The following is a 57,671-nucleotide window of genomic DNA, read 5'->3' as shown; positions in this document are numbered from 1 at the left end:
AAAGGAAATCACCTTAACGCGATATTGGTGATTTCCTTTTTTTATAACTTTTTGAATAGTGTTCTTAATTGATTCTAAATATCGTAAAACGTTTCAAAAGCTCGTGTTACATATAAATGGTCTTTGACTCCTGCAAGTTCTCTTACAGAATGCATAGCTAGCATAGGATTACCTATATCAACAGATCTTAAATCAATTTGACTTAAAGAAACATTACCTAATGTTGAACCTCCTTCCATGTCGGAACGGTTTACAAATTTTTGATAGGGCACATTGGCCGTCTGACATATGGTTTCAAATACAGCTCCGGAATCTCCATCAGTTGTATATTTCTGGTTGGCATGTATTTTAATTACAGGTCCGCCATTCATTACCGGATGTAATACCGGATCATGCTTTTCTGTTTGGTTAGGATGTATTGAGTGAGCCATATCAGCTGAAATCATAAATGAGTTATAGATCATTCTGTATAGATCATCTTCATCATAACCTAAGCCAAAATTAACGCGTTTCAAAATATTAGCCAGAACAGGTGATCCGGCTCCTTGTTTGGTCTGACTACCGACTTCTTCATTATCAAAAATACACAGCATTTGCGTATTTGTGTTGTTTGTTGAATTAATCAGAGCCTTTAAACCAGCATGAACCATCGCTAAGTCATCAAGTTTTGGTGAGCTGATAAATTCGTCGTTTATCCCCATTATGCAACCCTTTTCGTATTCGTAAAGCGTCAAATCAAAATCAATGATGTCCTGTGGATTTACTTCTAGTTTATCTGCTAATAATTTTAAAAGATAATTTTCCTTTTCAAAAGTATCATTAATTACTCCCATTAATGGAAGCATATCTTTTTGACGGTTAAGTGCCACACCATCATTTACTGATCTGTTTAAATGTATGGCAAGGTTAGGTATGATGAGTATTGGCTTTTTAAAATCAATGTATTTATGATCAGGGAACAATGGATTTGCCGATTTTAAACTCACCCTTCCTGCAATAGAAAGCGGTCTGTCTAACCACGACATTAAAATCGGGCCTCCATACACTTCTGTATTAAGTTTTAGTAATTTATTTTCCACAAGCATTTCCGGGTTTGGTTTAATCTTAAAACCTGGAGAATCACTATGAGCACTAATCATTTTAATGCCGGAAGCAGGTAAGTCATTGTTTCCGGTATTGAACGCAAATATTGCTGAACCATTTTTGATTGTAAAGTATTTTTTACCCTTTTCTATCTTCCATTTATCAGTTAGCTTAAGTTCTTCAAATCCATTTGATACAAGTGTATTTGAAATATTTGAAACCACATGATAAGGGGAGGGGCTATTATAAATAAAATCAATTAATTCTGTTGCGAGTGTAATTTCTGGTGTCATTGTATTTATTTTTTTGCAATTTATAAATAAACGCTCATATGCTATAATTGTATCATATGACTTTTGTTACTCTTTAATAACATAGTTCGGTAATAAACTTTTGTTGCTTAAAGGGCAAACAAACCATGTTAGCTAATTGTTTTATTTTTGGTTTAACTAAGAAAAATGATATTTTATATTTAAAAATTGAGATTTGGAGTATTTGTTTTTATTTATGAATAAAAGTTTGTTGTAGTTTAGCTTCGTTATAATTTGTAAAAGAATGAAGGAAGGGGATAATATAAAATGTACGCTAAGTAAAATACCATTTAAGGTATCTTTAAGTTTTGAATATTTAATTAATGATATTGAAAAGATTGCGTCTGACCTTAAACATCCTATGAATTTAATGGCTCAGCAAGTTATTTCGATGTTGGATAATAAACCTGAGCTAAAAAAGGCAGAAATCGATTTATCGTCTCTGGATAACAATCATGAGATTTTGAATAAACTAATGGCTTTTGTTATCAATCCATTGGTAAATCAGGAAGAATTATCTGCTGTTTTTCCTCCTTTTGCATGGGAACCATTTTATGCCACTGAATATTTTAAAAAGTTATTTCTCGATCCTGTTAAAACCAATTACCTGGTGAGCCATATTCTTCCTGAGGAGGATAAGATGCTGGTTTTGGTTTTGTTTCATGCTTATATGTTAATTCTGGATAAGATTTATGGAATTGATCTGTATCAGGATAAACCATTAACTTTTAAGTTAGAGGACGATAAAACTAAATTGGTTCGCTTTTATTCTTCCCGGATTAATTCGCAGTATATAAATATAATTCCATCCGAAAAACATAGAAAATTAAGTGATGAAGAACTAAAAACATTGGTTAATGTTGATAACGATCTGGATTATTGGAATAAAATGATTCCGTTGGAGAATTATGAATTTCGTGGAATGATGAAGATCGATTATTTTGACGTAACCTACGATTATGTGATCTCTCAACTTAAATCAGATTTGTTAAACCGATCTACCATTATTACCAATAGTGGATTTGAAAAGGTTAAAGGATGGATTAAGTCATTAATTGAAAATGCAGAGTTAGAAGTTGGTTTAATCGGAATTACCGATTTTAAATCATCTTACAATAAAAACTTTATCTGGAAAAGTATTGTTCCATACGAAGAGCTTTCTTGTGAAGATTATGCAGGTAGTATATACGAAGAAGCATTTGTAAATCAAAAGATCATTATTACTGATGATTTTAATGAGCAACCAGGAAGTAAGGTTGTGGAGGCATTTCTACGAAGAGGAATAAGGAGTCATGTTATTGTTCCTTTAGTTGTTGATGATACAGTTGTGGGAGCCCTTGAATTTGGGTGTGCTAAACCTGGGAATTTAACGATGATTCAGGTGAAAAGGCTTCTTGAAGTTTTTCCAATTTTTGCAATTGCTATTAATAGATCAAAAACAGAATGGAACGATAGGGTGAAAGCTATTATTCAGAAAGAGTTTACTGCTATTCATCCTACGGTAGAATGGAAATTCAAAGAAACTGTTCAGAATTTACTTAATGCAGAGAGTTGTGAGAGTGACTTCCGTGTTACAGAACCTATTGTTTTTAATGATGTTATTCCAATTTATGGCGCATCTGATATAAGAGGTTCTTCAATTGAAAGAAATAAGGCCATACAGGCAGATTTAACCGATCAGTTGATGATGGTTAAAGATATCTTATCGTCAGATAAAATATTAAATGATATACCCCTGGTATCTAATCTTTTTTTCAAAATTAGTCAGTATTTAAAAAGTGTAGAAGAGGGCTTAAAGGCTGGTGATGAGATGGCTGTTATCGAGTTTCTTAAAAGTGAGATACAACCGATATTAAATATCTTAAAAGAGCGAGATAATGAGCTGAGAAGTATTGTAGATTCCTATTTTGCTAAGCTCGATCCTGCTTTAGGTGTCTATTATAATAAACGAAAAGATTTTGAGGATAGTTTAACAATGATTAATGATCATGTTAGTGATATTTTAGACAAAGAGCAGGTACAAGCACAACTTGTTTTTCCTCATTATTTTGAAAAATACAGAACTGATGGTATTGAGTATAACGCCTATATTGGTCAATCGCTGGTTAAAAAACTTACCTACAATAAAGTTTATTTAAACAACCTAAGATTGTGGCAATTATTGGTAATGATTAAAACAGCAAGAAAAGTAAAAGAAATACAGGAATCTCTGAAAACTAAGTTAGATATATCTCAGTTAATACTTGTTCATTCAGCACCTTTGAGTATTGCATTTCGCCAGGATGAAAAGAAATTTGATGTGGATGGTGCTTATAATATTCGTTATGAAATAACAAAAAAGAGAATTGATAAAGCACTTATAAAAGGATCAAAAGAAAGAGTTACACAAGTAGGTAAAATAGCAATTATATATTCTTATGCTGAGGAGATTGAAGAATATAAACGTTATATCGATTTTATGATCGCACAACGATTTATAACCAATAAAGTAGAGGATATTGAATTGGAAGATTTGAAAGGGGCTTCAGGTTTAAGGGCTTTAAGAATTGAAGTGGACTTTAATAAATTAAGTTCCGAAGGAATTGATAAGGCTAAGTATGAAGAATTTATTGGTTTGGATCATTAATAAATATTGTCTGACAGAATATTATCATTACTTATTCAAAAAAAAAGCGATACAAAATGGTATCGCTTTTTTTGAATAACTATATTTTGTGGTTTATTAGTTTCTTGCCATTTGAGCAAGCTTACTACTAACAACAATATTTTTTTGTTCGGCAATTTCGCTGTTTAACTGAAATGTAAGCTTATTATCAACAATTCTGAAGTTAATAATGGAGTGTGCTGGTGTGTATGCCTGTTCTTCAGTTACTGTCATCACAGCATGGTTTCCTAATTGTTCCAAATCCTTTTTTAGGCGGCCTGATTTACCTTTTGGAATAAAAAGTACCTGGCAGTTTTTCATATCTTCAATGCTTGATACTTCAATTACATTAACCTTTGCATAGCCAACGCTTTTTCCATTAACAGTGCTGTTTAGCTCATTTAAAATGGCATGATCATTACCATAAACACCAACAGTAAATGTTTTCATGGATTCTTGCTGAGGCCATCTTACATACCTCATAAAGCTTGCAATAAACGAAGCTTCCACTTTTTCAACAGCCGTTTGAGCGTTAATGTTGATAAATAGCATACATAATAATGCTATTCCCAAAAACCTTTTAATCATCATTCAATACTTAGTTTAATGTTAACTATTAATTTATAGCCACTTAACGAATGTGTTTGTCTTAAGTTACCAGTGTTCACCTTATTTAACACATCGAGGTATTGATTTTTAAGAGATTTTATATGGGATTATTATTTTAAGTATTTGATAATTAGATGTATGAATATGAATATTTGTCTTTTATATACAAAATATCAATAATTGGATTATGTTATTTTAACAATTTTAGCGTATTATTTATTAATAAAAGTTTATGATTCAGGCACATAATGTTTTAATGGCATTATTAAAATCTTCCTTAATTAGTGGTTTTGCTACAAATGCCGATGCTCCATAGCCTAAACATGCCTCTATGGTGTTTAAGGAATGGTCTCCTGATAATATAATAACAGGTATATCAAGCCACTCTTCTTTTAATTCTTTTAGTATTTCAAATCCATCTTTATTGGGCATATATAAGTCTAATAGAATTAAATCGGGCTTTTCTTTTACGATAAGTTTCCATCCTTCCAAGCCATCAGATGCTTCTAATATTTGGAAATTATATAGAGATAGTAGTTTTTTTATTGTAACTCTTGATTCTAATGCGTCGTCAACTATTAAAACTTTTTTCATAATGAGGAGTGTTTAAATTAGTTTTACATTGCAACTTATAATTCAATATACGCTGTTTATTTAATATAGATGCTATTTGTTGATAGAAAGCATGTTTTGGTGTGTAAATGCGCAAATAAATGCTGCTAATGTTGTAAGAGGTAAGGAGGATTAATTTCATGATTTGATTGAAATTAAAAGGTTGAAAGTTTAAAATTCGATCACGTTGCCATCGGGCCTACACTTTATATTTGTATAGTGTTTTGGACTTTATGCACTTTTAAGTCGTTTTCTTCGCACTTCTTCGCATGTTCCTCGCACTTCTTCGCATGTTCTTCGCAACTTGTTCGCATTTCTTCGCACCGTCTTCGCAAAACCTATGCACTTTGTATACACCGTCTTCGCATTTCTCCACATGCGCTACGCAGGTTCTCCACCGTTTGAACACACTAAGAGTGCGAAGAACCTGTATAGAACCTGCATTGAAAGGTAGTAGAATTGCGAACTTGTATCGAATGTGGGTCAGAGCAGTGTAATAGTTTGTGCATACCCATTTAGCCGGTTCGTAAACATTGTATCATGGCTTAGATAAAAGAAATTCAGTTAACCAGAATGTTTATAAGAGTACAACGTTCTCTGTATTTTTAATTTACCTAAATCCCTTTGAAAAAAACGTAAAACTAAGTGTTATGCTTATTGACAAGTGATGATAATCTTTTTTGACAAGTAGTAAAATGTAAAACTATTTATTCATCATTTTTACGACTGAAATTACCCAGGTTACAGGAAAGTATGAATATTTTACTTAGGGTTATAAACGCATCATTCAATATTATTGTATCTTAAATAACCACTTAGTGTATGCAATAACTTTGATTTTATCATTAACGCTTAAATCTTTTTAGTAACTTGCTCCAGATAGGGGTAAAATGCTTATTTGTACATCACAAACTACAAGAACAATTGTAGCAAATAAAAATATGAGTGAGCAGACTTTGATATAAAAAACAAACAGATATGATTTCAAAAATAAGAGCAGGTATTTTAAGTTGCGTTGGATTAATGATTATAAACCTTCTTAGGGGATTATATATGATTCCAAATTTGGAGCTTGGTCATCTTTTGACTTATAACCTGATATTCCAAATCGGATCTTTATGGTTTTCAATTTCTTTGTGGATCGTTATAAAATATGACTTTGTCAAATTAAATGCATTAGAGGAGTTTAAAAAGCCTCTTGACTGGCTGATAAGGAACATTGCAATAGTGTATGGAGTAGGCATAGTTTCATTTTTTTTCCCAAGTAGAGAATTTTATATTATAATTTTAATCCTGGGTTTTATACTTATGATTAATTACATCATTGTATTTGTTAAGATTTATAAGCTAGATAAAAGTGCCTTGGAATTTGTGGGAGAATTACACAGATATATTATATCAATGATTGTATTTATCATGACTTTTTTTGTTGTGAATGTGATTAATGAATTTAATTGGCACATGGATTTGGATTTTGCATTTTATATTCTAATCGCCTTCCCACTTATCTTCTTGATTAGATTTTTGCATAAAGAAAAAAAAGACATTGAATCTAAACAGCGTATCTATTCAATAGATTAGAGATTTTTTATAAATGTTAAAAAGATACCATCGAAAATGAATTATAGTATAGATTGCCAAATGTTTAGGTACTGATTTAAGATGTCTGTGCGAAATCTAGCTTTGGGTACTCTGGACAATGATTGCTGTAATTAATCAGTTACCGAACTTAGTGAAAAAACATATAATATACTTAGCCCCTCCCAAAATGAAAGCATTTTTATTGATTGTTATTATTCTTTTAAATATTGGATGTAAACCAATCAAAGAAGCACAAATTATTGAAGGTGATTTATGCTATGAATGGATAAAACTTGGGAATTTTTACGGACAACCAGATAGCCTTTTGACTAATTTTTATATATGGAAAGATAGTATTGGTTACGAAGGAATGATGAAAGAAGATTCCTTGTCAGCATATTATCTCAAACTTTTAGAAGACAATGATTTACTTGTTTGTCCCTATGTTTATATTATAACTGACAAACGAAGGCGAGTTTTACTATATATGAATTCGGCAGAATATGAAAGTCTGAATCATTTTACCTATAAGGAATTAATTGCAAATCATCAAAAAGTAAGAATCGTGGCTAAAGTACACAGTTTAGTTGATAATATGTTTGTTTGTAAAAAATTGATTTCTGTTGATGTAATTGATGGCGTTACTCGTCCTGGTAGAAGTAAATTTAAGATTGAAGATTATCGATAACATAAGTGACAATCACCAGCATGTAGCCTGTAATACTTGCTTAGCAAGTAATATTATAAAGTTAATTTACTAAGCTGTATTTCTGCAGTCTATTTTTAAGGATTAATAAAATTGAGATTTGCTTAAATTCAGCCTGGGGAAGAGGTCTCTTCTCGATCCATATATCAATATAATCATAAAATTAGTTTCCAATTAAATTTAAAATAGTTACATCATCTTTTTAAAATGATGAAGATATATGCTGCAATGTAAAATATAAGTATCATAAAATCAGTATTTAAACTGGTTTATGATGTTAAAAAACTAAACTAGTGGGGACTGGTAGGTATTTTTTAATTATTTTTTCTTATTATTGCAAGGATAAATAAAAATTAACGATTAGATAAATTCTTTAACAGTTGATTTTTTTTGATTTAGGTAATAAAAAAGAAGTTTAATTTAAATAAATAAAGACATGGCAACTATAAGTTCATTAATTGAAAAGTTAAATGGTGGAGATAATTCTTTTTTTAAAGAATTGTATGGAACAGATCAGGCTATTTTAAAAGAACAAGCAGATCGTTACGTTAAATACATGAATGAATTCAAAAGTATTTATGGTAGTGAAGAAGTAATGTTATTGAGTTCTCCTGGTCGTACTGAAGTTGGTGGTAACCACACAGATCATCAATTAGGACGTGTGCTTGCAGGTGCTGTAAATTTAGATAATATAGCTGTTGCAGCTCCAAATGGTACTAACATAGTACGCATTACATCTATTGGTTTTGATCCTTTTGAAGTGGATCTTAGTGATCTTGAAGTAAAAGAATTTAAAATCACTCCGGGAAACCTTGTAAGAGCAATTGCTAAGGGCGTTAAAGATTTAGGACTAGAGATTGGTGGATTTGATGCTGTTATTCATGGTTGTGTACCGGAAGGTTCCGGATTAAGTTCTTCTGCTTCTTTTGAAGTGTTGATTGGTGCAATTTTCAGTAATTTATTTAACGAAGGAAAATTAGATCCTGTAGATAATGCTAAAATCGGACAGAAAGCTGAGCATGCTTGTAAAAAATTCTGTGGGTTAATGGACCAAACAGCTTGTGCTGTAGGAGGTTTTATTACAATAGACTTTGCAGATGCAGCTAACCCTGTTGTTAAAGCATTGGATTTTGATTTTGCTAAAACAGGTTACTCTTTAGTTATTACCAATACAGGTGGTAGTCACGGTGGATTAGATGAAGAGTATAATGCTTTACCATCAGAAATGAAGGATGTTGCTAAAGAATTAGGACAGGAAGTTTTACGTCCGCTTTCAATGGAGGATGTAGTATCTGGAATTCCAACTATAAGAGAAAAAGTTGGTGATAGAGCTTTATTACGAGCTATTCACTTCCAGGCTGATAATGCAAGAGTTGTTGATGAAGTAGAAGCATTAGAAGCTAATAAATTCGATAAATTTTTGGAGTTGGTTATTGAGTCAGGATTTAGCTCATACATGTACAACCAAAATATTTATGTTGCAAAAGATGTAAGAAATCAAAGTGTTTCTTTAGGATTGGCGCTTAGTGATTTAGTATTAAAAGGCAAAGGAGCATGGCGTGTTCATGGTGGAGGTTTTGCCGGAACTATTCAGGCATTTGTTCCTAATGATTTATTAGATACATACATCTCTACTTTAGAATCAGTATTCGGTGAAGGTAATTGTCATAAATTATTTATCCGTTCAAAAGGAGCTGTTGAGGTTGAATTATAATAAGGAATTCATTTATATTATTAATAATACATTATTACGATGAGTAAAAATAAATATTTATTCCCTTTGGTTGTAATGGCCTCATTGTTTTTCCTTTTTGGATTTATAACAACAATGAATAATTCAACTATTGAGTTTTTAAAAGATGCTTTTGGATTAAATGATGTGCAAAAGCAGTTGCCTAATACTTTCTTTTATGGTGCATATGTTTTATCTGTACCTGTAGGATTTTTAATTAATAAAATTGGTTATCGCTTCTCTATCTTTACAGGTTTAGGAATGATTGCTCTAGGGTTCTTTGCCAGTATCCCTGGTGTTGGATTTGGTTATTACGGATTCTTAAGTGCAGTATCGATCTTCGCTATTGGAGTTGTAATTCTTCAGGTTGCTGCCGCTCCTTATGTAGTAGCATTAGGACCAAAAGAAAGTTCTGCAAGTCGTTTAACATTAACGAATGCATTAAACTCAGTAGCAACAGTAATTGCACCTATCTTCGTTTCTGTACTTTTGGTAACTCCTGAATTAGGAGAGGGCGAAGTATTAGAAAATTCTGCAATTAAAGAAATTGTACAAAACCCATTCATTGGAATTGGTGTAGCTACAGCTGTTATTCTTATTATCATGTTCTTTTTGAAATTACCAAATATTAAAGAAGAACAGGAAAAAGCTGAAGCAGAAGGTGCAGTTAAGCATAAGTCAAGTGCATTTAAATATACTCACGTTTGGTTAGGTTCATTAGCTATTTTCGTTTATATGGGTATTGAAATTGGTATTCCTAGTTTCTTTGCTGACTTTTCAAATAATGCTGGTGCTGTAATCAAAACTTCTACTACCGATATGTTAAAGTACTATTGGGGAGGTTTAATGGTTGGACGTTTATTAGGTATTTTTGTATTACAAAAGTTCAAGCCAGGTTTAATCTTAACTGTTTGTGCATTAGGTGGTGCAGCTATGTTAACAGGAAGTATTCTTATTTCAGGTAATTTAAGTATGTGGATGTTCTTAGGAACCGGTTTATTCCACTCAATTATGTGGCCTGTTATTTACAGTCTGGCTTTAGAAGATTTAGGTCCTCATGCCGATGTAGCTTCAGGTATCATTGCAACATCAGTAATTGGTGCAGCTATTTTAATGCCAATTATGGGTGCTATTCAAACTTGGGCTGGTGTAATTGCAGCTGTTAGTTGTTTATTTGTTTATTATTTATATTTGATTTTCTTTGCAACTAAAGGATCAAAAATTAGATAAATATAAAATTTAGTATTAATCAGATAAAGCATCTATTAGTATTTAATAGATGCTTTTTAATATAAAGTAATTATGACAAAAGCTTCAGATATTTTTACATTAAAAAATGCTAATGGTGTAGAAGTTTCTTTTATTGGAAGAGGTGGACAAATTGTTGGTATTAAAGTGCCTGATGCAAAAGGTGAGGTTGCTGACGTGGTAGTTGGATATCAAACTGTAGAAGAAGCATTGGCAGGTGATGCTTATTTAGGTGCATTATGTGGTCGTTATGCCAATCGTATTGTTAATGGTCAGTTTGAGTTAGAAGGTGAAAAATATCAATTAGATATCAATAATGAGCCTAACCATTTACATGGAGGTGTTGACGGATTTAATTTAAGAGTGTGGGAAGTAGAACCTTATGTTGATCCTAAATTTGTTCAGGCATTTAAACTTTCTTTAGTTAGTCCGGATGGAGATCAAAATTACCCAGGAGAATTAACTGTTAGTGTTATTTATGGTTTAACTGATGATAATGAGTTTGTAATTGATTATACTGCCGAAACAAGTAAAACAACAATTATCAATTTAACCAGTCATGCTTATTTTAATTTAAAAGGTGCTGGTACTGGGTCTATTGAGAAGCATGAATTACAATTGAATGCCTCTAAATTTACACCAATAGATGGAAAGATAGGTACTGTAACAGGCGAGATTGCTGAAGTGAAAGGTACAGCTATGGACTTTGTAGATGCAAAACCAATTGGTGAGGCTTGTGTTGCAGATGATGCTCAGGTAAAACTTGTGGATGGTATAGATCATAATTTTGTGATTGATGGTTATGATGGATCTCTTAAGTTAGCTGCCAGATTGAAAGATCCTGAGAGCGGAAGAGAAATGGAAGTGTATACTGATCAGCCTGGAGTTCAGGTTTATACCGGAAGTCATTTTGATAGTTCAGAGACAGGTAAATTAGGTAATCCAATTGAAAAGTGGGCAGGAGTAGCTTTGGAAACTCAGATTTTCCCGGATGCACCAAATAAAGATAATTTCCCTAATGCTGTTTTAAAGCCTGGAGAAACCTATAAGCATACTTGTGTTTATAAATTTATCTAGTAAAATAGATTAATTAATATATCCAAGCCATTTCATTCTTTTGAAGTGGCTTTTTTATTTGTGTCTTATTTATAAACGATATGAAGTGGAAGATATCTAAATTAAAGTAAACAATTTTTTTGTTTTATTAATTTTTTTATTTTCTTTTGGCGCGACTAAAATAAAACTAATTAAAACTTCAAAATGGAAACGACAAAGAAAGAAAATTTTGCTTTGCCGATTGTAATGATGATCCTGCTGTTTGGTATGATCTCTTTTGTTACAAACTTGGCTGCACCGATGGGTGTTGTATTAAAGTCTCAATTTGGGGCTAGTAATTTCGAAGGAATTCTGGGAAACTTTGCAAACTTCCTCGCTTACTTGTTTATGGGAATTCCAGCAGGTAAACTTCTAGAGAAAATCGGGTATAAGAAAACAGCGCTTATTGGTATTGTAGTAGGATTTGTTGGTGTTGGTATTCAATACATGTCAGGTATTGCATCCAGCTTTTTAGTATACTTATTAGGTGCCTTTGTTGCCGGGTTCTCAATGTGTATTTTAAATGTTGTAGTTAACCCTATGCTAAATACGCTTGGAGGCGGAGGTAAAAAAGGAAACCAACTTATTCAGGTTGGTGCTACATTTAACTCATTTATGGGTACTTCAGTTCCTTTATTAGTAGGTGTATTAGTGGGTGTAGTTACAAAAAACACTGCCATTAAAGATGTAAACCCTGTAATGTTTATTGCAATGGGTATTTTTGCATTAGTAGGTCTTGTGTTGTATTTCGTAAATATTCCGGAACCTCATTTAAATACGGGTAATAAAGTTGTTGAAAAATCTAAATATAGTGCATGGTCATTCCGTCACTTCATTTTAGGAGCAGTTGGTATTGGTGTATATGTTGGTATTGAAGTAGGTGTTCCTGGAACAATGAACTTCTTTTTAACAGATGCCAACGCCGGTGGATTAGATGCTGCTACTGCTGGAACTGTTGTGGCTACTTACTGGTTATTAATGCTTGTAGGTCGTTTTGTAGGTGCATCTATTGGTGGAATGGTTTCAAGTAAAACGATGTTGATTGTAGCATCTGCAATTGGTATGGTTTTGGCTTTCATGGCAATAATTTCTCCGATAACATCTACTGTTTCAATTCCGGTATTCCAAAGTTCAGCTAGTGGATTATCTTTTGGATTTACAAATGTACCTATTAATGCCATGTATTTAGTTCTTATTGGATTATGTACATCTGTGATGTGGGGTGGTATCTTTAATTTGGCTGTTGAGGGATTAGGAAAGTTTACTGCTTCTGCTTCAGGTATTTTTATGACTATGGTTGTAGGTGGAGGAATCTTGCCTCAAATTCAAAACCTAGTAGCAGATAATTTAGGATTTATGACTTCATTTTGGGTACCTTTCTTAGGATTAGCATATTTATTATACTACTCATTAATTGGTAGTAAAAATGTAAATACAGATATTCCTGTGGAATAAACGAAATAAGCAATATAAAAAAGAGGCTAAATTCAGAAATGGATTTAGCCTTTTTTATTTTATCATTTAGTTAAATGAACTTCTTTTGTTATTTATTTTCTGATATTTATAAATACATTATTATTTTTGTGGGCTTTTTATAAAGAAAAATAAACATTTTAGCATATTTAGATTCCCCGTAATGAGTAAAAAGGATATAATTATTAATGGAGCAATTGATTTATTTGTAAATAAAGGATTTTCAGCCTCAACCAATGAGCTGATTAATAAAATTGGAATTGCTAAAGGAACACTTTATCATTACTTTAAAAGTAAGGACCAATTAATAGTTGAGATCTATAAAACACTCATGTTCGAAATAGAGACTGAATGTGTATCAGAAATGTCAGAAGAAGAAGATCCGCATGCATACACTAAAGATGTTTTTGCAAAAATTGTAAAGTGGTTTATCAAGAATCCTAATAAGTTTCATTACATCAATAGCTTTGAGGCAAGTCCTTACATTAAAATACATTCCTTATCAGTAAGAGATACATTAAGTGGCCCTCAAAAAAATATCATGCAAAAGGTAAATATGGGGGTTATGAAAAACTACAACACAGATTTAATTACCTTTTTTGATTTTGCTTTTACGCGTTCTACTGCGAATTATTTTCTTTCTCAGGTCAATCCTTTAGCACAATTTAAAGTAGAATTTAATGAAGCTTTTGATCTTTATTGGAAAGGTGCTTCCAGATAATTTCATATGATTTCACTAATATTTGCTTATTTTTAAAATTTAACCCCTAAATTCAGGGTGGTATCATACGTAAATTGAATAAAATTTCTTTTGCACCCTAAAAATTTCATTTTTTTAATAAAGTTTGTATATGGTTACTATGTTAAATAGATAGATTTTGAATAAATGTCTTTTTATTTAATATGATGTGATTTAGAGTGGTTGTTGATTGTATTTAGTTAACCTAATGTTGTAGGTAATGTAATATTAACACAGATTTAAAATTAATTATACCGACTTGTCGGTCGGTTTGTGTGATATTTGCAACGATAATTTTATACTTTTGTAAACAACTATATGAAAATAGAAACACCTAAATCAATTTTTAAAATGAAACAATTTATTACAAAGCTCTATGTGCTTGGTTTATTTATAACCATGTCCATGACTGCTTTTGCACAGGCCAAGGTGTCGGGTACTATTACAGACTCTGACACAAATGAACCTCTTATTGGTGCAACAGTTGTTGTTCAAGGAACAACAAATGGTACAGTAACCTCGTTAGATGGTACTTTTAATTTGAAAGTTGACAATGGGAAATGTAACCTTGTGTTTTCTTACATTGGCTATGTAGATCAAGAAAAATCTATAAATGTTAATGGAGATGAAAATATTGGAACTATCTCATTGAAATCAGATGCGGTTGGACTTAATGAAGTACAGGTTTTAGCTTCTGTAGTTACAGATCGTAGTACTCCTGTTTCAATTTCTACTTTACCAGCAGAAGTTATTACAGAGAAATTAGGTAGTCAGGAATACCCTGAATTGTTAAAAACAACACCATCTATTTATACTTCTAAAGAAGGTGGAGGTTTTGGAGATGCTACTGTTTACGTTCGTGGATTTGATTCAAACAACGTGGGTGTATTAATTAATGGGGTTCCTGTTAATGATATGGAAAGTGGTAGAGTATACTGGAGTAACTGGGCTGGTCTATCTGATGTTACTCGAACTATGCAGGTACAGAGAGGATTAGGAGCGTCAAAACTTGGATTGTCTTCAGTTGGAGGAACAATTAATATCCTAACCAAGTCAACAGATGCTAAAAAGGGTGGTGTTATTAAATCTTATGTAGGTAATAATGGTTACAGAAAACAATTATTATCATTTTCTACAGGAATGTCAGAAAACGGTTGGGCATTATCATTTTTAGGTTCACATACCTATGGTGATGGATATGTAATGGGAACTAATTTTGATGCATGGAGTTATTTTGTAAATATTGCTAAAAGATTTAACGACGAGCATACTTTAGCTTTTACAATTGTGGGTGCCCCTCAATGGCATAATCAAAGAGGAACTAAACTTACTATTGAAACTTACAAACATAATAAATATGGAAAAAGATACAATAGTAATTATGGTATAAGACAAGGTCAACCCTATGGTGGAGGGTATGGATACAATTACTATCATAAACCTCAAGCACAATTAAACCATTATTGGACTATTAATGATAATACCAACTTAACTACTTCTGTGTATGCATCAATGGGTACCGGAGGAGGTCGCCGTGTTGCAGGTTCTTTAAGCAGAACAGGTGATGGGTTGTTAGATTTTGATAGTGCTATTGAAGCTAATCAGGAATCGGTTGTTGATGGGTCACAAACCATTGTTGGTAATTCTGTAAATAATCATCAATGGTATGGATTATTATCAACTTGGATTAAAGATGTGAATACATTCAAATATACTTTAGGATTGGATGCCAGATACTATAATGGAGAGCATTATAGAGAAATAGATGATTTACTTGGTGGTGAATTTTATCTTGATGATAATTTTATTACTAGAGATGCAAATGAGAAATTAGTAGAAGGTGATAAATATTCATACCATAATGATGGTAATGTATTATATACCGGATTGTTTGGACAGGTTGAATATATTCAAAGTAAATTTACTTCTTTTTTATCTGCTGCACTATCAAGAAAGAGCTACAGAAGAGTTGATTACTATCAATATATGCCAGGAAATCAAAAGTCAGAGTGGAAAGACTTTCTTCCTTGGAACGTGAAAGCAGGTGTAAGTTATAAATTAACAGAAAACCATAGTATTTATGCAAATGGTGGTTATATTAAAAGAACACCATACTTTTCAAACGTGTTTTTAAATTATACAAATGAAATTAATGATGATGTAAAATATGAACAAATTATTACGTCAGAATTAGGTTATATCTTCACTTCAACAAAATTCAATGCAAAGGTTTCATTATATAGAACTAATTGGCGAGACAAAGGATTGATGATTAACTATTCATTGGAAGTTGCCGATCCTGAAAATCCTACAGAAACTATTTTTGAGGATAGAACAGCAAATATTGCAGGTTTAAATCAATTACACCAAGGCGTTGAGTTTGAGGGTACTTATAAACCTAATAGCAGAATGACTCTTAAAGGTATGTTGTCATTTGGAGATTATATTTATCAAGATGATGTAAACTTTGCTTTATACGATGGTCAGGATTTAGTAGCTCAGAAAAATGCCTATATTAAAGATGTACATGTAGGTAACTCTGCACAAACAACAGGTTCTGTTTCTCTTGATTATAAAATTATGGAAGGTCTTAAATTAGGAGTAGATTATGTATATTATGGTAAGCACTATGCTGATTTTGATCCGGAAAACAGATCTGCACTAACGGATTCAGGTGTAGATGCATGGGAACTTCCTGAAGTAGGTTTGGTTGACTTAAACTTTAATTACAAGTTTACAATTGGAGGAATAAAGGCTACATTATATGGAAACGTAAATAATGTATTTAATACTGAATATATTTCTAAAGCTGAAGATGGTGCAAATCATGATGATTTAACTTCAGAAGTTTATTTTGGATTTGGTACAACATGGTCTGGAGGATTAAAAATTAATTTCTAAACCTTATAAAATATAGAATAATGAAAAAAATATTAAATATATATATCCTAATAGCTATTATTTTTGCTAGTTGTGATCCAATGGAGGATATTTATGATAAGGTTGAAGATGAACAACCTTTAACGAATGTTCAGCAATTGGAATATACATTAACAGATGATGATTACGAGGCGATGGGTTCTAGCTATGGAAACTTTAGTAATTCAATGCCTGCAGCAGAGAATTTACCAGCTTTCTTGGCTGAGAAGTATGCAACATTAGATGAATCTTCTTCAATAAATATTACTTATAACTTTTATCAAGGAAGTTTAAGTTATTTGAATACACTTGCAAATTCAGATCAATATGAGCTTTCATCTAGCGATTATAACTCATTTGGTACTGAATATGGCGAACCTGGCTATTATGATAATTTTGCATGGAATATGCCGGCAGATGATTATTTACCAGACTTTTTGCTTGCATTATATCCTGATGCAGAAGATGGTCAATTGGCATTAATAACTTATGAGTATTATGATAATGGTTCTTCAATTGTAAGTGAATTTTATGCTTTTGATGGAACTGCCTGGTCAGCTTCAGAAGGAGGTTTACCTGAAGGAGTTGTACTTTATAGCTTAACTGCAGATGATTATGATTCAATGGGTGAAGATTCAGGCTTACCTGGTAGATATAATAATTTTTCAAGTTCTGCTGAGCCAGAGGATTACTTACCAACTTTTCTGGAAATTAATAATCCATATGCTCAAGAAGGCGATATGATTGCTGTTCTTTATAAGTATTATTCTGGTAGTACATCAACAAGAGGAAAACAATATACTTATACAAATGGTGTTTGGGAAGAATACCAATCTACAATAGAAAAAACTGATCAGTATATTTTAACTGCTTCTGGATGGATTTTTGATCCTACTGTGCAGTATGAAATGGTAGCCGCAGATTATCAAATAATTGTTGATTACGTTAAAAATAGTATTGGAGAAGAATATTTAGATTCATATGGTACAGCTGAAGATTATTTTGGAGCTAGTGCATACTATAATGAATTTAGAATTAATGAAGGCTATTATGAGGCTTCAGAATTTTCATCTTGGCAAGAAGCTGTTTCAGAGTCTATACAGACAGGTTTATTACCTAGTATTTTCCCTGAAGCTGTTGCACAAGTTGAAGGTGTTGATGTATTCTATATTGTAAGTTTTGAAGCTTATGCTGGATCAATGGTAACTCATACAATGACATTCCAATGTACGAAATCTGGACCAAATCCAACATTTGTATATGTTGAGGATTCAGAAACAATAAAATAGTAATATAAGTAGTTGCGATATATAAGGCTATCTCATTAATTTGAGATAGCCTTTTTTATTTTTAATGAGCAATGTTATTCCGGTTATAGAATATTATTACATCAATTTTGTGATTAAAGCGCATTAAGTCTATAGGAATTTTCTATTTTTGTTTTTATTGAGAAATATTGAAATCCGATAGAAAATTTAATGGAGCATTTTGATGTAATTGTAGTATTTGTTGTACTAGCCTTTATACTCATTTCATTGTATAAAGAATTGTTGGGAGCAGCATTTACCTTTTTTGTAGCAGTAATGGTTTTGGGCTTTTTTGGAGTTCTTACACCTAAAGAGTTATTGGCAGGTTTTGCCAATGAACAAATTGCCGTTATTATAATGCTTCTATTATTGGGCGATGCCATCAGGCAGATTTCAGTTATAGAGATATTTTTTAGTAGGATATTTCCTCGTCAAAGTGGATATCGGGGGTTTCTCTCCAGAATAATGCTCTGGATTGGTGGATTTTCTGCATTCTTAAATAATACGCCATTAGTTGCTGTCATGATGCCTTATGTGCATAATTGGAGTAAACGAAACAATATTTCACCTTCCAAGTTACTTTTACCATTATCTTATGCTGCCATTTTGGGTGGTTGTGTAACATTGATAGGAACATCAACCAACCTTATAGTAAACGGGATGGTAATAGATCAAACTATTTTTCCGGATATGGAACCTTTGCATATGTTTGATTTCTTTTGGGTTGGTTTTCCTATGTTGGTTATTGGTTTTTTATACTTATTCTTTTTTGGTGATAAACTTTTGCCTAAACACAGTATTTTAACTAAGGAAATATCAGGATCTGAACGAAAGTATGTTGTAGAAGCAAAGGTTCATAATAATTCCAAGCTAGTTGGTAAATCAATAGAAGATTCTGGTTTTGCCAATTCCAAAGGATTATTTCTTGCAGAAGTTGTACGTAAAAAATATACTTTTCAGGTATTTGATAAAAGTTTTATTCTTGAAGCTGGCGATTTACTAAGATTTGCTGGAGAAAGTGAAGATATTGCCAATCTGTTATCTGATAGTAGTAATTTAAGTTTACCTTCTGTTGGTATGATGAGTAGGCTTAAAAGGGCAGATGTGGTTGAGATTGTCATCTCTCATAACAGTACCCTGATTTCAAAAATGGTGAAAGATATTAATTTCCGAAGTAAATATGATTCTGTACTGTTGGCTATTCACCGTAATGGAGAACGAATCACTGGTAAGTTGGAGGAAATAAAATTAAAAGCTGGTGATGTTATTTTGTTATTGGCCGGCGATGATTTTAATACCAGATCTCAGGATGATATGGATTTTTATCTCATATCGAAGGTGAAAGAAGTTAGAAAACCAGAACGTTATAAAATATGGACCTTATTCGGGGGTACATTGTTGGCTATTTTTCTTTCAGCTTTAAATTTGATTCCCTTATTTATGGGTTTACTTGTAGTTCTGGTGGTTATCAATATTTTAGGCGTAGTGAATGCAAAAGATTTACCTAAAAGTATAGATTATAATCTGGCTGTTATTATTGCACTCTCGTTGGCTCTAGGAACTGCCATGATTAAAACCGGTGTGGCTGATATGATTGCTAATTTTATGATTTCAATTCTTTTTCCTTTTGGTAAAGTGGCAGTTCTTACAGGAATATATCTGATTACTTCAATTCTTGCAGCTTATATTACAAATAAAGCCGCTGTAGCTATCATATTTCCAATTTCATTAACAGCAGCTCATAGTTTGCAGTTAAATCCATTGCCGTTTGCGTTGGTGGTGTCTTTTGCTGCAGCAGCTAATTTCTTAACTCCTATTGGATATCAAACTAATTTGATGGTATACGGACCAGGAGGTTATACTTTTAAAGATTTTTTTAGAATTGGATGGCCGCTGACTCTGATTTATATGGTTGTAACTGTAGCTATTTTAAACTATATGTACCTGTAGTTTATTCCTTTAAATACTTATATGGTTAATAAAGTGTGCAATTTATTTGGTTGAGTTTATTGCATCGAAATTTGGTCTATAGAAGAAATGTGGGAGAGCTTATGGTTCCGTTTGGATATTTTTTATTTATCAAGAGGAGAGAAGATACATAAGACTTTAGAAAATTAAAGCCTTATGTATTATGGTTTTTATATTAATAGAAAAAACTATTTACAAGCAATAGTTTCAATTTCCACTAATACTCCTAAAGGAAGTTCTTTAACAGCAAAAGCAGCTCTTGCTGGAGGATTTTCAGAGTAATATTTACCATATACTTCATTCATGTCTTTAAAGTTAGCCATGTCAGAAAGTAAACATGTAGATTTAATTACATCTTTAAAGCTATAACCAGCCTCGGTTAAAATAGCTTCAATATTCTTCATTACTTGTTCTGTTTGCTCAGTAATTCCACCTTCTACTACTTTTCCTTCTGCAGGATTGATTGGTACTTGTCCTGAAATGAAAAGCATTCCGTTTGCTTCAATAGCCTGACTGTATGGCCCAATTGCAGCTGGGGCATTGTCTGTACTAATTACTTTTTTCATACTTAAATATTATGTTTTTGTATATTGGGAAATCTTAAAGGTATAAATGATTCTATACCTTTATTGTTCATTATAATTCAAAATTCCTAGAAATTAGGGTTGTCTCTTGCGCTACTTCTCTTATCATACTTTAAGTCCTGAAGTAATGATGAATTAACGTTGATGGAAAAGAAATATGATTTATATCTACCAACCGGAACCAGGTTAAAGCTCATGCCCCAACAGTGTAAGTCTCTTGAAACCCTTAAGTTGGTGTGAGATATTTCCTTTGTGTCAAAGCTATAACCTGATGAAAAGGAGAACTTCCACTTAGGTGTTAATGAAAAATCACCACTAAAATTTACACTGGATGTAACCCTCTTTTTAAAAGTACGGTTTTCTATATCAAAATCTCCATTAGCTAATCTTAAACTGTAGTTTAATGATAGATTCCAAGGAAATTCAAATTTTGTATAACCATCGTCAGTGATAGTAGTTTCTTGTGTGCCTCTAGTGTTAGCAAAAGCATCCGGTAATTGGTCCAATCTATCCAGAGGATTGCTCATATCATTTTCCTGAGGTGTATCTTCTTCTTCATTAGTTTCGTCTGTAGAAACACCATTTCTTTTCTCTCTCCACTTTTTAAGCTTGTCAGAACCAAAGGAAAGTCCAAAGCTTAAATTTGCGGATTGCATATGAGCTAGTTTCCTTTGTGATTTCCATGCAGATGTATTTATCTTTATTGGTCTTCGTGCAATAGAATCATATACATAGGCGTATGGGTCAAATGTAGCACCAAAATTAATGTTTGTACCAAAAATTTTTGTTCTACCACTCATACTAACATTTGACCATTTTAATGAATCAGCTAAGAAATTATGAGAAGTAGAGAAGTTTAAGCTCTCCAAAATTTTAACTGTTCTGGTACTGTCCTGACCACTTTTAACCTTCATCTCCAAAGTGTTACCAAGGGATAAGCCTAAAGAACCAGATTTTCCTGTTCCTGGCGTTCCATATAAAGAGCCTTCATATTTGGAATACTGATGGTGAATAATTGAGTCCTGATTTGGATCATAGTATTCAAACCAGTCGTAATAGCCGTATTTCTCTTGTCCAAAATCAGGTCTGAACGACATGCTGGCCGAAGGAGTCATTACATGTCTGATCTTCTCAACTTTATTACCAAATAATTTGCGCCAGGGCGTATAAAATGTATAAAACTTGGTTGATGTACTTACCGAATAGCTATAATCATACACACGGTTAAAACCATTTGTTGTATCAGATACCACTACTCGTCCAAGATCCTCATCATATTCTTTTGTAATAGATTTAGTATACCAACGTTCAGTATAATTTAGAGAGGGAGTTAAAGTAAAGTACTTTAATAGTTTTAAGTTTAAAGATAGAGGAATGGAGTGTCTTGCTCCATTTTCCCATTGCTGAGGAAATTTCTTATCTCCTAACTCACGTTCTTTTGTGTTAATAGAGTTTTTAATATTACCAGTATATGATAAACTAATTTTTTCGTACCAGGCCTCTTTTGAACCAACCTTATTTTTGTTTTTAAATGGGAAGATTCTGTTCATTGTTAACGTAAGATCGGGAGCCGTAAAGCTAACCGTTGAATCTCTTGTGTTTTGTGAAGCCAAAATATTGGCAGAAAAGTTAAATGGTGCTTTAGGAAATTTTCTACTGTATGAAATACTTGATCTTTTGGTGTTTTGTGCCAATTTATTGATATTAATTACACTTGACACATTGTTCTGATCGTATGAACTACTTGAGAAATTAACACTAGCAGAGAAAGTAGAATATGGATTGGCCTTTGAATCCTGACGGTGCGACCATGTGATCGAAAAGTCCTTAGATTTACTATAATCCGGTAAATCCTTATCGCTGTTTACATTAACTATATATTGAAAATTAAAGTTTCCTGAAAATTTGTAGTTTAATTTATATTTCGAATTTCCTCTAAGGCCCCATGATTCATTGGCGTATAAATCACCGGTCACTGCTAAATCAAAATAATCGCTGGCTGCCCAGTAATAACCACCATCTCGTAAAAATAATCCTCTCCTACTTTCTTCACCATAGGAAGGCATAATAATACCAGAACTGTAACTACTAGTGTTGGGAATCACAGCAAAAGGAATACCTATAGGGAGTGGAATATCTTCAATAACTAAATAAGCTGGACCTGTAATGGTCTTTTTACCAGGAATAACCTTGGCCTTTGTTAAATTTAAATAGAAGTGTGGGTGTTCGTGATTGTCACAGGTACTATAATGACCGTCCTTTATCGAAAATGAATTATCCGGTGCTTTTTTTGCAAATTCACTTACCACATAACCTTCACCTTGCTCAGTAACAACATGTTCAATTAAAGCTTTTTTACTTTCAAAATTGTACTTAATGGTTTTCATTTCATAAGAGCCACTTTTGTCGGTAAAAACCGGCAGTCCGGAAGCCACCCCTAACGAATCTTCAACACCATAGGCGTAGGTTAAACTACTATCTAAATCCAACTCAATACAAGCAGCTGTAAGTGTAATATCAAGATACTTTACTTCAGCGTCACCATAAAGAAAAACTTTTCTTGAGCCGTCCATGGTCATTATTATGGAGTCTTTCGCGGTATATTGTACATCTGCATCAATTCCTAAACCAGCTGATTTTTTTTCAGGATTAACTGAAGTTGTATCGTTAACTAAAGAAGTAGTATCTCTTTGAAGTACAGGTATTGTATCTAATGATGTGTTTTGTGCAAAACAAATGGTATATAAAGAGCTAATAATTAATAAAATAAATGTAGTTAGCGCTTTTGAGTAAAATCCTTGTTTTGTATGAACTATATTTTGATTCAATGCTTTTGTGCTTTAATTTTCAAGATTCGACAAAAATAAATAAAAATTGATGATAGCGACTTTTTATTTCTAAAATTAGCCCTTATAAGTAACTTTTTGTTCAGGTTTTATTTTTTAGGTGATATGGCATGATTATGTTATTTGTTATTTTGTTTAATTATATGACTGGTAATAAATACTATCGGAATATTTATTGGGGTTTATAATTCAAATTTACAAAGCGAGATATTGCATATCAAATAATCTGCCAGTATTTACTAAAAGTGAATTTTATAAGTTATTTTGCAATATTTTATTGTGTTTACTTATATATTTTCATAATCAAGCGTTATTTTTGACAATCATTTGGGAGGTTATAGTTAAAATAGATTGATGAAAAGACATTACATATTTATTATTGTTTCGGTATTAATTTTTTGTATTAATTCATTGGATCATTCATTGAATGCACAATCAGCAGGGAAGTTCAAAAAAGTTGTTATTGATGCAGGACATGGGGGTAAGGATCCTGGAGCTCATGGAAATTATGCGAAAGAAAAAGATATCGTTTTAGCAGTAGCTTTAAAATTAGGTAATTATATTGAAAAATATATGCCTGAGGTAGAAGTGATTTATACACGCAAAAAAGATGTTTTTGTTCCTTTGTCAGAAAGAGCCCAAATTGCCAATAAAGCAGATGCAAATCTGTTTATATCTATTCATGCAAATTATATTTCTAATCCTAAAATAACAGGAACAGAAACATTTGCTTTGGGTTTACATAGAACTCAGGATAACTTGGAAGTTGCAAAAAAAGAGAACTCTGTTATTGTATTGGAGGAGGATTATAGTACAACATATGAAGATTTTGATCCTAATTCATCAGAATCTTATATCATTTTTGAGTTGTATCAAAATATTTACTTAAATCAAAGTTTGGAAATGGCTGATCTGGTACAGCATCAGTTTACAGAAAGAGTGGGTAGAAGAAACCGAGGTGTTAAACAAGCCGGATTTTTGGTTTTACGAGAAACGGCTATGCCGGGTGTGCTAGTTGAACTTGGATTCTTAAGTAATTCTAATGAGGAGAAATATTTAACTTCCAATGAAGGTCAGGCTTTACTGGCTTCAGGTATTTTTAGAGCATTTAGAGATTATAAAGATAGTTTTGAGGCAAAGAATAATCTGGATATTAAGGAGGTTGTGGCTCAAAAAGCGACTAGTGATGTTTTATATCGTATTCAGGTGGCTAGTAGTAAGAAGCAAATTAAAGTGGGGACTTCTATTTATAAAAAGTTTGACAAGCTTTTTGAATATAAAGACGGAAAATTATATAAGTATGCAGTTGGAGAATCCACTACTTTTAACGAAATTAGTAAACAGGTTAGTGAAGTGCAAGGTATAGTTAAGGATTGTTTTGTAATAGCATTTAAGGATGGAAAAAGAATCACTTTGCAGGAAGCGCGCCAATTAACCAACGAATAATTAGGATAAACTTCAGAGGTAAAAAGCAACAATTTTTAATCAGATGTGGGGGCATCTGATTTTTATTCAAACAGTAATTGCTGTTAAATTCAAAATTATTACCATGAGTGAATTTATTCCTATTATAGACGAGAATTCTGCTGTACCAAAGTTTTTACAGGTTGTAAATGCATTTGAAGAAGCAGTAAAAAGTGATAAAATGAAAGTTGGGGACAATTTACCTTCGGTAAATGAATTGTGTTCTAAGTGCGGTTTGAGTCGTGATACTGTTTTTAAAGCTTACAGTGAGTTAAAAAGTAGGAAATTAATAGAATCAGTTCCCAATAAAGGATATTACGTCTCAAGTAATTCTTCAAACGTTTTCTTATTTCTGGATACATTAAAGGCCTATAAGGAAGTTTTGTATGGTGCTTTTAGGTCTGCTTTACCAGGCAGAATAAATGTTGATGTTCACTTTCATCATTATAATCCACGAGTTTTTGAAGATATAATTCGTTATGCGGCAGGAAAATATAGTCATTATATTATTATGACTTTTGATCATGCAAAAGTTAAGTCATCATTAAAAGCTATTGATCCTTCCAAACTATTATGTATTGATTGGGATATCAATGTTCCTAAAAAAAGTTCTTTTTTAGGACAGGATTTTGGTAAGCCAGTTTATGATAACTTACTAAAAGTTACTGACAAGCTTAAAAAGTATACTAAAATGATATTGGTTTATCCGGAGTATACAAATCACCCACAAGATACTGTTACAGCGTTTAAGCAGTTTTGTATTGATCAAAATTTCAATTACAAAATTATATATAAACTAGAAGATATAGATCCTCAGAAAGGAGAGATGTATTTTACAGTTAGTGACAGAGCATTGGCTCAAATTTTAGATGAAATTTCAGATAAGTCAATTGAAATTGGTAAAGATGTTGGTATTATCTCTTATAACGAAACACCAACAAAGAAATATATTAAAGATGGAATTTCAGTAATTTCTACAGATTTTAGATTAATCGGTGAAAAAATGGCGGATTTTGTTGTTCATGAAGACCATATAAGAGAATTTATTCCAACACTAATTATAGAACGACACTCCTTGTAAAATTATTTTGTTTATGTTTAATAAGAAGAAATCCGTTATTCATAGTTTTTTTATGAAAAATCTTGATTTTGTTTAATAAATACCTGTAATTTGCTCTGGATTATTTTAATAGAAGATAATAAAGTTTCATACTTTTTGAACTTATTGTCTTTTATTACTGTTTTGATTAATCAAAAGTTAAACTTTAATATCTTAAATTATGGAGCAAATTACAGAATTGTTTAATTCTTCCCAGCAGTACATTGTTGCTTATGGAGGCAAGTTAGTACTAGCGATTTTAACTTTAATAGTTGGTTTTTGGGTAATAAGTAAGATTACAAAAGCTATTAAAAAGTTATTTCAGGTAAAACAAATAGATCCTACACTACAACCCTTTTTGGTTGGAATGCTTAATTACACCCTTAAAATTTTACTTGTCATTAGTGTAATGACAATGGTTGGTATTCAAATGACTTCGTTTATTGCTATTCTTGGTGCTGCTGGTTTAGCAGTTGGTATGGCATTATCCGGAACATTGCAAAACTTTGCCGGCGGTGTAATGATATTAATTTTAAAACCTTTCGCTAAAGGTGATTTTATCGAAGCCCAAGGGTATAAGGGTACAGTTCATGAAGTGCAAATTTTTAATACAATTTTAAAAACTCCTGATAACAGAATCATTTTTATTCCTAATGGAGGGTTATCTACTTCCAGTTTAATTAATTATTCAAGAGAAGATCAAAGAAGAGTTGATTTTTCTTTTGGTATTGGTTACGGTGATGATATAGATAAAGCTAAAGCAGTAATTAAGCAGGTTATCGATAGTAATGATAAAGTGCTTCAAGAGCCAGCTCCATTTGTTGCTGTTGGTGAATTAGCTGATAGTTCTGTTAATTTAACTACAAGAGTTTGGACAAAAGGTGCTGACTATTGGGATGTATTCTTTTATATGAATGAAAATGTTAAAAAAGAATTTGATAAACAGGGTGTTTCTATTCCATTCCCACAAAGAGATGTTCATTTATATAATAACTAAATAATACCTAAACTTCACACAATGATTAGAAATGTACTTATAGCAATTGTTTGCTTAGTTACTATTGAAATTAATGCGCAAGAACAAAAGGCCGACTCTGTTAAATATTGGAAGGGAGGAGGAACTACATCCTTAAATTTCTCTCAGGTATCTTTATCCAATTGGTCCGGTGGTGGAAATAACTCAGTTGCAGGAACTTTTCTTTTTAAAGGATTTTTAAATCATAAAAAGGGCAAAATAGCATGGGATAATACGCTGGATTTAGGCTATGGATTAACAAAACAGGGTGATTATAAAGTAGCCAAATCTGAGGATAGGTTGCATCTTACAACTAAATTGGGTTACGAAAATGGCCATCATTTGTTTTATACTGCTATGGCTGATTTTAAAACTCAGTTTGCAATAGGTTACAAGGATCCATTGGTTCAGAGTGTAAAAATTTCTGATTTTATGGCTCCGGGTTATTTGCAATTTTCTCTGGGTATGGACTATAAACCTTCTGATAATTTTTCATTATTTGTTTCACCATTAACTTCAAAAATGACTTTTGTAAATGATGATGCCTTATCGCATGAAGGTGCCTATGGTGTTGATGTGGATGAGAAGATGAGAGGTGAATATGGTGCCTCATTAAAAATGACAGCACAGAAAAAGGATCTTATTAAAAATGTTAACGGATATACACGATTGGATCTCTTTACTAATTATTCTGAAAATCCTCAGAATATTGATGTAGACTGGGAATTTGGTTTTGATATGAAAATTAATGATTATTTGAGTGCAGTGTTCAAAACAAATATTTTATATGATGATGATATAAAATATATAAATAGTGAAAGTATTGAAGAAGGACCTCGTGTTCAGGTTAAACAAATGTTTGGAGCAGGTTTATCTTATGCGTTTTAAAATATTAGAAAAGGGGTTAAGCACCCCTTTTTATATTTAATGCATTGACATTACTTATATTAATCTTTTTAGATCTCCGGTTTTGTATAAAATAATCATCCTTGTATAAGGAGATCATGATTATTATTCTTCCAGACCCTCCTAACGGCTTATATTCTTGATCGTTTTTCAATTTCCAATTCACGCATTAGGTTCCGAAAGTATATCAAAGTGTTTTCTTCTTTATTAATTATATCGGGTGCAAGTAAGATCTTTTGGTAAATTTTATTGTCTTCAAATGTTTTGTAACCAATATATTCGCTATTGTTTGCATCAATTGTAGCAAAAATCTCTACATAATCAATTATCTGTGATAGTTATGTTTTAATATTTACAAAATACTTTAAAATCTGACTTTTAACCCAATTAAGGAAATTACTATGGTATTCCGGTTTGTTTAAAACACGGCATGTGAATATATGACTAAAATGTTCAAAAGAGAGATTATGTTGTGAAATAGCTTAAATCATCCGTTAAGCTGATTTAGGATCATTACATTTGCAGGAAAATATAGTTTTAGATTAATTATGAGGGATACACAAAGTTCTTTGCATACTTTTCATATACCTGTAATGGGAACAGGATATACAATTGAATCACCATTAAAAGTGGCACATTATGGAATTGATTCTGTAGTGCCAATTACAGATCATTATTTAATGGAACAATTGCGAGAGATGTATTGTAAAGAAAATAATTTGGAATATGTAGCAGAGGATTTATCAAAATCGGATGCTCGTTCAAATATTACAAGAAAATATCTGGATTTATTGGATGATTTAGTTACTATTAAATTCAATAAATTAAAAGCATCTGATTTTGTGGCAGGTAGTGAAATTACTAAGTATTTTGATTTGTTACCTGATACAAATTCTTTAAAGCAGTTGTACATCAAAATGCTTGGTGCTGAAGAAGATGAAAGAAGTGCTTTACAAGAGCAATTGCGTAATGCTATAAAATCAGGTAGCATTGATGTAAATATTATGACAAAATTAGATGGGGTTAATTATGATGAAAATAATGAACCTTTACCTATTGAGTATAATGATGCGCATGCTGCACTAAAGGGTTTTGCAGAAAGTAAAGTTAATGGATCAGTTGTTTTGTCGGCAGGTTTAAATCCACGATTATATGGTTTTATCGCCACTTTTAATGACTTCTTTCCAAATGAAAAAGGAGAATTAAAAAAACGTATTGTTCTTAAAGTTAGCGATTACAGATCAGCAATGGTGCAGGGACGTTTCCTGGCAAAAAAAGGACTTTGGGTTTCAGAATTCAGAATTGAGTCAGGACTAAACTGTGGTGGTCATGCATTTGCAACTGATGGTTATTTATTAGGTCCTATTTTAAAGGAGTTTAATGATAATAAGGATAAGTTAGCACAAATGTTATTTTCATCCTATGCTGATGTTTTAGAAAAAGAAAAAGGCGTTACACTAGATAACGAATTACCAATATATTATACGGTTCAAGGGGGTGTTGGAGATGCTGATGAGCATAAAATGTTTTTGGAGCATTTTAATATGAAATCAGTAGGCTGGGGATCTCCATTTATGTTGGTTCCAGAAGCTACAACTGTTGATGATTATACTTTGAATCTATTAAAGGATGGTACCGAAGAGGATTTTTATTTAAGTGATGTATCTCCTCTTGGTGTACGTTTTAATTCGATAAAAAATAATTCTGCAGATATTCAAAAGCAAAAAAGAGTTGAAGCTGGAAAGCCTGGTGCTGCCTGTCTTAAAAAGTATCTTCAGTTTAATACTGAATATACAAAAACTCCAATTTGTACAGCTTCAATAGCTTATCAAAAGAAAAAAATTAAAGAGTTAACAGATTCTATTATGAATCAGGTTGAACTTAAAGCTAAAATTGATAAGGTAGTTGAAAAAGCGTGCTTATGTGTTGGATTGGGAAATAGTGTAATTGAACATCATAAGCTTGAGGTTCCCAAAGGAGATCATGGTGTTGTGGTTTGTCCCGGACCTAACTTAGCTTATTTTAATAAGATTTCGTCATTGAGTGAGATGGTTGATTTTATTTATGGAAAAACATCTACTCTGTTTAATTCAGAAAGACCTAATGTATTTATTAAAGAATTAAAAATATATGTGGACTATTTGAAAGAGAAACTTGATGAATGTAAGGATGAATATAGTGCTCCTGATATTAAATATTTTAATACGTTTAAGAAAAACCTTCAGGAGGGAATAGCATATTATAAAGATCTGTTTTCAAAAGGAGATGAAATTTTCCAAAATATGAAAAAGACCGTATTGTCAGATCTTGCAGAATATAAGTCAGAACTTGAAGCTATACTTATACCAACTATAGCATAAGTTAAACATTATTGTATATTAAAGTCCGATAAGTCAAATGAGATTTATCGGACTTTTTTTATGATATAAAATTCTATTTTGCACCTATAACCCCTTTCTAGTCGTTTTATTGATAGCAGTCTGAACAAATGACAAAATAATTGTACTGAGGGACAAGTTATTGTTTTCTGATGTTGCTTTCTTTGTTTGCTTAATTATATTGACATACGAATTAAAATATATTTGAGTAAACTGTTATTCGAAATCATTTTAAATAGCAGGAACGTTAATGGTTTTGTTCCGGAATCAAATGTTTTTATAATTAATTTGTAATTAATTATCAGTAGCTATTATTTTTAAATGACACATAAAGGTCCCCAAAATAGAGTTCGTTCTTCTATTGAAAATTTTATTCTTCATTTGCATCCGATGCGAATTGATAAAAGAGCAATTAAATTTACCAGAACCTTTGGTTTAGGAGGGATTAGTGCTTTGTTATTTGTTATTCTGTTTATTAGTGGAATAATTTTAAGATTTTCATATATCCCCACAGTTGAGCATGCTTACGAATCCATTGTAGAATTACAAAATCACTCCATATTTGGACAGTTTATTCGTAATATTCATCATTTGTCAGGAATGCTTTTGGTGGTAGTTTCGTTTCTACATCTGATAAGAGTCTATTACACTCAATCTATATTTCAACGTAGAGCCAAAAACTGGATTTATGGCTTGATTTTACTATTTCTGGTTTTATTTTCAAGTTTTACAGGTTATTTATTGCCGTGGGATCAATTATCATTTTGGGCAGTAACTGTAATTACACGTGTTATAGAATATTTTCCATTTATTGGTGTTCATATTGCGCAGTATATAAGAAGTGGTGATGTTATAAATGGAAATACATTACTTAATTTTTACAACTTACATACAGGTGTTATTCCATTAGTTTTTGTGGTATTAATGAGTATACACTTTTGGTTGGTTCGTAATGCGGGAGGAGTGGCTTTACCTAAAAATGAGCATAAAAAGAGAGTTAATGTATTGCCAAATTTAGTAGTTAAAGAAATGATGGTAGCTTCTATTGTAATAGCTATTATATTTATAGTGTCAGTATTTTATAATGCTCCATTATTGGATGAAGCAAATCCACTAAAAAGTCCAAATCCAACAAAAGCTCCTTGGTACTTTCTGGGTGCTCAGGAATTGTTATTGCATGTACATCCTATTTTTAGTGCTGTAATAATACCGATTGGTATTGGAGTGTTCTTTATTTATCTGCCTTATTTTAATTATAAAGATTTAAATATCGGCGTATGGTTTAACTCAGAAAAAGGTAAAAGCTTGGTTATTCAATCTGCTTTGTTGTCGGTTGCTTTTACTTTTATATTGATTTATTTATTTGAGCATTTTTTGCATTTCGAGATATGGTTGAGTACTTATCCTTCTTGGATAAGTACAGGAGTTTTTCCGTTTTTATTGTATGTTTTACCAGTTAGTGCTTATTTAACTCTTATTTATAAAAAGGGAAAGAGTTCAAATACTGAAGTAATAATGTCACTAACAACCATTTTAGTAAGCTCATATATTACCATGTTAATGATTTCACTTTTGCTTAGAGGAAAAGGAATGTTACTTGTGTTTTAATTAGATAGATCAAACGATGAATCTGAATAGAAGGAAATTTATAAAGAGGTTAATTGCTGCCGTTGTTTCAATCGAAGCTTTTTTTCTAATTAAAAATGGAATTAGTACAAAAACACCATTAACAGAAGAGGAAAAGCTTATTTCTGTAGGGAATGCTGAATTGTTTATGAATAATAAAACATATCCTTTTGTTACCAATCATTTTTATTTACGACGTTTTAAAGATGGTGGGTTTATGGCCTTTTCTGTAAAGTGTACCCATTTAGGGTGTGTAGTAAATATAAATTCAAATACAGGAGGTTTTAACTGTCCTTGTCATGCATCTCAATTTAATGAGTTTGGTGATGTAATATCCTCTCCAGCAACCAGACCACTGGACACATATCCAATTATAGTAAAAAACAATGAGCTATGGGTTGATATTACTAAAGCGACAACCCGTACAACATTTGATAAATCTCAGTTAACTTATATATAATGAAGAATAAAAAGAAAATGGAGCGAATTAGTTTGATTGCAATGCTTGTTGCCATTGTTTCTATTCCGTTGTATATGTTTCTTCATATATATTCAGATGTTGCAGATGATTCTCTGGAGGCTCATTATGTAGGACGAGAAAAATGTATTGAGTGTCATTTGAATGAATATAACGATTGGGTGGGTTCAGATCATGATAAAGCGATGGATCATGCAAATGGTTCTACTGTTTTAGGAGATTTTAATAATCAAAGTATTCAATACAACGGACTTACTCATGAAATGTATAAACGCGATGGAAAATTCTTTGTTTTAACTGATGGAGAAACCGGGAAATTGCAAGAGTTTGAAGTAAAGTTCGTTTTTGGATATTATCCTTTACAACAGTATTTAGTTGAGTTTGATAAAGGAAGATTACAAACACTTCCAATTACATGGGATTCTAAAGATCATAGATGGTATCATATGGCTCAGGAATTATATAAAGATGGAAGCATTGAATATAATAATTGGCTGCACTGGTCCAATCAGGCTCAAAATTGGAATGGAATGTGCGCTGACTGTCATTCAACTCATGTTAAAAAAGGATATGATATTAATACAGATAGTTATCATACTACCTACAGTGAAATAGATGTTAGTTGCGAAACTTGTCATGGTCCGGCATCAAATCATTTAAAATGGGCAGCTAAAGCTGAGTATGCAAGGAGTGAGGCTGATAATTACGGCTTAGTTGTTAAAACCAGTGGAATTGATAATAAGGAGTATGTTGATTTGTGTGTCAGATGTCATTCACGAAGATCTTCCATCGGGGATTTTATTCATCATGCAGATATTTATAATCATACCATACCTAATTTGCCATCCGGAGAATCGTATCATATTGATGGACAGATATTAGATGAAGATTACGTTTATGCATCGTTTACGCAGAGTAAAATGTATATGCGTGATGTTAAATGTAATGATTGTCATAATGTGCACAGCACGAAGCGTCTTTATGAGGATAATCGCTTGTGTACGCAATGTCACAGAGCTGACGATTATGATACCTATAATCACCATTTTCATAAATCGGCAGGAGAGAGCGGAGAGGCTGTAATTGCTACTGATGGTGTAAAATTTGAAGTAGGCGAAGGTACCCGTTGTATCAATTGTCATATGCCCGCGCAATTTTATATGGGTGTAGATTACAGAAATGATCACAGTATGCGTATTCCTCGACCGGATTTAACAAAGACTCTTGGAACGCCAAATGCATGTAACCAATGTCATGCTGATAAATCTGTTGATTGGGCCATTCAATATGTTAATAAATGGCATGGGATAGGGCGCCCATATCAATATGGTATTGCATTTCACGAGGCAGAATCGGCTAGCGATAATGGTTTTACTGATCTGGTACGAATTTATAGGGATGAAACATATCCGGAAATAGTGCGTGCTACAACTCTTCAATATTTAGGAATGTATTACCCGGATAGAAGTAAGGATATATTACTTGATGCTATAGGAAATTCTAATGGGCACATACGGTATAACGCGCTGCATAATCTCAATATTACTGATGATGATGTTTTCAAAATTATATTGGGATTACTGACAGATCAAACTGCAGCAATAAGAATAGAAAGTGCCAACAAGTTAAGCTCTATTGATCCCAATCAAATACCACAAAAGTATAAGGAAGCTTTTCAAAAAGCTAATAAAGAGTATTTAGCTATGATGGAGTACAATGCAGATTTTCCTACCGGTAAATTTAATCTGGCTAACTATTATTATAATGCCAATAATATCCCAAAGGCGCAGGAGTTTTATGAAAAAGCATTACAGCAAGATAGCTTGTTGCATCCAGTAAAAGTAAATTTGGCAATTTTATACTACAATCAACAGCAGTATAATAAAGCAGAAAAGATGTTTAAGGATTACTTATCCTTTTATCCTGAAGATGGTAATACGCTGTTTTCGTATGCTTTGTTTTTGTCAGACAGAAAGCAATATGATCAATCTTTGGAAATGTTGGTTAAAGCAGCTAAGTATGCACCTGATAATGCGAGGATTGCATACAATACGGCTATGATGTTTGATTTTAAACAGAATTTTAGCAAAGCAGAAGAGTACTTAAAACGTTCTATTCAAATCAGTTCAGGTGATAGCAATTATTATGTTGCATTGTTAAATCTTTACGTTAAATATCAGCAATCAAACAAAGTAAAGAGTATAGCACAAACAATACTTCAAAAGTTTCCAGATCTACAAGATAGGGAACAGTTAGAGGCATTATTAAAATGATAAAAGCAGCTAAATGATTAGGTTGAGATTTAAAATGATTAGTTTTGAAAAACATAATTATAAAACTCATTGGTCAAGCATAAAGAATCATGCATAAATATTCTCTTAAACTAAAGTTTATATCGTTATTGCTATTACTTGTAAGTTTAGTATTGCAGTTGAACGCTCAAATGGATACAAAAGATTCATTAAAAGTAATTCAATTTGATGATACCAGATCTATAAAATGGAGTAGTGAATTTAAAGTGGTTGATATAAAATCTTCTGCTGATGATCAAATACAAAAGGCGTATGTGTATGGAACTAGTGGTTCAAAAGCAAAACCTTTAATTGTGAGTCTTCATACCTGGAGTGGGGACTATACTCAAAAAGATCCTTTGGCAAGAAAGGTTTTAGAAAAGAACTGGAATTATATTCATCCAAACTTTAGAGGTCCTAATCGCACTTATGAAGCTACCGGCAGTGAAGTGGTTCTCTCTGATATTGAAGATGCCATTCAATATGCATTAAAGAACATGAATGTTGATCGGGATGAAGTTCATATTGTAGGTGTTTCAGGTGGAGGATTTGCAACATTAGCAGCCTTTATGAATGTCAAATATCCTGTAAAATCTTTTTCGGCCTGGGCACCAATTTCAGACCTTGAAGCCTGGTATTGGGAATCGGTAGGAAGAAATCAGAAATATGCAAATGATATAATAAATTCAGTATCTCGCCATAATGTTTTTGATCAGGATGAAGCAATTAAGCGTTCCCCTCTTTTTCAACCATTCCCTCAGAAATTAAGAAAAGGGTCTCAATTATATATTTATGAAGGAATTCATGATGGATATACAGGTTCTGTTCCTATTACTCATTCAATCAATATGTATAATAGGTTGGTTGGAGAATTAAAGTATCAGACTATAAATATGGATTCAATAATGAAGCATGCGATATCGGATAGTAGTCTCGTTACAGAAAAGGAAATCATCGATCTTGTGACAAAAAGAATTAATCCTGATGGTGATAATAATGGAATGCTATTTGATAGAAAAGTTCACTTAAAGAGAAAATTTCAAAATATCAGTTTATTTATCTTTGAGGGAGGACATGAACAAATTCCACAGGCATTAGAGTTAATTCATGTAAACGAATGAAATACCCAAAATCTCCTGTCAAAAATCCATTAAAATTAATTATTTATGAAAAAAATTGTATTAATATTATTTGCACTTATAAGCCTGAATAGTTTTGCTCAGAATAAAAATTTTATTGATCAAAATTATATTGAAGTAACAGGTAAGGCAGAATTAGAAGTGGTACCCAACGAAATTTATCTGAAAATCTTTATTGATGAAAAAGATTTAAAAGGAAAAGATAATCTTGAAGATCTTGAAAAGCAAATGATAAAAAAGTTGGAGGGTATTGGCATAGATATATCCAAAGATTTATCCGTGAAAGATATGGCCAGTAATTTTAAAAATTATTGGATTAAAGGAAAAGAAATTCATTCAAGTAAGGAATATCAGTTAAAGGTAAGCGATGCTAAAACTGCAGGAGCCGTTTTTCAAGAATTAGAGGCCATTAATATTTCAAATATCCGTATCGAAAAAGTAGATCACTCTGATATTGATGAGTATAAACAAAAAGTTAAAGTGTTGGCTATTAAAGCTGCAAAACAAAAGGCCATTGCCCTAACCAAAGAAATAGGTCAAACCACAGGTAAGGCAATTTATATTCAGGAACTCAATAATAGAGTTTACAGAGCAATGCAAAGTTATGAAACAGGTGCAGCATCAAATATAATGGTTAGAGGAACCACATCTTTGGCAAAAATGGCTGTTCCTGATATTGAGTTTGAAAAAATTCAATTGGAATATTCAATATTAGTCAGGTTTACGTTGGATTAAAAAATATAAGTTTTTATTAAAGGGCCATTACATGATATTAGTGTAGTGGCCCTTTTCTTTTATGATCGAATATGGTGTTGTATTAAAACTTGAAGATGATTGCTTATAATTCATATCATTGCTTAACTTTATAAAACTCATTCTAATAAAACTAAAGAATTATGAATACAGATAAAGAAAATACCCTTGTTGAAATTTTCGCAGGAAAAACTATAGATGCAGAAATTGTAAAAACACTTTTGGAAAATGCTGAAATAGAGGCGTATTTAAAAGATGAACTTATTGGGAATTTAGTTCCCTGGAATGCCTCAGCCGGAGGTGTTGGAGCTGTGAAGATTTATATTTCGAGCGCAGATTACGAAATAGGTAAAGAAATTGTAGATGAATATTACAAGAATATTCATTCGGATAAAAGTTGAGTGTTAAAATAAAGAGAACTTTAAAAGACTACAATTCATTACGTTTTATCATATTAATGGTGTATTTTTAAAGATACATTGTTATTTATGACTGATGATTTAATGCAATAAAAAACATTACAAACACATGAAGGCACTTTTTATTGGAGGAACAGGTAATATATCTTATTTGTGTTCGGCTTTAGCTTTGGAAAAAGGATGGGAGTTATATTTATTAAACCGGGGAGGAGTTAAACCTGAAGGATTGATAAAAGAGGCGATATCATTAGTTGCCGATATTAATAATCAGAAGCAGGTATCAAAGGTATTGGAAGGATTAAAGTTTGATGTAGTTGTTGATTTTATCGCCTTTACAGAAGAAGATGTTGTTCGCGACTATCAATTATTTAAAAATATTACCAACCAGTATATTTATATAAGTTCGGCTTCTTGTTATCAAAAGCCCGTAGGTTACCCAATTATTACAGAGTCCTCTCCCTTAAAAAATCCGCATTGGCAATATTCCAGAGATAAAATAGCAGGTGAAGATATATTGCATAAGTTATATAGGGAAAAAGATTTTCCGATGACTATTGTACGGCCATCATTGACATATCATACTGTTATACCTGTTCCAATAGGAGCGTGGAAAAACTACAATGTTATTGATAGAATAAAGAAGGGGAAGCCAATTATTGTGCATGGTGATGGTCTATCCCCATGGGTAATTACACATGCAGCCGATTTTGCTAAGGGATTAATTGGTTTAATGGGAAATCAGCAATCCATAGGACATGCATTTCATATAACTACAGATGAAGTTTTAACATGGGATAAAATATATCAGACTTTAGGAATGGTTGTTGGCGTTAAGCCTAATTTAATTCATATTGCTTCAGAAAAGATATGTGAACTTTCGCAAAAAGTTGGAGGAAAGGATATGGAGGGTACACTATTGGGAGATAAAGCTTGTGGAGTGATTTTCGATAATTCTAAAATCAAGACTTTTGTACCAGAATTTAAAGCTACAATTTCATTTGCTGATGGTATTAGAAATACCCTTAAATGGTTTGAGGAAAGTCCCGGTAGATTGGAGGTAGATTTAGAAGTTGAAAAATGGATTGATGATATGATTGATCTGTATTGTAAATAAATTGTCTTTCGATAAAAAGTGGTGGTTATTATTGTTTCGTAGAAAACATTAGTTCTCATTCCAAACGCTATAAATATTGCAGAACTCACTATGATTTGACAGGTTTTTGAACGATTTTTTAGGTGTGTGAATTTTTTGCATGGTACTTTTACAACACTAAAAGTTATTATGAAAATTTACCCTTAAATGATATTTCTGTTATGATCAAGCAATGTTTAATGACTGTTGTATGGATATTTGTATGTTTCTCGATATATGCTAAAAATTATGTAATTACAGATTTTGGAGTTGTTGCAGACAGTACCATATTAAATACCCTGAAGATTCAAAGTGTTATAGATCAAGCTTCAGCAAATGGAGGTGGAGTGATTGTGATTCCTAAAGGAGTTTTTTATTCCGGAGCTTTATTTTTTAAACCAAATACAACATTAAAATTAGAAGAAGGGGCTGTATTAAAAGGCTCAGATCATATTGATGATTATCCATTGATTCCCTCACGAATGGAAGGTAAGAGCATCTATTATTACGCAGCATTAATCAATGCATATCATATAGATGATTTTAGTATTACCGGACCTGGAAAAATAGATGGCAATGGATTAGAGTATTGGAAAGCGTTTTGGGCTTATCGTAAGTTAAGGAAAGAGCAAGATTTACCGGCAACGAATCTCGATGTTCACAGGCCTAGATTGGTTTTTATTTGGGGTTGTGATCATGTCCTTATCAAAAATGTAAAATTACATAATGCTGGTTTTTGGACTACCCATTTATATCAATGTACAAACGTTTTAATAGAAGGTTGTGACATTAGGTCACCCTATCAACCTGTTGCTGCCCCCAGTACTGATGGTGTAGATATTGATGTTTGTAAAGACGTAGTTGTTCGCAATTGTTATATATCTGTAAATGATGATGGAATTGCCATCAAAGGAGGTAAGGGACCAACTGCTCACAAACTTTATGAAAATGGAATTGTTGAGAATGTATTAATAGAAGATTGTACGTTTGGTTTTGTACATGCCACTCTAACTATGGGGAGTGAATGTTTACATGCTAAAAATATAACTATACGTAACTGTAAAATTGATCATGACAGAACCTTGTTAAATATGAAAATGAGACCGGATACATATCAAATATATGAGAATATCAGGGTTGAGAATATTACTGGGAGATGTAGATATTTAGTTACAATGCGGCCATGGAAGCAGTTTTTTAACATGGAAGGAACCTCAGAAAAACCTTTTGGAATGGTTCAGAATATTGTAATTGAGAATTGTAAATTACAATGTGAGCATGTTGGAATAATAAGAGGTAATGCAAATGATTCAATACATTCTTTTGTATTAAAGGATCTTGATATACAAGCAAAAAATGAGGTTCTGGATACTGATTATTCTGAGGTTCAGCTTGAAAATGTTAAAGTAAACGGAGTTTTGTTTTCTAAAGAGTAGAGTAATAAAAAAAGAGGTTATATCTTAAATTTATTAAATATAACCTCTTTTGTATTTATCTTAAAGTTTGTCTTATATCATTAAGCAAGGTTTAAAGGCGGTGGTTCTGGTAAAAAATGCTTTAATTCATATACTGCATTAATAGGATCGGGAGCATTAAAAACAGCACTACCGGCTACTAGTACATCAGCACCTGCATTTATTAATTGTTGAGCATTGGCTATAGTGACGCCTCCATCTACTTCAATTAAAGCACGGCTCCCTTTTCGTTCAATTAAATTCTTTAAATCTGTAAGTTTTTTATAGGTGTTTTCAATAAATTTTTGTCCTCCAAAACCAGGATTTACTGACATCAATAATACTAAATCAACTTCAGTTATTATTTCTTCCAATAAAAATACAGGTGTATGAGGATTTAATGTAACCCCAGCTTGCATCCCTTCTTTTTTAATGGCATCAATGGTTCTGTGTAAATGGGTACATGCTTCATAATGAACGTTTAAAAGATCTGCGCCTGCTTCTTTAAAATCACTAATGAACTTATCAGGATTTTCGATCATTAAATGAACATCAAAAGGCTTTTCTATATGAGGGCGTAAGGATTTTAATACAGGTAAACCAAAAGATATGTTTGGAACAAAAGCACCGTCCATTATATCCAGATGAAGCCAGTCTGCATCACTATTATTTATAATTTCAATTTGCGATTCCATTTTGGCAAAATCTGCCGCTAATAGAGAAGGTGCAATTAAATGTTTCATTATTAAGATTATGTTAATATGTATGTTTGCCTGCAAAAATAGTAAGAAAGATTAATGAAAAAAAGAGGGAAATGAAGATGTACTTTCATTTCCCTCTATTATTCAATATCATTCATGATGCATTTAACCTAAATAAGAACGTAGAATTTTACTTCTGTAAGTGTGTTTTAATCGTTTAATTGCTTTCTCTTTAATTTGTCTTACTCTTTCTCTGGTAAGATTGAATAAGTTACCAATTTCCTCCAAAGAATATGGTGGTTCCCCTTTTAATCCATAATATAACCTGATGATATCAGCTTCTCTAACCGATAATGTAGAAAGAGATCTTTCTATTTCTCTTCTTAAAGAATCTGTTAGTAGTTCATTATCAGGACTAATAGTGTCTGTACTTAATAGCGTGTCATAGAGGTTGTTGTCCTCATCTTTTCTTAATGGAGCATCCATTGAAATGTGCTTATTCATAGCACGTAACGACTCTTTCACCTCCTTTGGAGCAAGGTCTAATGTAGCTGCTATTTCTTCTGAAGTAGGTTCTCTTTGAAATTCCTGTTCAAGTATGGAGAAAGTATTACTTACTTTATTCATTGAACCAATCTTATTCAATGGCAAGCGAACGATTCGGGCTTGTTCAGCCAGAGCTTGTAATATAGATTGCCTAATCCACCAAACAGCATACGAAATAAATTTAAAACCTCGTGTTTCATCAAAGCGTTGTGCTGCTTTTATTAATCCAAGGTTACCTTCGTTAATTAAATCCGGTAAACTCAAACCCTGATTCTGATATTGTTTACTTACCGAAACAACAAATCGTAAATTAGCATTTATAAGTCTTTCCAGAGCGGCCTGATCTCCGTCTTTTATTCTTTTTGCAAGTTTTACTTCTTCTTCTGCAGATAATAATTTTACCTTACCTATTTCATGCAAATATTTATCCAAAGACGGTGTTTCCCGGTTTGTTACTTGTTTTGTAATTTTGAGTTGTCTCATCTTGAAATAGTTGGTTAGTCTTTAAGTAATAGTAAATATAACAAAAAAACATTGCGATTTGTTTTAGAATCAAAAAAATATAGGATAGTTTACATGAACCTATTCTTTTTTTACATAGATGTTCATGGTAATTAGTAGTAGTGAGATTCAGTGTGCTGAATTTTAAGTTTATAGCTTGATTTTCACCTGCAATATTATTATTTAAGTATCAGGACCAATAAATATTCCATTTTATTTTGTGGATTTATTCAAATATTCTTAAGTTTGCAACAAATCTTCTGGGCATCTTTCTTATTTGTAGAATCAAAGGCCGTATCAGGACAAAAATCAATTAAAAAACAATATTAAATTATATCGAGAAGATTTTGAATCTTCAAAGTGTTAATTTCCCCAAGAGAATTTATTGGTAAAAAATTATGTACGATATTCTTGAATTGAATAAAAAACTTTTAGCAGATCTTAAAGATATCGCGAAAGAGTTAAAGATTAAGCGAATCGATTCGTTTAAAAAACAGGATTTAATTTATAAAATCCTTGATGAGCAAGCTATTGCTGCATCAGAGAAAAAGAAAACAGAAAAAACTTCCGAGAAAAAACCTACCAAAAGAGTTAGAACAACAACTAAGATTCAAAAAGTTGTACCCGTTACCAAGGAAGAAAAAGTAGAACAGCAAAATATGAATGCAGATGTTGAGGCTGAAGTAAAAACCGAAACAATTGCAGAAAAACTAGAGGCACAAAGATTAAAAGCTGAAGAAGCTTCCAGAAAAGAAGAGAAGATGGCTGAGGCTAAAAAAGAATCTGAAGCTGCTGCAGTTAAAGAAGCTCCTAAAAGAAAATCCGACGATAGGGAAAAATCAAAAGATAATGCCGGTCAGGATAACAGACGTCAACGTCAGGGAGACAACGACGGAAAAAGAAGACAATACGATAATAGAGGAAACAAAGATAATAACCAACAACGAAGACAAGATAAGCAGCAAGATAAGGCTTTTGATTTCGATGGAATTATTTCTGCTTCCGGAGTATTAGAGATCATGCAGGATGGATATGGTTTCCTTAGATCTTCTGATTATAACTACTTAAACTCTCCTGATGATATTTATGTATCTCAATCTCAGATTAAACTTTTTGGTTTAAAAACAGGAGATACTGTATTAGGAAGTATTCGTCCTCCTAAAGAAGGTGAAAAATATTTTCCTTTAATTAAAGTTGAAGAAATCAATGGTAGAAGTCCACAGATTGTTCGCGACCGTGTACCATTTGATCACTTAACGCCAATTTTCCCTGATGAAAAATTTAAAATCACAGGAAGTGGAAAAGATAGTCTTTCTACCAGAGTAGTGGATATGTTTGCTCCGATTGGTAAAGGACAGCGTGGTTTAATTGTAGCTCAACCTAAAACTGGTAAAACTGTTTTATTAAAAGAGGTTGCCAATGCAATTGCAGCTAATCACCCTGAGGTTTACATGATCATCTTATTAGTTGATGAACGTCCTGAAGAGGTTACAGATATGGCACGTAGTGTAAATGCTGAAGTAATTTCATCTACTTTTGATGAGCCTGCAGAAAGACACGTAAAAGTGGCTAATATCGTATTGGAAAAAGCAAAAAGAATGGTAGAGTGTGGACACGATGTAGTTGTGTTACTTGATTCTATTACTCGTTTAGCAAGAGCCTATAATACTGTTTCTCCAGCTTCAGGTAAAGTATTATCTGGTGGTGTGGATGCAAATGCATTACACAAACCAAAAAGATTTTTTGGTGCTGCCCGTAATATTGAAGATGGTGGTTCATTAACAATTTTGGCAACAGCATTAACTGAAACAGGTTCTAAAATGGATGAGGTTATCTTCGAAGAATTTAAAGGAACCGGTAATATGGAGCTTCAGTTGGATAGAAGATTATCTAACAAGCGTATTTACCCAGCTGTTGATGTTACTTTATCAAGTACTCGTAGAGAGGACTTATTGCTTGATAAAGAGAGCTTAAACCGTATCTGGATTTTAAGAAATTACTTAGCAGATATGAATCCATTAGAAGCAATGGACTTTTTACAAGATAGAATGAGAAAAACTCGCAGTAATGAAGAGTTTTTGATTTCTATGAATGATGAATAATCAATAGTTTTAAGATAAATAAAAAAGGGATGATTAAACTAGTTTAATCATCCCTTTTTTTGTGTTTGTTATTTATCGGTTGGTTGGGTTAGAATATCGTATTGTTTAATACGTTCAACTTGTTCAACGTTTGTTTTATCTACAATTTCACTTTTAGGTTTGTTGTAATTGTAGTATTCGTTTTTAGTGATTTTTTTGTAATAGTCCTTTGTTTGATTGGCAAACATGATGTCATAATGGTAATTGATTTTATATGCAGACCAAAAATCTTTTGTCATTACCGGATCTGAAATTTTATTGTATCGTACAACATCTGTATAATCAGTTACTCTGTATTTAGCATCAATAATTAATTTTGCTGTACATTCAGCACCATTCTTTTTTATCAGAACATTTAAGTCAACATGAGAAAGATCTGTGTTAAGAGGAGCATCTTCCTTTGCCAATGTTACCGTTTTATTTATTGAGCTTCCTTTGGCCGAAATAGTTCTTACATCCTCGTATACTTCTGAATTCCCAACTGCGTTTTGAGGTATGAATGGTTGTTTTGTTGTGGGGTCAATTAAATACCACTCATTAAAACCACCAACTGATTCATCTTCCCAAATTTCTAACTGTGTGCCGTTATCCACTTTTCTTCCGGAGAAACATAGCAAGTACCCATTGTAATTGTAAATCCTGAATTTTCCGCCACCTAAATGTTCAAACCTAAACATCTGAGAAGTCCCGTTGTGTTTTGACCATAGATGTATGTCATTTCCATATTTTTGAAGGTTAAAACTACCTCCCTTATGATCTAGTACAACAGGTTTTGCTCCTGGTAATGCAGATTGTATGTAGTAATAGCCTTTGTATTTTTGAGATGGTACTACTTTAAATAAACGGTCTGCTCCAGAGGTCATATTCCACGCTTTTAATTCCAAACCATTTTCAGCCGCAGTTGGACTGCCTGGAACATCCAGATAACCTTTGTCTTCAGCGAAGTTCAAAGCCGATTTTATATAGAATGTCTTTTCCGGGAATTCATAATAAGGTTTAGATTTCAGATGTTGTTGTTTGATGTCCATCCAGGCACTTCCATTTATGGTAGGTGCAAGTTGGTCAATAGCATTTTGAACCAACTCTGTTGTCCCTGGAAATTCGTATACCTTATCTACAATTGCAGAAACTTCTCCTGGAGCCCCAATTATATCTAATCCCTTATTTATTGCAGTATGAGTAAGCTCCTCGCCATCCATTAAATAGGCAACGGTTGATGCAATGTTTTCGACAGATGTTCCTTCTGATGCAACATTTGCTGCCTCGCCAGATAAAGAAATCACTTCTTTAATATTATCTAATTTTTCCTGCTCTTTATTGATGTCAGGTACTACATCGTATTTGTTTTTAGGATTCATCTTCTTAATCCCTTTGCTTGAAACGCCACCAATGATGTCTTTATAATCGGGTAACGCCTCTGCGCTGCTTTTTACTGCATTTTGCATTTTAGAGTACAGCGTAGGGGACTGACATGTGAGGTTAACCGTATATGATAATAATTTTTGCTCTCTGTATTCGTCCTTTTTGTCACCAGGTATGGATAATCTCATCATATCTACGCCAGTAAAAAAGTCTCTTGTACAAACTTGTTCGTTTTCAATAGTAGTTGAAAACATTACTTTTTCCTTGTAAGGTGCTAGTTTATAGTTTTCACCAATTTTAGTGTCAACATAACCACTGGCAAAGCTGGTATCTGGTATACAAACGTATATAATATCACCGTGGTTGGGTCCGTTGGGATTGTTGGTGTGATTAACTATGTTTAAAGTAAAGTCTACCTTTTCACCTCCATAATATACTTCGTAAATAGCATCTGTAGGAACTATGAAATTTTTATTTAGAGTCTGTTTGTCCTCAAAGTCAAAAATAACAAGGTTACCCGGGTGTTGTTTAATGTAAATATTAAGTCCTCTTCTTTTATGGTCTACAGTTAAGTCAAGGTCAATGATATCGCCTTTTGAAGCAGTAAATGTTTTTAGTAAAGAAATGTTTTTTCCTGAAGAAAAGTTTCCTTTCACAATGTCAATATCTTCAGCTCTTAATGTATGAAATGAAGAGAGACAGAAAATGAGTGATAGTAATATATATATGTTTTTCATTTTTATCGATGATATTATTGATTGAATCAGATACTTATACATGTATTATTTGATTGATTCTAAATGAATAGTTTTTGTATATTTTATTTTAGTCTTGCTTAATTTTTGAATAAGCGCCTGAAAATATTGCTCTTCTGCACTAAGGGTGTTGTATGTAGGCTTGTAATATAGTGCATAAGCGTTTAACTTTAAGTTTTTAGCTTGTCCAATATCAGGGTTTCCAAATAAAATATATTTTGCAGTAGGGGGTAAGGCTTCAGTAACAGATAGATTGGTTACTAAACCTTTTTCGTTAAAAGACATATCACCTTCGTTATACTCTTTAACTTTTGTGCCTTTAACGTTTTTTTCTGCACTACTACTAAAGTGTCCTGCTATATCACCAATAACATCCTTTGCTTTGTTTGTAGCTTCTCTTCCTGAATTATAAAGAGAATAGATTTCCTGAGCTACTTTTAGGTCTGATTCACGGTTGGACATAAAATATTGTATGGGTTCACTTCCTGGTTGGGGACCAATTAATCCCATTGCTCCATGTGCCGCGAAAGAAGCTGCAGGACTCATTACCATAGAAGCAGCTGAAACACCAATATCGGCAAGAGCCCAATGTTTTGCACCACCTATTGTAGAACTTACATTGTAATGATATCCTTTAAATATTGCACTGTCAGGAATGTTGGCTTTATTAATTGCTAATGGTTTGATTTTCGCCTGAGAATTGTGTATACCTCCCTGACCTAAAATCTGATCATTGTAATCAAATACATCAACTTTTTGATACATATATTTATTAAACAATCTGATATCATGATAGGAAATAACAGGATCTTGATAGCCTATCATAGTGTCTACCTCATATGAGATATTTTCAGTACTAATAGAATTGTATTGCATCCATGCCGGGTTGTACAATTTTTCTTTTCCTGAAATTCGGGTTATGGAAATAGAAACATCTTTTTTACCGCCACGACCTGTTAACTGCAAGGAGTAAACACTTTCTTCCGGAATTCTGATAGTTTCGTTAACAGATGATACTTTACCTTTTTTCCATACAGTTTCATTACTGTTTTTATCAATCAATACAATACTTGCAAGGTCTTTTTCCTTTTCAACAGATAATACAATCTTTATCTCGTCGTTTTTGTTAATGGCAAAATCATATGATTTGCCTTCCTTGTTGATAGAATTTTTACCCTGGAATATTGTAAAGTCAGGGGTGTTAATTTGCCCGATTAACTTCTGCGATATTGGAATTAAGCAGAAGATAATCCAAAAAATCTTCATGAAATTTTTAATCATTTTAAATAATTTGTTTGTCGGTTTTTATTATGTGGGGAGCGCAAATTAAAATATATTTTATTTTAAAGAAGCTATAGTTTCAACTAAACTCAGATATTTTTTGATTAACGGATTAATTAGTTTGATTTCTTAAAAAATGAATATTGTCAATGGGACTGGGTTATAGTAAAAGAAAGCAACATGTTTTTATGATCATTATTAATATTTCTAATACTCAATATATTCAGGAATATTAAAATTAAAGACCATAACTGTTAACTGTATTTTCTATTTCAATATTATTTTTAATAAGTATAAATTACATCTTAATATTAAAATTGTAATCTCCACATTGCAATTATTAGGTTTCTAATATTACATTTGTCAATCAATTATTGAAACAGATATCGTGCAATCATTTTTTGAAACACATAAATTCCTGATTAATAATTTAAAAGTTCCTATTAAAAGGAAATTGATGGATGAAATCGATTGGAATCATCGTTTAATCGGAATTAAAGGAACAAGGGGAATTGGTAAAACTAATTTTCTTTTAGATTTTGCTAAATCAAAATATGGACTGGATAAGTCATGTTTGTACGTTAATCTTAATAACCTCTATTTTTCAGAACACAGTATTATTTCATTTGCCGATAAGTTTAGAAAAACAGGAGGCAAAACCCTGGTTCTTGACCAGGTGTATAAGTATCCGGGTTGGTCGGAAGAGTTGAAATATTGTTATGAAAATTTTACGGATCTACAGATCGTATTTTCAGGTTCAACAGTAATGAGGCTCAGAGAGGAAAATCCTCATTTAAGAGATTTAGTTCACTCTTATAAATTAGAAGGATTTTCGTTCAGAGAGTTTTTAGAATTAAAAACAGGTAAAAAATTTAAGTCTTATACCTTTGAAGAGATTATAAAGAATCATCAAAAAATCGCTTCTGAAATTGTAAAAGATATTAAACCTCTGGCATACTTTGATGATTATTTGGAGTATGGTTATTACCCATTTTATCTGGACGAACAACATTATACCGAAAACTTAATGAAAAGTGTCAATTTAATATTAGAGATTGACATCAGCTTTTTACGACAAATAGAATTAAAATATTTGCCAAGGCTTAGAAAACTGCTTTTTAGTATAGCACAGGAAGTTCCGTTTCAGCCCAATGTAAGTAAGTTAAGTTCACATGTTGGTACATCAAGAGCTACTGTAATGAATTACCTGTATTATTTAAGACAGGCTCGTTTAGTAAAGCTTTTATATGATGGACCAGAGGATATGCAAAAAAAACCATCATTGATTTATTTACATAATCCTAATCTGGTACAATGTATTAGTCGTAATGCTGTAGATAAAATCAACCTTTTAAAAACATTTTTTTATAATCAGGTTGGTAGCATTCATGAATTGGCAGTATCGTGCAAGGGTGATTTTAAAGTGGATGATAAATTCGATTTTATAGTTAGTGAGCAAAGTGAATTAAAAGATAAAAAAAATAAGAATTTATTAGTTGCGAAAGATATGATTGAGAAGGGAGAACAGCATGTAATTCCTTTGTGGTTGTTTGGATTTTTGTACTAGTAAATTTGATCTGATTAGTTATAAAATTGTAATTTTACTAATTGATTATCAATAAAATAGAATAATTCTAAATAATAGTAGTTAAAACTTAAATAGTAAACAAAATGGCAAAAGAAAAGAAGTTTCTTACCTGTGATGGTAACCAAGCTGCTGCTCATATCGCTTATATGTTTAGCGAGGTAGCTGCAATCTATCCAATCACGCCTTCTTCTACAATGGCAGAATACGTTGACGAATGGGCTGCAAATGGTAGAAAAAACATTTTTGGAGAAACAGTAAAAGTTGAAGAAATGCAATCTGAAGCTGGTGCTGCTGGTGCTATGCACGGAGCTCTTCAGGCTGGTACTCTTTGTAATACATTTACTGCATCACAAGGTTTATTATTAATGATCCCTAACATGTATAAAGTAGCTGGTGAATTACTTCCAGGTGTTTATCATGTTTCGGCTCGTACGTTAGCATCTCATGCATTATCTATTTTTGGTGATCACCAGGATGTTATGGCGGTTCGTCAAACAGGATGTGCAATGTTTGCTACAGGTTCTGTTCAAGAAGTTATGGACCTTGCTGCAGTTGCTCACTTAGCATCTCTTAAATCAAGAGTACCATTCGTTCACTTCTTTGACGGATTCCGTACTTCTCATGAGATTCAAAAAATTGAACAATTAGATATCGAAGATCTTGAGCCATTATTTGACAAAGATGATCTTCAGGCATTCCGTGATCGTGCATTAAATCCAGCTTCTCCAGTAGCTCGTGGTATGGCACAAAACCCAGATGTTTTCTTCCAGGCTCGTGAAGCTTGTAATCCTTATTATGATTCATTAGCTGACACAGTTGAGCACTATATTAAAGAGCTTAACAAAATTACAGGTCGTGAGTATGGTTTATTTGATTACTATGGTGCAGAAGATGCAGAAAGAGTAATCATTGCTATGGGATCAGGTTGCGAAGCAATCAAAGAAGGTATTGATGAATTAGTTGCTAAAGGAGAAAAAGTTGGTATGGTTGCAGTACACTTATACCGTCCATTCTCAGCTAAACATTTCTTAGCAGCAGTACCTGATACAGCTAAAAGAATTGCAGTATTAGATCGTACAAAAGAGCCAGGAGCAACTGGTGAGCCATTATATTTAGATGTTAAAGATACTTTCTATGGTAAAGAAAATGCTCCTGTTATCGTAGGCGGACGTTATGGTCTTTCTTCTAAAGACTTTACTCCAGCACAGGTTCTTTCTATTTATGAAAATCTTGCTTTACCAGAACCAAAAAATGGTTTTACTGTAGGTATTGTTGATGATGTTACATTTACATCTCTTCCTCCAAAAGAAGAAATCGCTTTAGCTAACGGACCTTTCGAAGCTAAATTTTATGGTTTAGGTGCTGATGGTACTGTAGGTGCTAACAAAAACTCTATTAAAATTATTGGTGATAACACAGATAAATATTGTCAGGCTTATTTTGCTTATGACTCAAAAAAATCTGGAGGTTTCACATGTTCTCACCTTCGTTTTGGTGATGATCCAATCCGTTCTACTTATTTAGTAAACACTCCAAACTTTGTTGCTTGTCACGTTCAGGCTTACCTGAATTTATATGATGTAACAAAAGGTTTAAAGAAAGATGGTACTTTCTTATTAAATACAGTATGGACAGAAGAAGAAGTTAAGAAAAATCTTCCAAATAATGTTAAAGCTTACTTAGCTAAAAACAACATTAGCCTATACACAATTAACGCAACTGATATTGCTGCTGGTATTGGTTTAGGTAACCGTACAAATACTATCCTTCAATCTGCTTTCTTCAAAATTACAGGCGTAATTCCTTACGAGCAAGCTGTAGAGCAAATGAAGAAATTTATCGTGAAATCTTACGGTAAAAAAGGAGAGAAGATCGTTAATATGAACTTTGCTGCTGTTGATCAAGGTGGTGATGTAGTTAAAATTGATGTTCCTGCAGAATGGGCTAGCCTTGATGGTTCTTTAGAATACCCAACTGCTGGTACTGAATTCGTAAACAAAGTTGTTCGTCCTATCAATGCTCAGGTTGGTGATGATTTACCAGTGTCAGCATTTACAGGTCGTGAAGATGGTACTTGGGATCAAGGTACTTCTAAATTTGAAAAACGTGGTGTTGCTGCCAGCGTTCCAGAATGGATTCCAGAAAACTGTATCCAATGTAACCAGTGTGCTTACGTTTGTCCTCACGCTGCTATTCGTCCATTCGTATTAGACGAAACAGAAGCTGCTGATTTCAAAGGTGCTACTTTAGAGATGAAAGCTCCTGCTGCCTTAAAAGGAATGCAATTCCGCGTACAGGTTGATGTTCTTGACTGTCTTGACTGTGGAAACTGTGTTGATGTTTGTCCGGCTAAAACAAAAGCTCTTGAGATGAAGCCTATCGCTACTCAGTATGACAATCAGGAAAACTGGGATTACTGTGTTGAGAAAGTTACTTCAAAACAAAGTTTAGTTGATACTAAAACTAACGTGAAGAACTCTCAGTTTGCAACTCCATTATTCGAGTTCTCTGGTGCTTGTTCTGGTTGTGGTGAAACTCCATATATTAAATTGATCTCTCAACTATTTGGTGATCGTCAAATGGTAGCAAATGCAACTGGTTGTACTTCTATTTACTCTGGTTCTGCTCCATCTACTCCATATACAATGAACGAAAAAGGATGTGGTCCAGCTTGGGCAAACTCTTTATTCGAAGATAACGCTGAGTATGGTTTAGGTATGGCTATTGCAACTGAAAAAATGCGTGACCGTGTTGAGCGTTTAATGAAAGAAGGTTTAGAGTCTGACAGCTGTTCTGCAGAAATGAAAGCTCTATTTACTGAGTGGATTGAAAACCGTAAAGACGGTGAGATAACTAAAGAGATCTCAGCAAAACTTTCTCCAATGATCGACGCTTGTAGCTGCGACATTTGTAATGAGTTAGCAAAAGTTAAAAAATATATCACTAAACAATCTCAATGGATTATTGGTGGTGACGGTTGGGCTTATGACATCGGTTATGGTGGTTTAGATCACGTATTAGCTTCAGGACAAGATGTAAATGTATTAGTAGTTGATACTGAGGTTTACTCTAACACTGGAGGTCAGGCATCTAAATCTACACCAGTTGGAGCTGTTGCTAAATTTGCTGCTTCAGGTAAGAAAATTCGTAAGAAAGATCTTGGTATGATGGCTGCATCTTATGGTTATGTATATGTTGCTCAAATTGCAATGGGTGCTAACCAGGCTCAAACATTCAAAGCGATCCGTGAAGCTGAAGCTTTTGATGGTCCATCTATCATTATTGCTTATGCTCCATGTATTAACCACGGTTTAACTGCAGGTATGGGTAAAGCTCAAACTGAGCAGAAAAAAGCTGTTGAGTGTGGTTACTTCCACCTATACAGATTTAACCCTGATTTAGAAGCAGAAGGTAAAAACCCATTCATATTAGACTCTAAAGAGCCAGATTGGTCTAAATTCCAGGACTTCTTGAAAGGTGAGATCCGTTATACTTCATTGATGAAACAATTCCCTGCTGAAGCAGAAGAATTATTTAAAGCTGCTGAAGACAACGCTAAATGGCGTTACAACGGCTATGTTCGTCAATCTAAAATGGAATTCTAAGTATTAGAAATCTAGATATGTAAGGCATCCTTTTCGAAGGATGCCTTTTTTTTGTCTTGTACTTACTTTTTTACAAATTAGGTGGTACAATTCTAAAACTACCGGTTTGTTTGGTAGGTCAGATAGAATGTTATCTAAGCGGGTATCTCTTTTATGAGGCTCTTATTCAATCATCTACCTTAAACTAATACAGATTATATTTCAGTTAGGTCTGAGTCGTACCAAAAAGGTAAAGGCAAGGTAACAGAAACGGATACCTCTTATATACACCATTCATACTCTTCATATATGGTTCACATTTAATTCACTGGACAGTGAGTGAATAGTGAGTGAATAGTGAGCCAATAGTGAGGGATAAGTGAATGAATAGTGAAGTGTATCCGCAGTTGCTCCCCTGGTGGTCCGGAGCAGGTCCGGAGCAGGCCCGTTGTTGGGTTTATGTAAATACTCGTAATTGCAGGCGATTTCTTTTAGCTTTTAAACCTTAGGCAGAAAGTAGTGGCAGGAGCCATTTTATTTTCGGATGTTAACTCCTGATTATAGATCATAGGTGAATTACCGGGTGCAAATACTTTGCCAAGAGTTTTTAGATGAAGTATTACTATAACATCATTATAATTAATAGGTTAAATGCATCTTTAAATATTGTATAGGAAGCTATATCTTTTTAAATTGAGTAGAAAACAGAAATGCAAAGTAAGTTTGAAACTTAAATATTCAGGATATGCTTTTAATTATAGATAACCAAAGTGCTTTTATTAAAAAGTTTAAGCGTCAGTTTTTATCGGAGCAGGATTTTGATTATGTGTTTTTTGATCACAATCAGCCGATTACCTTATCTGCAAAAACACATATTCAGGGCATAATACTTTCAGGAGGGAAGGGGAATCCTTATGAACCACTAAATCTCACTTCAAATTTTGTTGCACTAATGAATTTTAATGTTCCGGTATTGGGTTTTTGTCTGGGGCATGAGATCATTGCTGTAGCTTACCGGGGGCGAATAAAAAAGTTAGCAGAATATCATGGAAAAAAAGAACTCATTAATATAATTAAGCCAGAAGATCCTATATTTGACGGGTTGAAAAGGAATGAGGTTATGCTCATGAAAAAGCATTCATTTTATGTTTCAGAATTGCCTGAGTCTTTTGATAGTCTGGCTGTATCAGAAACATGTTCAACAGAAATCATAAAACATAAAGAAAAGCCTGTTTATGGTTTTCAATCTCATCCGGAGGTATCCGGAGAGGATGGATTGTTAATGGTGAAGAATTTTTTGAAAATTTGTAATATTTTATAATGATGGATTTATATTATTGGATTAAAGTAGTTTCAATAATTGCGGGTGTTTATTTAATTACGTTTACTACACGAAAAATTATTGGTTTGTTTATAAAACGACAATCCTTAAAAGTAAATGTAGATCCAACTAATTTTTCATTTCTGAAGAATTCAATTTCCTTTATTATATATACGGCAGGTTTAATTGCCATATTTTATATTACTCCTCCTCTTAATTCTGTAGCTAAAGCGCTATTTGCAAGTGCCGGAATTTTGGCTGCTATCATTGGTTTTGCCTCACAAAAAGCATTTAGTAATATTATTAGTGGAATCTTTATTCTCATATTTCGACCATTTAGAGTTAAGGATGTTATTGAGGTTGGTGCACTAAATAAGGGAGTAGTTGAAGAAATCACGTTGCGACATACAATTATCCGAAATTATGAAAACAGAAGAATCATTATACCAAATTCAATAATTAGTGAAGAAACGATTATCAATAGTAACATTATTGAGGAAAAGATTAAAAAGTTTATTGAATTTGATGTTAGTTATGAATCTGATTTAGATTTGGCAAAACAAATTATAAAAGAGGAAGCTGAAAATCATCCTTTATTAATGGATAACAGGTCGGAAGAAGATAAAAGTAACGATGTGCCCAAAGTAGTGATCAGAGTAATCCGATTGGGAGAATACTCAATTACAATAAGAGCTTATGTTTGGGCAAAAAATAATGATGATGCTTTTGTTATTGCATGCGATATGAATGAATCTGTTAAAAAGAGATTTGATGCAACAGGAATTGAAATTCCATATCCACACCGCACCATTGTAACTAAAAAAAGTAATTAAGGAGCTATTCTTTTGAAGTGTGATGAATAGGGATCGTTACTGTAAAAGTTGAACCTTTATTAATATGACTTTCCGCATTAATAAAGCCATTGTGTTTTTTAATTATTTCAGCACATAATACCAATCCCAAACCGGTACCTGTTTCATCTGCTGTACCTTTGGTTTGAATGTTTGAGTTCAATAGGAATAGTTGGTCTACTGTGGCCTGATTCATTCCAACACCTGTATCTGAAATCTTAAAAATCACTTTTTCTTTATTATCAGATAAATTCATCAGTATTTGACCACCTTTATTGGTATACTTTAAAGCGTTGGTAATTAAATTTCGAAATACTGTTGAAATAGCAATGTCATCAACCTCTGCATAAAGTTGAGCGTCGTATGTAAATTTAAATTGAATTTGTTTTGCTAAAAAATTTGGTTCAAGCAGTGAGATGGTGTCCTCAATAATTTTGTTGATGTGAGCAGATTTAAAAGATAACTGGCTTGAATTATTCTGGAGTAAAGCCCAATTAAGTAAGTTTTCAAATAAATTATAAGTTTGTTTTGCGCTAGAATTTATAATGCTTGTATAGTTTTTAATTTCATCCAGATCAAAAGTTTCAAGGCTATGCATGAGTAAATCAGAAAAGCCAATAATTACATTGAAGGGGTTTTTTAAATCGTGCGAAATAATTGATATAAATTTATCTTTTGCCTGGTTGGTAATTTCTAAATTAATCTTACTCTCAGTCAGTTCTTTTGATTTAATTTCTATTGCATCCTTTTGTTCCGATAGGATTTTGTTTTGTTGTATTGACTTGGTATAAAGCGCTTTTACTTTGTTTTGTTCCACTTCAAGTAAATGCTGTTTTTCAAAACTCTTAAATCTAAATTTATTCTGAATTTGATTTGCAATGAACCCGAATATAATAATTGGTATAATATTAGTCATTTCAAGCAATTGCTCTCTGGATGGTTCTTTAAATGTAAAGAGTATTATAGTGAATAATATAGAAGGAGTTAAATAAATGAGTATGGAACTTATAATACAGACCTTTAACTCTAGTGATATTAGAAAAAGAACTAAGACTGTTCCTGTAATACTTGATGTTAAATAGTCATTTAAGTGAATAAAGCATTTGCCATACATCATCATTAATAAGCTTGCTATTAAAGTGTTGTATAGTGCAACTCTGAACGGAATAGATGATTTTTTGAGTATTTGCAGCAAGTTTAAAATCAGAGCTAATGAAATAGGTAGTAATCTGGTGTAGAAAGCATTTACATTATCTCTAAAATAGATGTCGGAGAACATAAAATATCCAACAATAACGTAAATGATAGGTAACTTAATTCTTAATGAGTTAATGACCTGTTCCTGAGTATGTATTCGATATAGTTTCTTTATATCTGTTGATGGATTCATTTTATTTTTTTTCTAATTAAGAATTAGTTTATTTTAATAATGTATTAAACAGGGATTTCCAATTCAACAGTCAGAGATATCTTAAGACAATAAATTAAGTTTTTTGAGTGTGTAAAAATAAACAAATCTGTAAATTGTTACAACAATTAATTATTATCATTTATCTTTATGACCTACTACCAATGTCGAAAAGGGGAATATTAATAATTAAATATTTGTAACAGTGAATAAACTTTCATATGAAAGCGGAATTTCTGATGTTCCGTTATTAGGGTGTACAGTTAGTGAGAAATTAAAAGAGACAGTAGACAGATTTCCTGATCACGAAGCTCTGGTAGTTCCATATCAAAATTACAGAGCTACATACAGAGAATTCTGGAACCAGGTTGAAGAAGTTGCTAAAGGATTACTGGCTTATGGTGTTAAGAAAGGAGATAGGGTAGGTATTTGGTCGCCTAATAGATTTGAATGGGTATTAGTTCAGTTTGCAACCACCAGAGTAGGAGCCATCATGGTAAACATCAATCCTGCTTATAAAGCTGCAGAGTTAAAGTATGCATTAAAGCAATCTGAAGTTAGTTTACTTCTGTTGGCAAAAGGCTTTAGAAAAACAAATTATATCGAGATCTTATCTGAAGTAAGATCGTCATGTATAAAGTTGAAGCATGTATTGGTTATTGATCATGATTGGGATACATTAATTGAAGCAGGTAAGAAGGTAAGTACAGAATCTTTGCTTGAAGTTGAAAGTGAATTGCAGTTTGATGATCCAATAAATATTCAATATACTTCCGGTACAACAGGTTTCCCGAAGGGCGCTACATTATCTCACCATAACATTATTAATAATGGTTACTTTATTGGTGAAAGGTTAAAGTATACCGAAAATGATAAGGTAGCTATTCCGGTTCCACTATATCATTGTTTTGGTATGGTATTGGCTAATTTGGCTATAATAACTCATGGAGCATGTATGGTTTTAACGGGAGAGGCTTTTGATCCTGAAGTTGTGATGCAGATTACACAGGATGAAAAATGTACCTCATTATATGGCGTTCCTTTAATGTTTATTGCAGAGTTAAATCATCCTAATTTTGATAAGTACGATTTTTCTAATTTACGAACAGGTATTATGGCTGGTTCATCATGTCCAGAATCTGCTATGAAAGAAGTTCGTGAAAAGATGAATATGAAGGATGTTTGTATCTGTTATGGTATGACAGAAACATCTCCGGTAAGTACACAAACATTTGTGGATGATAATGAATACCGCCGATGTGCTACAGTAGGAAAGGTTCACCCTCATCTCGAAATTAAAATAATCGATCCTGAAACTGGCAAAATTGTGCCAAGAGGAGCTTCTGGTGAATTTTGTACAAGAGGTTATTCTGTAATGTTAAAGTATTGGAATAATCCGGAAGCAACAGCTGCCGTTATTGACGAGGGAAGATGGATGCATACAGGAGATTTGGCAGAAATGGATGAAGATGGATATGTAAAAATTGTAGGAAGGATTAAAGATTTAATTATCCGTGGTGGTGAAAATATTTCTCCTTTTGAAATAGAAGAATATTTACATAATCATGATAAGATAAAAGATGTTCAGGTTATTGGAGTGCCAGATGAAAAATATGGTGAAGAAGTAATGGCCTGGGTTATTTTAAAAGATGGTGATACAGCAACAGATGAAGAGTTAAAGGATTATTGTAAAGGTCAGATTGCGACTTATAAAATTCCTAAATACTGGAAGTTTGTTTCTGAATTTCCAACAACAGTTACCGGAAAGGTCCGTAAGGTTGAAATGCGCGAAATATCATCTAAAGAACTAGGATTACATACTCGAAAGTAGTCTTTAATTAGAAATTAGAATATTGTTAAGACCAGCTTCCTTTTTGAAGGGAGTCTGGTCTTTTTTATGCTTTAAATTTCAATATTTATATAAAATTACACTATCAACCGACTAAAGTCTGGATATTAAAAATTATCTTCTGTAACGCCCATAAACAGGGCGTTCGTTTTTTAATTAAAAATCAGACCCC

At 32.6% G+C, this 57,671-nt stretch carries 41 protein-coding genes; 31 read left to right on the top strand and 10 right to left on the bottom strand.

Features of this window, described 5'->3' with window-relative positions:
- Window positions 1-74 precede the first annotated feature (74 nt).
- Window positions 75-1,376 (bottom strand): M18 family aminopeptidase, encoded by a 1,302-nt coding sequence (locus OM075_RS14055; protein WP_301191161.1) that lies wholly within the window; start codon window positions 1,374-1,376, stop codon window positions 75-77.
- 262 nt (window positions 1,377-1,638) lie between these two features.
- Between OM075_RS14055 and OM075_RS14050 the strand changes: the two genes are divergently transcribed.
- Window positions 1,639-4,020, top strand: coding sequence for a GAF domain-containing protein (locus tag OM075_RS14050; protein WP_301191160.1), 2,382 nt, complete (start codon window positions 1,639-1,641; stop codon window positions 4,018-4,020).
- Window positions 4,021-4,116: 96 nt separating this feature from the next.
- On the opposite strand, the gene OM075_RS14045 is transcribed toward OM075_RS14050, so the two are convergent.
- Together OM075_RS14045 and OM075_RS14040 are read right to left on the bottom strand one after the other, a co-directional pair.
- Window positions 4,117-4,629, bottom strand: coding sequence for a YfiR family protein (locus tag OM075_RS14045; protein WP_301191159.1), 513 nt, complete (start codon window positions 4,627-4,629; stop codon window positions 4,117-4,119).
- Between the two features lie 255 nt (window positions 4,630-4,884).
- Window positions 4,885-5,241, bottom strand: coding sequence for a response regulator (locus tag OM075_RS14040; protein ID WP_301191158.1), 357 nt, complete (start codon window positions 5,239-5,241; stop codon window positions 4,885-4,887).
- Window positions 5,242-6,237: 996 nt separating this feature from the next.
- On the opposite strand from OM075_RS14040, the gene OM075_RS14035 reads away from it, so the two are divergent.
- The 10 genes from OM075_RS14035 (at window position 6,238) to OM075_RS13990 (ending at window position 20,009) form a co-directional block, all read left to right on the top strand.
- On the top strand, window positions 6,238-6,840 hold the full coding sequence (locus OM075_RS14035; protein ID WP_301191157.1) for a hypothetical protein: 603 nt from the start codon (window positions 6,238-6,240) through the stop codon (window positions 6,838-6,840).
- Between the two features lie 187 nt (window positions 6,841-7,027).
- The gene (locus OM075_RS14030) at window positions 7,028-7,528 is read left to right on the top strand and encodes a hypothetical protein (RefSeq protein ID WP_301191156.1); all 501 of its coding nucleotides are present in this window, start codon (window positions 7,028-7,030) and stop codon (window positions 7,526-7,528) included.
- A 454-nt stretch (window positions 7,529-7,982) separates the two neighbouring features.
- Complete coding sequence (locus OM075_RS14025; protein WP_301191155.1) at window positions 7,983-9,260, top strand: galactokinase; 1,278 nt, start codon at window positions 7,983-7,985, stop codon at window positions 9,258-9,260.
- Between the two features lie 39 nt (window positions 9,261-9,299).
- A complete protein-coding gene (gene gluP, locus OM075_RS14020; RefSeq protein WP_301191154.1) occupies window positions 9,300-10,508 on the top strand; it encodes a glucose/galactose MFS transporter in 1,209 nt (402 codons plus the stop codon).
- A gap of 72 nt (window positions 10,509-10,580) precedes the next feature.
- Window positions 10,581-11,603, top strand: coding sequence for an aldose epimerase family protein (locus OM075_RS14015; RefSeq protein WP_301191153.1), 1,023 nt, complete (start codon window positions 10,581-10,583; stop codon window positions 11,601-11,603).
- A gap of 183 nt (window positions 11,604-11,786) precedes the next feature.
- Entirely contained in the window at window positions 11,787-13,076 is a 1,290-nt protein-coding gene (locus tag OM075_RS14010) for an MFS transporter (protein WP_301191152.1), read from the top strand.
- Between the two features lie 181 nt (window positions 13,077-13,257).
- The gene (locus OM075_RS14005) at window positions 13,258-13,815 is read left to right on the top strand and encodes a TetR/AcrR family transcriptional regulator (RefSeq protein ID WP_301191151.1); all 558 of its coding nucleotides are present in this window, start codon (window positions 13,258-13,260) and stop codon (window positions 13,813-13,815) included.
- Window positions 13,816-14,184: 369 nt separating this feature from the next.
- Window positions 14,185-16,734: a TonB-dependent receptor gene (locus OM075_RS14000; protein WP_301191150.1), complete on the top strand. Its 2,550-nt coding sequence runs from the start codon at window positions 14,185-14,187 to the stop codon at window positions 16,732-16,734.
- Window positions 16,735-16,754: 20 nt separating this feature from the next.
- The gene (locus OM075_RS13995; RefSeq protein WP_301191149.1) at window positions 16,755-18,041 is read left to right on the top strand and encodes a hypothetical protein; all 1,287 of its coding nucleotides are present in this window, start codon (window positions 16,755-16,757) and stop codon (window positions 18,039-18,041) included.
- A 189-nt stretch (window positions 18,042-18,230) separates the two neighbouring features.
- Window positions 18,231-20,009, top strand: coding sequence for an SLC13 family permease (locus OM075_RS13990; protein WP_301191148.1), 1,779 nt, complete (start codon window positions 18,231-18,233; stop codon window positions 20,007-20,009).
- A gap of 206 nt (window positions 20,010-20,215) precedes the next feature.
- Here OM075_RS13990 and OM075_RS13985 read toward each other — a convergent pair whose 3' ends face one another.
- Both OM075_RS13985 and OM075_RS13980 read right to left on the bottom strand, forming a co-directional pair.
- Entirely contained in the window at window positions 20,216-20,593 is a 378-nt protein-coding gene (locus tag OM075_RS13985; RefSeq protein WP_301191147.1) for a RidA family protein, read from the bottom strand.
- An 86-nt stretch (window positions 20,594-20,679) separates the two neighbouring features.
- On the bottom strand, window positions 20,680-23,439 hold the full coding sequence (locus tag OM075_RS13980; RefSeq protein WP_301191146.1) for a putative LPS assembly protein LptD: 2,760 nt from the start codon (window positions 23,437-23,439) through the stop codon (window positions 20,680-20,682).
- 372 nt (window positions 23,440-23,811) lie between these two features.
- On the opposite strand from OM075_RS13980, the gene OM075_RS13975 reads away from it, so the two are divergent.
- The 13 genes from OM075_RS13975 (at window position 23,812) to OM075_RS13915 (ending at window position 39,593) form a co-directional block, all read left to right on the top strand.
- Window positions 23,812-24,903, top strand: coding sequence for an N-acetylmuramoyl-L-alanine amidase family protein (locus OM075_RS13975; RefSeq protein ID WP_301191145.1), 1,092 nt, complete (start codon window positions 23,812-23,814; stop codon window positions 24,901-24,903).
- Between the two features lie 103 nt (window positions 24,904-25,006).
- On the top strand, window positions 25,007-26,002 hold the full coding sequence (locus OM075_RS13970; RefSeq protein ID WP_301191144.1) for a GntR family transcriptional regulator: 996 nt from the start codon (window positions 25,007-25,009) through the stop codon (window positions 26,000-26,002).
- 199 nt (window positions 26,003-26,201) lie between these two features.
- Window positions 26,202-27,017: a mechanosensitive ion channel family protein gene (locus tag OM075_RS13965; RefSeq protein ID WP_301191143.1), complete on the top strand. Its 816-nt coding sequence runs from the start codon at window positions 26,202-26,204 to the stop codon at window positions 27,015-27,017.
- Between the two features lie 21 nt (window positions 27,018-27,038).
- A complete protein-coding gene (locus tag OM075_RS13960; protein WP_301191142.1) occupies window positions 27,039-27,923 on the top strand; it encodes a DUF3078 domain-containing protein in 885 nt (294 codons plus the stop codon).
- A 566-nt stretch (window positions 27,924-28,489) separates the two neighbouring features.
- Complete coding sequence (locus OM075_RS13955; RefSeq protein ID WP_301191141.1) at window positions 28,490-30,301, top strand: hypothetical protein; 1,812 nt, start codon at window positions 28,490-28,492, stop codon at window positions 30,299-30,301.
- Between the two features lie 339 nt (window positions 30,302-30,640).
- Complete coding sequence (locus OM075_RS13950; protein ID WP_301191140.1) at window positions 30,641-31,927, top strand: cytochrome b N-terminal domain-containing protein; 1,287 nt, start codon at window positions 30,641-30,643, stop codon at window positions 31,925-31,927.
- Between the two features lie 16 nt (window positions 31,928-31,943).
- Window positions 31,944-32,405 (top strand): QcrA and Rieske domain-containing protein, encoded by a 462-nt coding sequence (locus OM075_RS13945; RefSeq protein ID WP_301191139.1) that lies wholly within the window; start codon window positions 31,944-31,946, stop codon window positions 32,403-32,405.
- Window positions 32,405-34,696 carry a multiheme c-type cytochrome gene (locus OM075_RS13940; protein ID WP_301191138.1) on the top strand — a complete coding sequence of 764 codons (2,292 nt, stop codon included), beginning with the start codon at window positions 32,405-32,407 and terminating at the stop codon, window positions 34,694-34,696. The genes OM075_RS13945 and OM075_RS13940 overlap by 1 nt, the downstream gene beginning before the upstream one ends.
- A gap of 89 nt (window positions 34,697-34,785) precedes the next feature.
- On the top strand, window positions 34,786-35,835 hold the full coding sequence (locus OM075_RS13935; protein WP_301191137.1) for an alpha/beta hydrolase family protein: 1,050 nt from the start codon (window positions 34,786-34,788) through the stop codon (window positions 35,833-35,835).
- A 45-nt stretch (window positions 35,836-35,880) separates the two neighbouring features.
- The gene (locus tag OM075_RS13930; protein WP_301191136.1) at window positions 35,881-36,588 is read left to right on the top strand and encodes an SIMPL domain-containing protein; all 708 of its coding nucleotides are present in this window, start codon (window positions 35,881-35,883) and stop codon (window positions 36,586-36,588) included.
- Between the two features lie 161 nt (window positions 36,589-36,749).
- Window positions 36,750-37,007, top strand: a complete 258-nt coding sequence (locus OM075_RS13925; protein ID WP_301191135.1) for a putative signal transducing protein — start codon at window positions 36,750-36,752, stop codon at window positions 37,005-37,007.
- Between the two features lie 127 nt (window positions 37,008-37,134).
- Entirely contained in the window at window positions 37,135-38,139 is a 1,005-nt protein-coding gene (locus tag OM075_RS13920; RefSeq protein WP_301191134.1) for an NAD-dependent epimerase/dehydratase family protein, read from the top strand.
- 200 nt (window positions 38,140-38,339) lie between these two features.
- On the top strand, window positions 38,340-39,593 hold the full coding sequence (locus OM075_RS13915) for a glycoside hydrolase family 28 protein (protein ID WP_301191133.1): 1,254 nt from the start codon (window positions 38,340-38,342) through the stop codon (window positions 39,591-39,593).
- An 80-nt stretch (window positions 39,594-39,673) separates the two neighbouring features.
- Here OM075_RS13915 and rpe read toward each other — a convergent pair whose 3' ends face one another.
- Window positions 39,674-40,354, bottom strand: coding sequence for a ribulose-phosphate 3-epimerase (gene rpe, locus OM075_RS13910; RefSeq protein ID WP_301191132.1), 681 nt, complete (start codon window positions 40,352-40,354; stop codon window positions 39,674-39,676).
- A 123-nt stretch (window positions 40,355-40,477) separates the two neighbouring features.
- Complete coding sequence (locus OM075_RS13905) at window positions 40,478-41,341, bottom strand: sigma-70 family RNA polymerase sigma factor (protein WP_301191131.1); 864 nt, start codon at window positions 41,339-41,341, stop codon at window positions 40,478-40,480.
- Window positions 41,342-41,757: 416 nt separating this feature from the next.
- Between OM075_RS13905 and rho the strand changes: the two genes are divergently transcribed.
- Entirely contained in the window at window positions 41,758-43,461 is a 1,704-nt protein-coding gene (gene rho / locus OM075_RS13900; RefSeq protein WP_301191130.1) for a transcription termination factor Rho, read from the top strand.
- Between the two features lie 68 nt (window positions 43,462-43,529).
- Here the strand turns inward: rho and OM075_RS13895 are convergent, their stop codons facing one another.
- A complete protein-coding gene (locus OM075_RS13895) occupies window positions 43,530-45,599 on the bottom strand; it encodes an RICIN domain-containing protein (RefSeq protein WP_301191129.1) in 2,070 nt (689 codons plus the stop codon).
- Between the two features lie 45 nt (window positions 45,600-45,644).
- Window positions 45,645-46,898, bottom strand: coding sequence for a hypothetical protein (locus tag OM075_RS13890; RefSeq protein ID WP_301191128.1), 1,254 nt, complete (start codon window positions 46,896-46,898; stop codon window positions 45,645-45,647).
- A gap of 388 nt (window positions 46,899-47,286) precedes the next feature.
- Between OM075_RS13890 and OM075_RS13885 the strand changes: the two genes are divergently transcribed.
- The 5 genes from OM075_RS13885 (at window position 47,287) to OM075_RS13865 (ending at window position 54,224) form a co-directional block, all read left to right on the top strand.
- Window positions 47,287-48,465: an AAA family ATPase gene (locus OM075_RS13885; RefSeq protein ID WP_301191127.1), complete on the top strand. Its 1,179-nt coding sequence runs from the start codon at window positions 47,287-47,289 to the stop codon at window positions 48,463-48,465.
- A 104-nt stretch (window positions 48,466-48,569) separates the two neighbouring features.
- Entirely contained in the window at window positions 48,570-52,091 is a 3,522-nt protein-coding gene (gene nifJ / locus OM075_RS13880) for a pyruvate:ferredoxin (flavodoxin) oxidoreductase (protein WP_301191126.1), read from the top strand.
- A gap of 362 nt (window positions 52,092-52,453) precedes the next feature.
- Window positions 52,454-52,579: a hypothetical protein gene (locus OM075_RS13875; RefSeq protein ID WP_301191125.1), complete on the top strand. Its 126-nt coding sequence runs from the start codon at window positions 52,454-52,456 to the stop codon at window positions 52,577-52,579.
- A 236-nt stretch (window positions 52,580-52,815) separates the two neighbouring features.
- Window positions 52,816-53,391, top strand: coding sequence for a glutamine amidotransferase-related protein (locus OM075_RS13870; protein ID WP_301191124.1), 576 nt, complete (start codon window positions 52,816-52,818; stop codon window positions 53,389-53,391).
- Window positions 53,391-54,224 carry a mechanosensitive ion channel family protein gene (locus OM075_RS13865; RefSeq protein WP_301191123.1) on the top strand — a complete coding sequence of 278 codons (834 nt, stop codon included), beginning with the start codon at window positions 53,391-53,393 and terminating at the stop codon, window positions 54,222-54,224. The genes OM075_RS13870 and OM075_RS13865 overlap by 1 nt, the downstream gene beginning before the upstream one ends.
- 4 nt (window positions 54,225-54,228) lie before the next feature.
- Here OM075_RS13865 and OM075_RS13860 read toward each other — a convergent pair whose 3' ends face one another.
- Window positions 54,229-55,632 carry a sensor histidine kinase gene (locus OM075_RS13860; protein ID WP_301191122.1) on the bottom strand — a complete coding sequence of 468 codons (1,404 nt, stop codon included), beginning with the start codon at window positions 55,630-55,632 and terminating at the stop codon, window positions 54,229-54,231.
- Window positions 55,633-55,855: 223 nt separating this feature from the next.
- On the opposite strand from OM075_RS13860, the gene OM075_RS13855 reads away from it, so the two are divergent.
- Window positions 55,856-57,481, top strand: coding sequence for an AMP-binding protein (locus tag OM075_RS13855; protein WP_301191121.1), 1,626 nt, complete (start codon window positions 55,856-55,858; stop codon window positions 57,479-57,481).
- The last annotated feature ends 190 nt before the right edge of the window (window positions 57,482-57,671 follow it).

The sequence above is a fragment of the Plebeiibacterium sediminum genome (assembly GCF_026013605.1).
Taxonomy (GTDB): Bacteria; Bacteroidota; Bacteroidia; order Bacteroidales; family Marinilabiliaceae; genus Saccharicrinis; species Saccharicrinis sediminus.
The sequence above is the reverse complement of the archived record's forward strand: the minus strand, read 5'-3'. Positions and strand labels throughout refer to the sequence as shown.

Excerpts from the sequence above, each read along its gene's own strand:
- OM075_RS14055 (WP_301191161.1), bottom strand. The coding sequence starts at position 1,376 with ATGACACCAGAAATTACACTCGCAACAGAATTAATTGATTTTATTTAT.
- OM075_RS14050 (WP_301191160.1), top strand. The coding sequence starts at position 1,639 with ATGAAGGAAGGGGATAATATAAAATGTACGCTAAGTAAAATACCATTT.
- OM075_RS14045 (WP_301191159.1), bottom strand. The coding sequence starts at position 4,629 with ATGATGATTAAAAGGTTTTTGGGAATAGCATTATTATGTATGCTATTT.
- OM075_RS14040 (WP_301191158.1), bottom strand. The coding sequence starts at position 5,241 with ATGAAAAAAGTTTTAATAGTTGACGACGCATTAGAATCAAGAGTTACA.
- OM075_RS14035 (WP_301191157.1), top strand. The coding sequence starts at position 6,238 with ATGATTTCAAAAATAAGAGCAGGTATTTTAAGTTGCGTTGGATTAATG.
- OM075_RS14030 (WP_301191156.1), top strand. The coding sequence starts at position 7,028 with ATGAAAGCATTTTTATTGATTGTTATTATTCTTTTAAATATTGGATGT.
- OM075_RS14025 (WP_301191155.1), top strand. The coding sequence starts at position 7,983 with ATGGCAACTATAAGTTCATTAATTGAAAAGTTAAATGGTGGAGATAAT.
- gluP (WP_301191154.1), top strand. The coding sequence starts at position 9,300 with ATGAGTAAAAATAAATATTTATTCCCTTTGGTTGTAATGGCCTCATTG.
- OM075_RS14015 (WP_301191153.1), top strand. The coding sequence starts at position 10,581 with ATGACAAAAGCTTCAGATATTTTTACATTAAAAAATGCTAATGGTGTA.
- OM075_RS14010 (WP_301191152.1), top strand. The coding sequence starts at position 11,787 with ATGGAAACGACAAAGAAAGAAAATTTTGCTTTGCCGATTGTAATGATG.
- OM075_RS14005 (WP_301191151.1), top strand. The coding sequence starts at position 13,258 with ATGAGTAAAAAGGATATAATTATTAATGGAGCAATTGATTTATTTGTA.
- OM075_RS14000 (WP_301191150.1), top strand. The coding sequence starts at position 14,185 with ATGAAACAATTTATTACAAAGCTCTATGTGCTTGGTTTATTTATAACC.
- OM075_RS13995 (WP_301191149.1), top strand. The coding sequence starts at position 16,755 with ATGAAAAAAATATTAAATATATATATCCTAATAGCTATTATTTTTGCT.
- OM075_RS13990 (WP_301191148.1), top strand. The coding sequence starts at position 18,231 with ATGGAGCATTTTGATGTAATTGTAGTATTTGTTGTACTAGCCTTTATA.
- OM075_RS13985 (WP_301191147.1), bottom strand. The coding sequence starts at position 20,593 with ATGAAAAAAGTAATTAGTACAGACAATGCCCCAGCTGCAATTGGGCCA.
- OM075_RS13975 (WP_301191145.1), top strand. The coding sequence starts at position 23,812 with ATGAAAAGACATTACATATTTATTATTGTTTCGGTATTAATTTTTTGT.
- OM075_RS13970 (WP_301191144.1), top strand. The coding sequence starts at position 25,007 with ATGAGTGAATTTATTCCTATTATAGACGAGAATTCTGCTGTACCAAAG.
- OM075_RS13965 (WP_301191143.1), top strand. The coding sequence starts at position 26,202 with ATGGAGCAAATTACAGAATTGTTTAATTCTTCCCAGCAGTACATTGTT.
- OM075_RS13960 (WP_301191142.1), top strand. The coding sequence starts at position 27,039 with ATGATTAGAAATGTACTTATAGCAATTGTTTGCTTAGTTACTATTGAA.
- OM075_RS13955 (WP_301191141.1), top strand. The coding sequence starts at position 28,490 with ATGAGGGATACACAAAGTTCTTTGCATACTTTTCATATACCTGTAATG.
- OM075_RS13950 (WP_301191140.1), top strand. The coding sequence starts at position 30,641 with ATGACACATAAAGGTCCCCAAAATAGAGTTCGTTCTTCTATTGAAAAT.
- OM075_RS13945 (WP_301191139.1), top strand. The coding sequence starts at position 31,944 with ATGAATCTGAATAGAAGGAAATTTATAAAGAGGTTAATTGCTGCCGTT.
- OM075_RS13940 (WP_301191138.1), top strand. The coding sequence starts at position 32,405 with ATGAAGAATAAAAAGAAAATGGAGCGAATTAGTTTGATTGCAATGCTT.
- OM075_RS13935 (WP_301191137.1), top strand. The coding sequence starts at position 34,786 with ATGCATAAATATTCTCTTAAACTAAAGTTTATATCGTTATTGCTATTA.
- OM075_RS13930 (WP_301191136.1), top strand. The coding sequence starts at position 35,881 with ATGAAAAAAATTGTATTAATATTATTTGCACTTATAAGCCTGAATAGT.
- OM075_RS13925 (WP_301191135.1), top strand. The coding sequence starts at position 36,750 with ATGAATACAGATAAAGAAAATACCCTTGTTGAAATTTTCGCAGGAAAA.
- OM075_RS13920 (WP_301191134.1), top strand. The coding sequence starts at position 37,135 with ATGAAGGCACTTTTTATTGGAGGAACAGGTAATATATCTTATTTGTGT.
- OM075_RS13915 (WP_301191133.1), top strand. The coding sequence starts at position 38,340 with ATGATCAAGCAATGTTTAATGACTGTTGTATGGATATTTGTATGTTTC.
- rpe (WP_301191132.1), bottom strand. The coding sequence starts at position 40,354 with ATGAAACATTTAATTGCACCTTCTCTATTAGCGGCAGATTTTGCCAAA.
- OM075_RS13905 (WP_301191131.1), bottom strand. The coding sequence starts at position 41,341 with ATGAGACAACTCAAAATTACAAAACAAGTAACAAACCGGGAAACACCG.
- rho (WP_301191130.1), top strand. The coding sequence starts at position 41,758 with ATGTACGATATTCTTGAATTGAATAAAAAACTTTTAGCAGATCTTAAA.
- OM075_RS13895 (WP_301191129.1), bottom strand. The coding sequence starts at position 45,599 with ATGAAAAACATATATATATTACTATCACTCATTTTCTGTCTCTCTTCA.
- OM075_RS13890 (WP_301191128.1), bottom strand. The coding sequence starts at position 46,898 with ATGATTAAAAATTTCATGAAGATTTTTTGGATTATCTTCTGCTTAATT.
- nifJ (WP_301191126.1), top strand. The coding sequence starts at position 48,570 with ATGGCAAAAGAAAAGAAGTTTCTTACCTGTGATGGTAACCAAGCTGCT.
- OM075_RS13875 (WP_301191125.1), top strand. The coding sequence starts at position 52,454 with ATGAATAGTGAAGTGTATCCGCAGTTGCTCCCCTGGTGGTCCGGAGCA.
- OM075_RS13870 (WP_301191124.1), top strand. The coding sequence starts at position 52,816 with ATGCTTTTAATTATAGATAACCAAAGTGCTTTTATTAAAAAGTTTAAG.
- OM075_RS13865 (WP_301191123.1), top strand. The coding sequence starts at position 53,391 with ATGATGGATTTATATTATTGGATTAAAGTAGTTTCAATAATTGCGGGT.
- OM075_RS13860 (WP_301191122.1), bottom strand. The coding sequence starts at position 55,632 with ATGAATCCATCAACAGATATAAAGAAACTATATCGAATACATACTCAG.